Annotated in this window: 30 protein-coding genes and 1 pseudogene (1 of these 31 running past the window's edge); 26 read left to right on the top strand and 5 right to left on the bottom strand. The window is 74.8% G+C overall.

The genetic code is table 11. From position 1 onward, the window contains the following. Positions 1-4,396, top strand: partial view of a non-ribosomal peptide synthetase gene (locus ACZ4V6_RS33165; protein ID WP_467834533.1) — the 3' portion only. The gene continues 4,442 nt to the left of window position 1, outside the view; 4,396 of the gene's 8,838 nt are visible here — the last part of the coding sequence; the start codon falls outside the window, past its left edge; its stop codon occupies positions 4,394-4,396. A gap of 90 nt (positions 4,397-4,486) precedes the next feature. Here ACZ4V6_RS33165 and ACZ4V6_RS33160 read toward each other — a convergent pair whose 3' ends face one another. Continuing rightward, positions 4,487-5,482 (bottom strand): LuxR C-terminal-related transcriptional regulator, encoded by a 996-nt coding sequence (locus ACZ4V6_RS33160; protein WP_467834531.1) that lies wholly within the window; start codon positions 5,480-5,482, stop codon positions 4,487-4,489. A 647-nt stretch (positions 5,483-6,129) separates the two neighbouring features. On the opposite strand from ACZ4V6_RS33160, the gene ACZ4V6_RS33155 reads away from it, so the two are divergent. Beyond that, positions 6,130-6,336, top strand: a complete 207-nt coding sequence (locus ACZ4V6_RS33155; protein ID WP_467834529.1) for a hypothetical protein — start codon at positions 6,130-6,132, stop codon at positions 6,334-6,336. Positions 6,337-6,557: 221 nt separating this feature from the next. Here ACZ4V6_RS33155 and ACZ4V6_RS33150 read toward each other — a convergent pair whose 3' ends face one another. From ACZ4V6_RS33150 to ACZ4V6_RS33140, 3 genes are all read right to left on the bottom strand, one after another. Beyond that, positions 6,558-9,473, bottom strand: a complete 2,916-nt coding sequence (locus ACZ4V6_RS33150) for a helix-turn-helix transcriptional regulator (protein ID WP_467834527.1) — start codon at positions 9,471-9,473, stop codon at positions 6,558-6,560. 237 nt (positions 9,474-9,710) lie between these two features. Further along, complete coding sequence (locus tag ACZ4V6_RS33145; protein ID WP_467834526.1) at positions 9,711-12,845, bottom strand: type 2 lanthipeptide synthetase LanM family protein; 3,135 nt, start codon at positions 12,843-12,845, stop codon at positions 9,711-9,713. Positions 12,846-12,998: 153 nt separating this feature from the next. Then, a complete protein-coding gene (locus ACZ4V6_RS33140) occupies positions 12,999-13,739 on the bottom strand; it encodes a Type 1 glutamine amidotransferase-like domain-containing protein (RefSeq protein ID WP_467834524.1) in 741 nt (246 codons plus the stop codon). Between the two features lie 141 nt (positions 13,740-13,880). Between ACZ4V6_RS33140 and ACZ4V6_RS33135 the strand changes: the two genes are divergently transcribed. From ACZ4V6_RS33135 to ACZ4V6_RS33110, 6 genes are all read left to right on the top strand, one after another. Next, positions 13,881-14,168: a hypothetical protein gene (locus ACZ4V6_RS33135; protein WP_467834522.1), complete on the top strand. Its 288-nt coding sequence runs from the start codon at positions 13,881-13,883 to the stop codon at positions 14,166-14,168. Then, positions 14,165-14,854, top strand: coding sequence for a hypothetical protein (locus ACZ4V6_RS33130; RefSeq protein WP_467834521.1), 690 nt, complete (start codon positions 14,165-14,167; stop codon positions 14,852-14,854). The genes ACZ4V6_RS33135 and ACZ4V6_RS33130 overlap by 4 nt, the downstream gene beginning before the upstream one ends. A gap of 342 nt (positions 14,855-15,196) precedes the next feature. After that, a complete protein-coding gene (locus ACZ4V6_RS33125) occupies positions 15,197-15,994 on the top strand; it encodes a helicase-related protein (protein ID WP_467834519.1) in 798 nt (265 codons plus the stop codon). 112 nt (positions 15,995-16,106) lie between these two features. Then, positions 16,107-16,526, top strand: coding sequence for an aspartate 1-decarboxylase (panD, locus tag ACZ4V6_RS33120; protein ID WP_467834517.1), 420 nt, complete (start codon positions 16,107-16,109; stop codon positions 16,524-16,526). A 26-nt stretch (positions 16,527-16,552) separates the two neighbouring features. Beyond that, the gene (locus tag ACZ4V6_RS33115; RefSeq protein WP_467834515.1) at positions 16,553-16,897 is read left to right on the top strand and encodes a GNAT family N-acetyltransferase; all 345 of its coding nucleotides are present in this window, start codon (positions 16,553-16,555) and stop codon (positions 16,895-16,897) included. A 29-nt stretch (positions 16,898-16,926) separates the two neighbouring features. Beyond that, positions 16,927-17,631 carry an aspartate/glutamate racemase family protein gene (locus ACZ4V6_RS33110; protein ID WP_467834514.1) on the top strand — a complete coding sequence of 235 codons (705 nt, stop codon included), beginning with the start codon at positions 16,927-16,929 and terminating at the stop codon, positions 17,629-17,631. Between the two features lie 550 nt (positions 17,632-18,181). Here ACZ4V6_RS33110 and gndA read toward each other — a convergent pair. Next, positions 18,182-19,627: an NADP-dependent phosphogluconate dehydrogenase gene (gndA, locus tag ACZ4V6_RS33105; RefSeq protein ID WP_467834512.1), complete on the bottom strand. Its 1,446-nt coding sequence runs from the start codon at positions 19,625-19,627 to the stop codon at positions 18,182-18,184. A 635-nt stretch (positions 19,628-20,262) separates the two neighbouring features. Between gndA and ACZ4V6_RS33100 the strand changes: the two genes are divergently transcribed. The 18 genes and pseudogenes from ACZ4V6_RS33100 to ACZ4V6_RS33015 all read left to right on the top strand — a co-directional run. Continuing rightward, positions 20,263-22,146, top strand: coding sequence for an AfsR/SARP family transcriptional regulator (locus ACZ4V6_RS33100; protein WP_467834510.1), 1,884 nt, complete (start codon positions 20,263-20,265; stop codon positions 22,144-22,146). A gap of 75 nt (positions 22,147-22,221) precedes the next feature. Continuing rightward, positions 22,222-23,841 carry an MFS transporter gene (locus ACZ4V6_RS33095; protein WP_467834549.1) on the top strand — a complete coding sequence of 540 codons (1,620 nt, stop codon included), beginning with the start codon at positions 22,222-22,224 and terminating at the stop codon, positions 23,839-23,841. A gap of 61 nt (positions 23,842-23,902) precedes the next feature. Further along, on the top strand, positions 23,903-24,511 hold the full coding sequence (locus ACZ4V6_RS33090) for a TetR/AcrR family transcriptional regulator (protein WP_467834508.1): 609 nt from the start codon (positions 23,903-23,905) through the stop codon (positions 24,509-24,511). Between the two features lie 135 nt (positions 24,512-24,646). Next, complete coding sequence (locus ACZ4V6_RS33085; RefSeq protein WP_467834506.1) at positions 24,647-25,657, top strand: MBL fold metallo-hydrolase; 1,011 nt, start codon at positions 24,647-24,649, stop codon at positions 25,655-25,657. 147 nt (positions 25,658-25,804) lie between these two features. Further along, positions 25,805-27,079, top strand: a complete 1,275-nt coding sequence (locus tag ACZ4V6_RS33080) for an NAD(P)/FAD-dependent oxidoreductase (RefSeq protein ID WP_467834504.1) — start codon at positions 25,805-25,807, stop codon at positions 27,077-27,079. Positions 27,080-27,231: 152 nt separating this feature from the next. Beyond that, positions 27,232-28,431 (top strand): cation:proton antiporter domain-containing protein, encoded by a 1,200-nt coding sequence (locus ACZ4V6_RS33075; RefSeq protein ID WP_467834503.1) that lies wholly within the window; start codon positions 27,232-27,234, stop codon positions 28,429-28,431. A 79-nt stretch (positions 28,432-28,510) separates the two neighbouring features. Further along, positions 28,511-31,297, top strand: a complete 2,787-nt coding sequence (locus tag ACZ4V6_RS33070) for an AAA family ATPase (protein ID WP_467834501.1) — start codon at positions 28,511-28,513, stop codon at positions 31,295-31,297. 66 nt (positions 31,298-31,363) lie between these two features. Beyond that, entirely contained in the window at positions 31,364-33,007 is a 1,644-nt protein-coding gene (locus ACZ4V6_RS33065; protein WP_467834499.1) for an NAD(P)/FAD-dependent oxidoreductase, read from the top strand. Positions 33,008-33,240: 233 nt separating this feature from the next. Continuing rightward, positions 33,241-39,510: a type I polyketide synthase gene (locus ACZ4V6_RS33060; protein WP_467834498.1), complete on the top strand. Its 6,270-nt coding sequence runs from the start codon at positions 33,241-33,243 to the stop codon at positions 39,508-39,510. A 56-nt stretch (positions 39,511-39,566) separates the two neighbouring features. Then, a complete protein-coding gene (locus tag ACZ4V6_RS33055; protein ID WP_467834496.1) occupies positions 39,567-48,758 on the top strand; it encodes an SDR family NAD(P)-dependent oxidoreductase in 9,192 nt (3,063 codons plus the stop codon). Continuing rightward, the gene (locus tag ACZ4V6_RS33050) at positions 48,755-51,190 is read left to right on the top strand and encodes a beta-ketoacyl synthase N-terminal-like domain-containing protein (RefSeq protein WP_467834494.1); all 2,436 of its coding nucleotides are present in this window, start codon (positions 48,755-48,757) and stop codon (positions 51,188-51,190) included. The genes ACZ4V6_RS33055 and ACZ4V6_RS33050 overlap by 4 nt, the downstream gene beginning before the upstream one ends. Further along, a complete protein-coding gene (locus tag ACZ4V6_RS33045; RefSeq protein ID WP_467834492.1) occupies positions 51,187-51,993 on the top strand; it encodes a thioesterase II family protein in 807 nt (268 codons plus the stop codon). Before ACZ4V6_RS33050 ends, ACZ4V6_RS33045 begins: the two co-directional genes overlap by 4 nt. Continuing rightward, complete coding sequence (locus ACZ4V6_RS33040) at positions 51,993-52,514, top strand: flavin reductase family protein (RefSeq protein WP_467834490.1); 522 nt, start codon at positions 51,993-51,995, stop codon at positions 52,512-52,514. The genes ACZ4V6_RS33045 and ACZ4V6_RS33040 overlap by 1 nt, the downstream gene beginning before the upstream one ends. 13 nt (positions 52,515-52,527) lie before the next feature. After that, the gene (locus tag ACZ4V6_RS33035) at positions 52,528-53,775 is read left to right on the top strand and encodes an AMP-binding protein (RefSeq protein WP_467834488.1); all 1,248 of its coding nucleotides are present in this window, start codon (positions 52,528-52,530) and stop codon (positions 53,773-53,775) included. Then, positions 53,772-54,929 (top strand): pyruvate dehydrogenase (acetyl-transferring) E1 component subunit alpha, encoded by a 1,158-nt coding sequence (pdhA, locus tag ACZ4V6_RS33030; protein ID WP_467834486.1) that lies wholly within the window; start codon positions 53,772-53,774, stop codon positions 54,927-54,929. Before ACZ4V6_RS33035 ends, pdhA begins: the two co-directional genes overlap by 4 nt. Before the next feature lie 17 nt (positions 54,930-54,946). Continuing rightward, positions 54,947-55,912 carry an alpha-ketoacid dehydrogenase subunit beta gene (locus ACZ4V6_RS33025; protein ID WP_467834547.1) on the top strand — a complete coding sequence of 322 codons (966 nt, stop codon included), beginning with the start codon at positions 54,947-54,949 and terminating at the stop codon, positions 55,910-55,912. Between the two features lie 10 nt (positions 55,913-55,922). Beyond that, complete coding sequence (locus tag ACZ4V6_RS33020; RefSeq protein ID WP_467834484.1) at positions 55,923-57,341, top strand: dihydrolipoamide acetyltransferase family protein; 1,419 nt, start codon at positions 55,923-55,925, stop codon at positions 57,339-57,341. A 142-nt stretch (positions 57,342-57,483) separates the two neighbouring features. Further along, positions 57,484-57,671, top strand: a pseudogene (locus tag ACZ4V6_RS33015) (2-oxoacid:acceptor oxidoreductase subunit alpha); the annotation flags it as partial.

Raw genomic sequence — 57,671 nt, 5'->3', positions numbered from 1 at the left:
CGCGGACCCGGGACGGCGCGTCGCGCTGCTGGCGGGGGTCGGGTTCGACGCGGCGGCCTGGGAGCTGTGGCCCGCGCTGGCGACCGGTGCCACCGTGTGCGTACCCGACGACACGGTGCGGCTGACGCCGGCGCTGCTCCAGCGCTGGCTGACCGAGCGCCGGATCACGGGCACCTTCGTGTCGACGCCGGTGCTGGAGGCGCTGGCGGCCCTCGACTGGTCGGAGCCGACCTCCCTCGAGTACGTGCTGACCGGTGGTGACGCCCTGCGCCTCCCGGCCGGGTGGCGCCTGCCCTTCCGCGTCGTCAACAACTACGGACCGACCGAGTCGACGGTGGTCACGACCTCCGCCGAGGTCGTCCCCGGCACGGCCGTGCCACCGATCGGCCGGCCGGTGCCCGGCACCTTCGTGTACGTCGTCGACCGGCACGGACGGCCGGTGCCGACCGGAGTGCCCGGCGAACTCCTCGTCGGCGGGACCGGGCTGGCGCGCGGATACCGGGGGCAGCCCGGCCGGACGGCGGAGCGGTTCGTGACCGTCCACGTCGACGACGCCCCGCGCCGGGTCTACCGCACCGGTGACCGGGTGCGCTGGCTGGCCGACGGACAACTGGAGTTCCTGGGCCGGCTGGACGATCAGGTGAAGCTGCGCGGGCACCGCATCGAGCCCGGTGAGATCGAGGCGGTCCTGCTGGCCGGCCCCGACGTCACCGCGGCCACCGTCGTCGTCCGCGAGGACGTCCCCGGCGACAGGCGGCTGGTCGCCTACGTCGTCCCGGCGCGGGACGCCGCGGTCCCCGGCGAGGCCCTGCGGGCCCGGCTGCGCCGTGAACTGCCCGCCTCCATGGTGCCGTCCGCGTTCGTGGCCCTGGAGCGGCTGCCGCTCACCCCGAACGGCAAGGTGGACCGGCGGGCGCTGCCCGCGCCGGAGCCCCGCGCGTCCGAGGCCGGCGGCCCGGCCCCGCGCACCCCGGCCGAGCGTGCCGTCGCGGCGGCCTGGTCGCAGGTGCTGGGCACGGAGGTCACCGGTGTGGACGACAACTTCTTCGAACTCGGCGGCCACTCCCTGCTCGCCACCCAGGTGACCTCACGGCTGCGGGACGCGCTCGGCGTCGAGGTGCCGGTGCGGGACCTGTTCGCGGCGCCCACCGTCGCCGGACTGGCCGCGGCCGTGGAGGCGCTGGGGACGGGAGGCACGGCCGGCGTGGAGCGCATCGTGCCGGGCGACCGCACCGGCGGGCCGCTGCCGCTGAGCTTCGCCCAGCGACGGCTGTGGTTCCTCGACCAGCTGGAGCCCGGACGCGCCGAGTACGCCGTGCCCTTCGCGCTCCGCGTCAGTGGCGCCCTGGACACCGGAGCGCTCGACGCGGCCCTGACCCGGATGCTGGCGCGGCACGAGGTGCTGCGCACGCGGTTCGTCGCCGACGAGGACGGAGAACCGGCCCAGGTCGTCGATCCGCCGGCACCGGTGCGCACGGCCGTCCACGACCTGCGGCACCTCACCGACGCCGAGGAACGGCAGGAGGCGGCACGGCGCTTCGCCCGCGCGGAAGCCGCCCGTCCGTTCGACCTGGCGACGGGACCGCTGCTGCGCGCGCACCTGGTGCGGCTGGCCGACGAGGAGGCGCACCTGCTGCTCACGGTGCACCACATCGCCTGTGACGGCTGGTCGGAGCCGCTCATGGCACGCGAACTGCGCGACGGCTACCGGGCGGCGACGACCGGCGCCCCCGCCGAGGACACGGAACTGCCGGTGCAGTACGCGGACTTCTCCGTGTGGCAGCGCCGGCGGCTCTCCGGCGAGGTGCTGGACGAGCAGCTGGCGTACTGGCGGGAACGGCTCGCCGGTGTGGAACCGCTGGAGCTGCCGGCCGACCACCGCCGCCCGGCCGACCGGACCGGCGGCGGCGACACCGTGACGTTCGAGGTGGGCGCGGCGGTGGCCGCCGGACTGCGGAAGGCGGCCCGGAGCGGCTCCGCGAGCCTGTACATGGTGCTGCTGGCGGCCTTCCAGGTGCTGCTGGCCAAGTACGGACGCCAGGACGACGTGACCGTCGGCAGCCCCGTCGCCGGCCGCAACCGCGCCGAGACCGAGGACCTGATCGGCTTCTTCGTCAACACCCTGGTCATGCGCACCGACCTGTCCGGAGACCCGGCCTTCACCGAACTCCTCGACCGGGTCAAGGACACCGCCCTGGGCGCCTACGACCACCAGGACCTGCCCTTCGAACGCCTCGTCGAGGAACTGGCACCCGACCGCGACCCGTCCCGCAACCCCCTGTTCCAGACCCTGTTCGTCCTCCAGAACACGCCCGCCGGCGGCGGCTGGAGCCTGCCGGGGCTGGACGTGGAGCCGTTCGCGGTGACGCTGCCGGACGCCAAGTTCGACCTCACCCTGATGATGTCGGAGGACGCGGACGGCGGTCTGCGCGGCACCCTGGAGTACCGGACGGACCTCTTCGAGCGGGACACGGTCGCCCGGCTGGCCGGCCACCTGGGCACCGTGCTGGAGACCGTGGCCCGCGAGCCGGAGGTACGGCTGTCCCAGCTCTGCCTGCTCACCGAGGAGGAGCTGCGGCGGACCGTCGTCGAGTGGAACGGCGCCGTCTCCCCGTTCCCGGACACCGCCACGCTGCACGGCCTGTTCGAGGAACGGGCGGCCCGGCAGCCCGACACCGTGGCCGTCGAGAGCCCGCGGGGCGCACTGACCTACGGCGAGCTGAACGCGCGCGCCAACCGGATCGCCCACCACCTGCGCGCCCGGTACGCGGTGCGGCCGGACATGCCGGTCGCGCTCTGCCTGGAACGCGGCATCGACCTGGTGACGGCCCAGCTCGGCATCCTGAAGGCGGGGGCGGCGTACGTGCCGCTGGACCCGGACTACCCGACGGAACGGCTGGCGTACATGGTGCGGGACTCCGCGACCCCGGTCGTCCTCACCGACGCCGCGCACGCCGGCCTGCTGCCCGCCGACGTACCGCTGCTGCGGCTCGACGACGACGCGACGCTGGCCGGTGAGCCGGACACCGACCCGCGTCCGGCGGCCGCCTCGCACCACCTGGCGTACCTGATCTACACCAGCGGCTCCACCGGCCACCCCAAGGGTGTCCAGGTCGAGCACCGCAGCGTGGTCAACCTGGTGCACTGGACGGTGGGACGCTACGGGCTGGAGCCCGGGCAGCGGATCGCGCTGATGGCCGGGATCGGCTTCGACCCGGCGGCCTGGGAGCTCTGGCTGGGTCTGACCCGCGGCGCGACGTGCTGCGTCAGCACCGAGACGGTCCGGCTCACCCCGCACCTGCTGCGGGACTGGCTGTGCGAGCAGCGCGTGCACACCACGTTCCTGTCCACGCCGATGCTGGAGGCACTGGTCGCGGTGGAATGGCCGGCCGAGAGCCCCCTCGACTACGTGCTCACCGGCGGCGACCGGCTGCGGATGCCGCCGCGGGCCCGGCTGCCGTTCCGCGTCGTCAACAACTACGGGCCCACCGAGACCACGATCATCGTCACCTCGACGGTGGTCGAACCGGGCGACGTGGTCCCGCCGATCGGCCGCCCCATCGGCAACGTCCTGGCGTTCGTGGCGGACCAGCACGGCCGGCCCCTGCCGGTCGGGGTGCCCGGCGAACTGCTCATCGGAGGCGAGGCGGTGACCCGCGGCTACCTGGGCAGGCCGGACCTGACCGAGGAGAAGTTCGTCGCGTACGAGGCCGCGGGAGTGCGCACCCGGGTCTACCGCACCGGTGACCTGGTGCGGTGGCGGGCCGACGGCGAGCTGGACTTCCTGCGCCGGATCGACAACCAGGTGAAGATCCGCGGCAACCGCATCGAGCTGGGCGAGATCGAGGCCACCCTGCTGACCCACCCCGGCATCGGCGAGGTCAGTGTGGCCGTCCGCGAGGACACGCCCGGCGACAAGCGGCTCGTGGCGTACCTGGTGCCCACCGGTGGGGACGCGCCGAGCACCGCGGAACTCCACGCCCATCTGGGGCGGTTCCTGCCCGACTACATGTTCCCGGCGGCCTTCGTGACGCTGGACCGGCTCCCGCTGACCGCCAACGGCAAGGTGGACCGGGCGGCCCTGCCGGCACCGGACCACCAGCGGCCGGACCTGGGGACGCGGTACACGGCGCCGCGCAACGCCGTCGAGCGGACCGTCACCGACGTGTGGCAGGAACTGCTGGGCATCGAGCGCGTCGGCGTGGACGACAACTTCTTCCAGCTGGGCGGGCATTCGCTGCTCGCCACGCAGGTGGCCTCCCGGCTGCGCAAGGCGCTGCGGGTCGACGTCCCGGTGCGGGCCGTGTTCGACTGCCCGACCCCGGCGCGACTGGCCCAGTGCATCGCCGACCTGATGATGGCGGCGATCACGGCGCAGTTCGCGCCCGCCGGGTGACGTGACCCGGTACCACGCCCTGCGGGGGCCGGACCTCGGTGACGAGGTGCGGCCCCCGCAGGGCGCTTTGGGCATGTCGTGTGCGGGACCTCACGCCACGTCCTCGGCGCGGATGCCGCCGCTGGCGAGCGCGAGGACGCCGAGCTGGAACCGGCTCTGGGCACCGAACCGGTCGGTCAGCTTCTCCGAGAGCCGGCGCACCGTGCGCAGGGAGACGTCCATCCGGCGGGCCGCCGCCGCGTCCGTGAGTCCCTGCGCCCACAGCCGCAGCACGTGCTGCTCCTGGAGGGAGAGGTTGCCGCGGGTGCGGGGGCGTGCCTCCGCGAGCGGCAGGGCTTCCTTCCACAGCCGGGCGAACAGGGTCGTGAGGGCTTCCGTGACCGACTCGACGCCGCACGCCATCGCGCCGGCCACGCCCCGGCCGTCGATGACCGGCACCACGACGTGCCGCCGGTCGGAGAGGAACATCCACACCGGCAGCGACGGCAGGGTGCGGACGGTGCCGCCGCACTCCTCGGTCCGGCGCAGGCGTTCCGTCGTCGCGGGGTCGTTGCGGACGCTCTCCAGCACGATGGCGCGTACGGGGGTGCGGCGCCGGCGCAGTACCTCGTCCACCGGGCGGCCCGCGTCGAGGACCGCCGCGTCCAGCCGCTCGGCCGGCCCGACGGTCAGCCATTCGTTCGCGCAGTTCTCGGCGAGCGAGGTGACGCGCCGCCACACGGCGTCCGCGCCGGCCAGCCACTCGACGTCCGGCACGCTCTCCCGCCCGCGCCGCCCGCGTTCCGACAGCAGCCGCGTCACCTCCAGCCGGCTGCCCTCCACCTGGAGGCGGTGACGGGCGAGTTCGTCCTGCTGGCGGGCGAGCATCGCCGCCAGCCCGACCTCCGGATCGACCGGACGCCAGTCGCTCGCGGAGTCCCCCGGGACGACGAGCAGCAGGGCGGACAGCCGCTCCAGCCCGCTCCGGACCGTTTCCTCGGTCTCCTCCAGATGCTCGGCCAGCTCGGACACCTGCGCGCCGGGTCGGTCGACCATCGCGATGTACACACTCCGCGCAACGGAGTCGATACCCAGAGAGGTCCGCATGTCGTCCACTCCTGTATGTCTTGTCGTACGGCACCTGTTGACTGTGGGAAACGGGTCGAGATCGGCCCGGCGGGCCCCGCCCCGGGACAGGAGCGGACCGCCGGCCGGACACCAGTAGAGCGGCAGCCGCCGCGGCGGCGGATGCGGGGCGATCACCCAAGTTCCTCACGAGGAGCCGGGCACGGGGCGGGCGGGGCACCACCACGGGCGGCGCCCGCGTGCGGACGCGCGGGTCCCGTGTCACCGGGCCGGCCACCCGCCCCGTACACCCCCTCGGTCACGCGGCACCGGGCCCGGCCGTCGGCCGCGCGCACGTCGCCGGCCTGCGCCTCTCACCCGGCCGGGCGGCCCGGCCCGGCCCGGCGGCGTCCGACGCCGCGCGCTCCGCGCCCGCCCGCCTCCCCACCGGCCGGCGGCACCGGGCACGGGCCGCCGGAGAATATGGGGGACAGTTCCCCATGCGGGCCCCCGCCGCATCTGTGACCTTGTTCTCGTGACCGAATCCGCCGCACCCGCGACTCCCGCCGGCACGAACCCCCCGGCCCCCGCCCGCCGGGCCTGCGCACCCTGAGAGACACCGGGCGTTCCCCGCCCAGCCGCTTGCCCGCCTTCCCGCACCCGCCCTCACAGACACGAGGTTCCTCACCATGGCCGAGCTCCGCCGCGATGCCTCCTCCGCCCCCGCCGATCTCCCCGCCCGTCCGGACGCCGAGACGGACGCCGCAGGCGGCATCACCCTGGCGGGCCGCAACCGCGCCTGCGCCCGAGCCCGCGTCCTCGCGGGCATGGTCCTCACCAGCGGTGTCGTCATCACCCTGACCTCGATCGATACCTCGGTCTCCGCCCCGCACTGAGCGTCCGCCCCGCGCCGGGCACCGGACCGCCCCGGCCGGACGAGGACGGCCGGCCCCCCTCACCGGGACCGGCCGGACGACCGGCAGGCCCTGACCCGAGTACATCCGGTACGAGGGCCAGGGCCCGGCGTCCCCCGGCCTCCGGCCGGGGGACCCGGAGCACGTGCCCGGCGCCGCAAGGCCCGCCCTCCGGGCGGACGGCGGGGGTCCGACGGCAGGACCTAGGCGTCCCGCAGGGCGGCCGAGCGGGCGCACAGGTCCGCGCGGTTCGCCGCCCCCGTCTTGGTGACCAGACTCGCGATGTGCTTCTCCGCCGTGCGGGGGGAGATGAACAGCCGGTCGGCGATGTCCTTGTTGCTCAGCCTCTCCGCCAGCAGCCGGAACACCTCGAACTCCCGCACCGTGACGCCCTGGGCGCGCAGCAGGTCGGGGATGCCGCTGGTGCCGGTGCGGTGCTGGTGCACGGAGGCGCCCAGCCGGCGCAGCCCGGCCCGGCAGGCGCCCGTGACGGCCTGGATGTCCCGCTCGTGGAAGTAGTGCTCCGCCCGCCGCAGCCAGCCCACCGGATCGCCCCAGCCGTCCCGGTGCGCCGCGTCCGCGACGAGCCGCAGTCCCAGGTGCCGGGCCAGCGGGTACGGCTCGGCCACCTCCAGGGCGGCCTCCACCGTGGCCGCCGCCCGCTCGCCCGCGCCCTCGCGGCCCAGCAGCACGGCCTCGCTCAGCAGCACGAACTGACGGTTCCAGCGCATCCGGGCGACGGCGGTGGCGGTGATCTCCTTGTGCCGGGTCCGGTCCGCGTCCCCGGCCAGTACGTCCAGCAGCAGGACCAGGCCGTGGGTGCCGCCGAGGTGGTAGGTGGAGGGGTTGCCCGCCTCCAGCGCCAGCACCTGCCGCAGCTCCTGGCGGGCGAGTTCGCGGTCCTCCTCCAGCAGGGCGCAGAAGGCGCGGGCCAGACCGTGGCCGAGCGCCTCCTCCTGCGAACCGGCGCCGTCCCACTCGGTGAAGGCCGCCAGCGCCCGCTCCATCGCCGCCCGGTCGGCGTGGTGGGCCGCCAGGACGGCCTGGGCCATCAGGACGTACCGCACGACCGGCGCCAGACGCAGCCTCCGCACCACGGCCATGCACTCGGAGGCGGCCGACCGGGCGGTGTCGTAGCGGCCGCGCAGCACCGCGTCCAGCACGAGGATGCCGTCCACGGTGTGGACGATGTTCACGGAGCCGAGCCGCAGCGCCTCCTCGCGGACCGCCAGCAGGTCCGCGGTGTCGCCGTCGGCCAGCCAGGCGTTGCCGCCGAGCCGGGTGGCCGCGTACATGCGCTGCAGCGGCAGGCGGTGGCGCTCCGCCGTGGCCAGTGCCTGCCCGAGCATCGCCGCCGACTCCTCGGGGTCGCGCTCGCGGGCCACCGTCGCGAGCAGCTCCCGGGCCTGGCAGGCGACGACGGGCAGACCGTGCCGTTCGGCGGTGTCGACGGCGGACCGGGCCAGTTTCTCCGCGTGCTGGGTGCGGTCGGACCCCGGCGTGTCGAGGGCCAGGTAGGCGGCCGTGACGTCGACGGCCGCGGCGACCGACTCGTCCGGTGCCATGGCCAGTACCTCACGGGCGCGGGCTATCTGCCGGTTGCCGTCGTTCCACCGGCCCGCCGTGTGGGCGACCTTGGCCAGCCGGGTGTGCAGCGTGGCCAGGCGTACGGGACTCAGCCCCGAGCCGTCCAGCGCGTGCAGGTCCTCGGCCAGGTCGAGGGCGCGGGCGAAGTCACCGGACTCCGCGAGGGCCGGCAGCAGGTTCTCCAGCACCATGGCCCGCGACTGCGGATCGCCCGCGTCGGCCAGCAGGCTCTCGGACCGGCTCAGCAGGGTGACGGCGGAACCGAGCGCCCCGGCCGCCAGCGCCCGTCCGCCCGCGTCCGCGAACAGCAGGCCGGCCTCCACCTTGTCGCCCGCCGTGCTGCGCAGCCCGGCCGCGAGCGCGCACCAGTCGCCGGCCAGGTCCGGATGCAGTTCCTCGACCGCCTCCGCGCCCCGCCGGGCCAGGTCCGCGCGCAGCCCCGGGGTCATCTGCGTGAACAGGGCCTCCACCGTGGGCGAGTGACGGAAGGAGTACCAGTCCGGCGCGGGTTCGTCGGGAACCACCAGCCGCGCGGCCACCCCGGCGTGCAGATGGCTGAGCAGGGCCCGGTCGTCGACGCCGGTCATGCGCTGCAGGACCGTGAGCGGGAAGCGCCGTCCGAGCACGGCGGCGGCCGACAGCAGGGTCAGCCCCTGTGTGCCGAGCCGGTCGATACGCCGCAGGATGCCACGCGCCAGCGACGAGGAGACGTCGCTGCGCGGATTGTCGACGGCCCGCCAGCCCTCCGGCCCCCGCACCAGGGCGCCGGCCCCGATCATCGACTGGAGCAGCTCCTCGACCAGGTACGGGCTGCCCGAACTGTCCTCCCACAGCCGCTCCAGCACCGCCGCGGGCGCCTGCTCCGGACCCTCGGTCCCGAGTTGCGCCGCGATCATCTCCTGCGTCTGGAGCCGGGTCAGCGGCGGCAGTTCCAGCAGGGTGGCGGCGCCGCGCCGGCGGGCCGACTGCGCGAGGTCGAGGGCGTCGCTGAAATCCGTCCGGACCGTGGCGAGCAGCAGGACGGACGAGTACTCCAGGTTGTCCACCAGGTACTCGAGGACGCCGAGCGTCTCCGGGTCGGCGTCGTGCAGGTCCTCCAGCAGCAGCAACTGGCCCCGCCCGCGCCCGGCGGCGATGAGCAGACGCAGCACCGCCTCGCCGAGGATCACCATGGAACTGCTGTCCCGCTCCCCGGTGTCCCAGTCCGGGATCAGCCGCCCGAGGACCGGCCGGTAGGGGCCGAGGGCCAGGTCGTCCACGGGTTCGCCACCGCGGAACAGTGACATCAGGGCTTCGGTGAGCGGCCGGAACGGTACGGCCGGTCCCGTGGTGCTGCTTCGGCCCCGCAGCACCCGCATCCCGGCGTCCAGTGCCCCGCCGACTGCCTCGGCGGCGACCCGTGACTTGCCGACACCGGCCTCTCCGACCAGGAAGACCACACCGCCGCGGCCCTGGCGTGTGTCCGCCAGGGCACTTTCTAACAGGGCCAGTTGGGAGTCCCGTCCGACCAGGGAAGGCGCATGGGAACGCATGAGCGCAGATAGTAATCCGACATCGCGGCCCGCGGCAGGTCGCACGGGCGCGCACGGGCCCGGCCACCACCGAGGCGCGCCGGACGGAACGGGCCGTCACCACGCGTCCACGGGGGCGAGCTCGGTGCCGGCGCGGGCCCGGGAGACGGTACCGGACGGACCGGCGGCGCCGCTGGTGAGCACCGCAGCGGCCGGCACCCGGGCGTGCCGGCGCGGCGGCCGGGCGAGGGGGACCGGTCAGCGACCGGGATCCTCCAGGAGCAGCAGGGACGGCACGGTGTCCGGGTGGGCCAGACGCAGGAGACCGTAGCCGATGCCGGACAGTCCCGACAGCAGCCCGGGGGAGGGGACGTGGTCGGGGGTGGCACAACGGTGGCCCTGCGCCTCGACCAGCGCGAGCACCTGTCCGGAACACCGGGACAGCGCCCCGGCGGCCACCGTGTCACCCCGGCCGGCGAGCACGGCCAGCGCCTCCAGCGTGCCGAGCGTGCCCTGCCCGAGGCTCAGACCGGGGCCCGCCTCGGCGTCCGCCAGGAGGGGCGTCAGCGCCCCGGCGGCGCTCAGGGGAGCGGCGGCGGCCACGCCGGCGAGCCCGGTGGTCCAGGACAGGTCCGCGGGCGCGGTCCGTGCCGTGCGGACCGCGGCGCGCAGCAGCGCGTCGGCGGCGTCCGCGTGCGCGGCGGCGCGCCCCGGCCGGCGGTCGGCGTAGCGCCGCAGGGCCCAGCCGATCCCGGCGGCGCCGTCCGCGAACCCGGGCTCTCCGCCGGCGGCCCGTGCGTCCACGGGCGCGCCCGGCCGGTCCGGTCCGCGCACCGTCGTCAGCAGCAGGTCCGCCACCGCGTCGGCCAGCCGCAGGGCCTCGGGGGACCCGGTCGCCCCGTGCGCGGCGACGGCGGCGGTCAGCGCTCCGGCCGTACCACCGGCCAGTCCGGGATCGGAACAGGCGGTGACGGCGTGCCCGAGCGCGGTGAGCGCGTCCGGCAGACAGCCCGTCAGGTCCTCACCGAGCAGCGCCGGCAGCCTCACGAGCGCGTGGACGATGCCGGCGAGCCCGGCGTAGGCGCCCGGTCCGGCCGCCGCGCTCAGTTCGGGATCGTCGGCCAGCGCCTTCATCAGGGCGGGCAGCGGCCGGACCGCCTCCCGGGCCAGCGCGGCGTACCGGCCGGCCCCGGTCAGCGCGTCCGCCTGCGCCAGGAACAGCGCCACCCCGCAGTACCCCTGCCCCAGCCCCGCGCCCATCGGCAGCACGGCCCAGTGCGGCCCCGACACCCTTTCCAGGCCCAGCCAGTTGGTCCGGCCGTCGCCGCGTACCGCGCGGGCGGCGATCTCGTCGGCGATGCCGCACGCGGCGGCCAGCAGCCGCGAGGCGTCCGGCACGACCGCCGGGAGCGGGGCGAGGACGAGTTCGGAACGCCGCGCCAGGGGCGAACCGGCGCCGCGCGCCGCCAGCGTGGCCGAGATGATCCACTCCTGGTCGTGGCAGTCGACCTCGTCCATCCGGGCCAGCTTCCGGCCGACCGCGGTCAGGGCGGCCACCGGCAGCACGTCCGGCAACCAGGTGCCGTCGGCCGTCCGGACCCCGGTGCCGGACGGCCGGTGCACGAACAGGGGGACGTCACCGCGCCACAGCTGCGCGGTCTCGTGCTCGACCAGGCGCCGGCGCGCCCCGTCGTGCTGCGACTCGGTCCACAGCACCGCGAACACCCCTTCCCGGGCCAGGGCGTCGCCGAGGAGCGAAGGGTGGGCGGACTCCTCCAGCAGCGTGGCGTAGAGACGGGTGGAACGCGCGATGAGCCGCGCGGGGCTGTCCGCGTGCTCCGCCAGCGGCCCCCCGGGTGCGACCAGTTCACGACCGTGCGCGGCCAGCGCCGCGTAGCCGGTGCGGAACCCCTCCAGCAGGGCCGCCCGGTGGTCGACCCCTTCCCGGGGCGCCTTTGTGGGCAGCGGCTGGTTCTGCGCGGCCGGACTGAGCACCGCCCCCCGCACCGCCCGCATCGTGTCCTCGCCGCTGTCCTCCCAGCGCAGGCCCTCGCTCGGGAAGGCGCCCTCGGTGTCGCGGCCCAGCGCGGAGATGTCCAGCGCGCCGTGCTCGCCGATCAGCAGATGGGGCAGCAGACAGGTGCGGTGCACGGAGGCCTGCAGGGCGTCCGCGGCCGGATCGGCGCCGGCCGTCATGGCCTGCGGGAGACCGGTGTGCAGCAGGGTCTCCGCGTCCACCAGGACCGGCTGGTCACCACAGGCGATGACGTTCTCGTAGTGCATGTCGGCGCCGTCCACCGCGTACAGCAGGGCCAGCAGCACGCCCTGGCGCCGGTAGAAGGCGTCGGCCTCGGCGCCCGACCGGCACCAGCGGTGCTCCACGAACTCCAGCCAGCCGTACCCCGGCCGGCGCACACTGCGTGGCGTGCGCAGCGCGAGGCCGGGCACCTTAGCGCCGAGCCAGGCCGCCAGGTCGTCCAGCAGGCCGTGCTGCTCCAGCGGCCGGGGCTTGTACACGAGCCGGTCGCCGCCGGCGAAGCGCAGCACCGCGACCGCCCGGTTGCCCTGGTGGGCGTCGCCCAGACCGAGGTCCACCCCGGCCAGCGCCCCGGGCGCGCGCCCGTCGAGGAGCCCGGCGACCAGGTCGTCCCGGTCGGCCTGGAACCGCGTCACCAGCTCCGCCGCGGCGTCCGCCGCGTCCAGCGCGGTCTGCGCCAGCATCCGGGCCAGCACCGGGTAGGCCGCGAACAGCGAGGTCAGGCCCCCTCGACTGCCGGTGGCGGCGACGAACGAGGCGAACCGCTCACGCGGGCCCGCACCGGTGAGCCGCCGGGCGCGCCGGGCCCGGGACAGTTCGTGGACCAGGGTCCGGGCGGCCTGCCGGGTCAGCTGCTCGGTCAGCCGCCGCTCGAACGCCTCCCACCACACGACCTGCTCCGTCATGGGAAGGCCCGCCGTGCGGCGGGCGAGCCGGTCCACGGCCGGGGCGACCAGCGGCCGTACGACGGGGGCGAAGACCCCGGGACCCCTGCCCTCCGCGGCCGGCTCGTCGAGCCTCTCGGGAGCGGCGGACAGCGCTTCCTCGGCGTAGGCGGCCCAGTGGGGCTTGGCCGCGCGGGCGGCGAGGCGCTCGGCGGGTTCCGCGGCGAGGGCCGCCGCGGTCGCCCCGTCCACCCCGAGGTGGGCCAGTCGCAGGGCGAAGCCCTCACCGTCCCCGAGGTCCCAGGGAGCGCGTCCGGCGGGGGAACCGGCCGACGCCGCGGGGAGGCCGGGTGCGGCGAGCCGCTCCGCGAGGGTCAGCGCCGGGGCCCACCAGGCGAGCGGCAGGCGGACGCCGGACGGGGTCGGGAGGCTGTCGGTCCGGGAGGCCGGGGCGGCGGCGGTCTCAGTCACGAGGAAGAAGGTGCCAGACCTCCGCGTCCCCCACATGGGGAAGTAACCCCCATATTCCTGTGCACCCCGCACCGGTGGGAAGAGGTCACCGCGTGGACGCCCCGTGCCGACGGGAACGGCCGGCCGCGCGCCCCCGGCGGTGCCCGGTGCCGCTCAGAACCGGGGCGCGGGCAGCAACCGCGGTTCGATCCGCTCCTCCACCACTTCGGAGCCCGTGCGACCGACCACGTAGGCCCCCTTGCCGGGCAGTTCCGCCACGGCCTCGACCAGTTCGGTGCCCCGGTAGACCAGGCCCACCCCGTCGTCGGTGCAGTGGGCCGTCCGGAAGGCGCCCTCGGCGACCAGCCGGTGGATCAGCGGACGCCGGCCCGCGTCGGAGTCGTAGTGCACGCCGTTGCCGTACGGCAGCAGGCCCAGCCCGTCGGTGACCGGGCGCAGCCCGGGGCCGAAGGAGTCCGTCGCGCCGCCCTCGAACCAGCAGATGGAACCCGCACTGATCCCGGCGAGCACCACGCCCGCCCGCCAGGCGCGCCGCATGATCGCGTCCAGGCCGTGCACCCGCCACACGGCGAGCAGGTTGGCCACCGAACCACCCATCACCCAGACCACGTCGTGGGCGAGGACCGTGCCCTCGACGTCCTCGACGTTCGGCATGGGGAACAGCTGCAGGGGAGTGAGGTCGTAGCCCGCCACCCGGGCCGCCTCCGCCACCCGCGCCGTCACGTGCTCGGCGTCACCGGTCGCCGTGCCGACGTACAGGACGCGGGGACGCCTGCCGTGCACGCCGGAGAGGTCGACCGCGTGGTGGACCAGGGCGTCGAGGAGCAACCGGGTGCGCGTACCGGCACGGTGCCCTCCGGACGTGGCGAGGATGGTCGGTTCCGGAGCGGTCACAGGCGCGATCGTAGCGCCCCGGACCCCCCTTGCGAACGTGTCGTCCCGCCCCCGCACGGCGCCGCCGCCGCCCGGGCCGCGCAGCGCACCGGAGGACGCCGGGACCGCCACCGGAGAGGCAGCATCGGCGTCGACTATCAGGTGAACGTCTGGGACCGGTACAACTGGGACGAGGGCAAGGGCGTCGACATCGGTCCGTTGAAGATTCCCGACGGGCAGATGGCCAAGCTGCACCGGGTGGGTCTTGCCCAGGAGTTCGACATGGCGGGCAGCAGCAGCGTCCACCACTACGACCTCGGCTCCTCGAAGCCGAACGACGACCCGCTACCGGGTCCCGACGACAGCAGGGACGGACGCTTGAACCCCGGCCGGGAACAGCAACAGGACCGAGCGACCGGCATCCCGGTGGGAAGGGCGGACGGCCGATGAACGACGTGAATCCCTACCGGGCGCCCGAGCAGGGTACGAGCGGTGTCGAAGACGGCGGTGGTGGCCGCCGTCGTTGGCCCGTCGTCGGCGTGGCCGCCGGTGTGCTGATCCTCTTGGGCGCCGTGGCCGCGGCGGGATGGCTCCTCGACGGACCGGACGGTGCCGGCGCCGGTGACCGCGTGACGGAACAGGCGGCGGGTGCGCGGTGGGCCGAGGGGATCACGCCGGAGTGGATGAGCGAGCGGATGGGCCTCGTCATCCCGAGCACGGCCCGGTCCCCGCAGGCCGCGTACGAGGTCACCTCCCGCTTCGACACGGGCATCCTCACCTTCACCCTGACCAGGCCGGAGGCGGAAACCTATCTGAAGCAGTACCCGCCGGAGAAGAAGTGGCTGGAACCGACCTCCGCACAGACCGACGTCGCCCCCGACGACTTCGCGCACTTCGGACTTCCGGAACCCGAGACGCTCAAGGACGGCATGCGCTACGGCTACGTCTGTCCCGGCTCTCCCGAGGCTACAGAGGAACAGGAAATCTCCGAGATGTACGGCTTGTCCGACAAGCACTGCGTCAGCGTGTATGTGCATGAGTACACGCCGCAGCGCACCCGCATCTACATCCGCGACCACTTCGAACCCGGCATCAGCCCTCTTCCCACGCCGCCCTCGTCGACGTCGACGGGATGAGGGTGAACCTGCCGCCTCACGCCCGTACACCGCACCGTCGGCGCCGGGACGGCCACCCTGTGCACCGTCCGCGGTGCTCCCCACGCTAGGACGGCCCGGTCATCCTCGGTGAGGTGGATCAGGAAACCGTCACCGCGCCCGGTGAACCGATCGTCATCACAAGCCACTTCCGCACCCTGTTCCCCACCACGACGCACGGCGCGCACACCGCACGCCACGCCGCCGAGCGCCGGCTCGCCGCACAGCGGGAGCGGTCGGAGACCCGCACCGACGACGACGGCGAGACCGCGGCGTCCCCCTCATCGCGGAACTGGCCGCGAACGCCGCCCGGCGTGGCCCGCCATGCCCGAGGACGTCGACGCGGGCGACGAGGCGTTCGCCCCGCGCCGTGGGCCTGTCCGGGTTCGCTCCCAGGGATCCGACGCCGAACGCAAGGCGATCAGCTGGCTGCCCGGTGCCGCGGGCGTCTCCAACCGGCGCGCCGACTGCCTGGAGCGGGTGCTCGACGTCCTCGGGCACCAGGGCGACCGGGGTGGGGCCGCCCTGGAGATCCTGGGCCGGCTGTGGGCCGACCTCACCACCGGACAGCTCGTCGACCGGATGCCGGGGGAGAACCAGGCCGGCACCGGCGCGATCCGCCGGCTCGACCGTGCCTGGCCGCGTCTGCGGCCCGTCGCCGAGGGCGGCGAGCCGCTGTACACCGGTCGCCGCGTCGTCGCCGTACCCGTACGCGGGTCGTGCCCCGCCCTGCGCTGCACCGGCCGCCACGAGGAGTACAAGCCGACCACCGGGACGGACGGCCGCCTTCGCCGCCACTACCGCCCCTTCGGCCCTGTTCCGCTGCGCGCCCAGGAGCACACGGCCCAGTGGACCGGTGAGAAGGCGGCAGAGACCCAGGGCGAGTTGGTCCGCGGGCAGGTCAGCGCCCTCTCCTGCCCCACCGCGTTCGAGCTCGGCGTCGACGTGGGCGAACCGCGGGTCGTGGTCCTGCGCGACATGCCGCCCTCCACCGACAACCACGTTCAGCGAGCGGGACGCGCCAGCCGCCGCGCGGACTCCGCCGCGCTCGTCCTCACCGACGCCCCCACGGCCGTTCCCGGCCTGATCATCCATCACGAGGTCAGCAACGGGTCAGTATGAGTCCTGGAACACCTGGCGACAGCTGGCCGGACATGCGAATGGTTGTACGCTACGGAGACCGCCCTTGACCTGCATGAAGCAGGCAGGGAGCAGACAAAACGGGAGTTTCTCCATGTTGCGTACCATGTTCAAGTCCAAGATCCACCGCGCCACCGTCACCCAGGCCGACCTGCACTACGTGGGATCCGTGACGATCGACGCCGACCTGTTGGACGCCGCCGACCTGCTGCCCGGTGAGCTCGTGCACATCGTGGACATCACCAACGGCGCCCGGCTGGAGACCTACGTCATCGAGGGCGAGCGGGGTTCCGGCGTGATCGGGATCAACGGAGCCGCGGCCCACCTCGTCCACCCCGGCGACCTGGTGATCATCATCAGCTACGCTCAGGTCACCGACGCCGAGGCGCGGTCGCTGAAGCCGCGGGTCGTGCACGTGGACGGCGACAACCGCGTCGTGAAGCTCGGTGCGGATCCCTCCGAACCGGTGCCGGGATCGGACCAGGAGCGCAGCCCTCAGGCCGTCCCGGCCTGATCCAACCCGTACGAGGAGCGTTGCCCGTGAGCGACATCGAGATCCGTGACGACCGTGCGGCGGGCCGCCTCGAGGCGTGGAGCGACGGCGAGGTGACCGGCCGCATCGAGTACTTCGTCCTGGAGACCCCCGAGCGCGCCCTCGTCCCCGTGCACACCATCGTCGAGCCGGCGCACGAGGGCAAGGGCATCGCGGGTTCGCTGGCGCGCGAGCTGTACGCCATCGCGCGGGGCGAGGGCGTTCCCGTCGCCCCGCTGTGCCCCTACGTCGTCAAGTGGGCCGAGCGCCACCCGGACGAGGCCCCCGCCGCCGACCCCGAGCTGCTGCGCGCGGCGAAGGAATGGCTCGTGGCCCATCCCGGCCGGTTCTGACGAGGGCGGCAGGGACGAGGAGTCATCGCGTGCTGGCCCTGCTGCACACCTCGCCCGTCCACGTGCCGGTCTTCGACGCTCTGCGCGACGAGGAGCATCCCGGTCTCGAACTGCGTCACCACGTCGACGCCGGGTTGTTGGACCGGGCCCGTCGCGAGGGGCCGCAGGCGGTGCGGGACGACGTCCTGGCCGCGCTGCGGCATGCCGTCGCCGAGGGCGCGCGAGCCGTGCTGTGCACCTGCTCCACCCTCGGCGGTGTCGCCGAGGAGGCGGCGGGCAGGGCCGGGGTGCCCGTGCTGCGGGTCGACCGGCCGATGGCCGCCGCCGCGGTGACCGCCGGTCCGCGCGTCGTCGTCCTCGCCGCCCTGGAGAGCACCCTCGCGCCGACCCGGGCCCTCGTCGAGGAGGAGGCCCGGCGGGCCGGGCGCCCCGTCGAGGTGCGCACGCTCCTGGTCGACGGCGCCTGGCCGTGCTTCGAGGCGGGGGACACCGAACGCTACGCACGTCTGGTGGCGGCCGCCGCGGACGGGGCCGACGCCGCCGACGCGATCGTCCTGGCCCAGGCGTCCATGGCGCCCGCCCGGCGGTGGACGAGCACCCGGGTTCCGGTCCTGGCCAGTCCCGGGCCAGGGCTGGCCGCCGGTGCGGAGGCCGCCCGGAACGGCCCGTCCGCGCTCCGAGGGGCCGGGGACCCCCTCGGCCACCTGGGCCCCGCCCTTCATGCGGGGGAGTGAGTGGGGACACCGCAGTCGGGTAGGCGGGGGACAGATCCAGAGCCGCTGTCGACCGACTGGCCGGAGGACCCGCCATGACGAACCCGTATCCGGACCCCGTCCCGCCCGGGCCCACCCCGGGCCCCACTCCAGCTCCGGACCCCACCCCCGCGCCTCCGACGCCCGGGCCGGGCCCGGACCCGACACCCCCGCCACCGGGCCCCGGTCCGGTACCGACCCCGCCGCCCCCGGGCCCGGGGCCCGAGCCGACGCCCCAGCCTCCGGGACCCGGCCCGGCGCCGCAGCCGACCCCGTCGCCCCCGCACCCCGGCCCGCCGGAGCCCTCCCCGTCACCGATCCCGCCGGGCCCGGAGCCCGTGCCGAACCCGGAACCGGGGCCACCGCTCACTTGAGCCCGGCCCGGTCCCGACCGGTGGCCGTGGCCACGGGCGGTGGGGACAGGACGGAGCGCGGGCGGTGAGGGGCGGGGGCGACCGCACGGGTCGCCCCCGCCCCTCACCGCCCGCCGCCGCCGAAGAGTCCGGGTGCCGGTGTCCGCGTCCGGCGCACCCTAGTGGCCGTCGACCTCGACCTCCGTGCGGTCGCCGGACCACAGCGTGTGGAACGTGCCGCTCCTGTCGGTGCGCCGGTAGGTGTGGGCGCCGAAGTAGTCCCGCTGCCCCTGGACGAGCGCGGCGGGCAGGCGCTCGGCGGCCAGGGAGTCGTAGTAGCTGAGGGCGGAGCTGAAGCCGGGTACGGGGACGCCGGACAGGGCGGCGGTGGCGACCACGCGCCGCCAGGCGTCCTGCCCGTCGGCGACGGCCTGCGCGAAGTACGGGGCTTCGAGCAGTGTGGTGATGTCCGGGTTCTCGGTGTACGCCTGGGCGATGCGGTCGAGGAACCGCGCCCGGATGATGCAGCCGCCGCGCCAGATCTTGGCGATCCGGTCCTTGTGGATGTCCCAGCCGTACTTGTCCGCGCCGGCGGTGATGGCGTCGAAGCCCTGGGCGTACGCGACGACCTTCGAGGCGTACAGGGCCGCGGCCACGTCGTCCGCGAAGGAGGGGGAGACCTCCTGCGGCTCCGGCCGGGAGGTGCGCAGGCGGCGCACCGCGTCGCGCTGTTCGGCCTTCCCGGAGACGGCGCGGGCGAACACGGCCTCCGCGATGCCGCCCACCGGCACGCCCAGGTCGAGGGCGTTCTGCACGGTCCACACGCCGGTGCCCTTGGAGCCGGCCCGGTCCAGCACGACGTCCACGAACGGCTGCCCCGTGGCCTGGTCGACGTGGCGCAGGACGTCGGCGGTGATCTCGATGAGGTAGGACTCCAGCGTGCCCTTGTTCCACTCGGTGAAGATGTCGGCGATCGCGTGCGGCTCAAGGCCTCCGACCGTCCGCAGCAGGTCGTAGGCCTCCCCGATCAGCTGCATGTCCGCGTACTCGATGCCGTTGTGGATCATCTTGACGAAGTGGCCGGCGCCGTTGGTGCCCACGTGCGTGACGCAGGGCTCGTCCGCGACGACCGCGGCGATCGAGGCGAGGATCGGTCCGAGGGTCCGGTAGGACTCCTCCGAGCCGCCGGGCATGATCGACGGCCCCTTGAGCGCGCCCTCCTCGCCGCCGGAGATGCCGACGCCGACGAAGTGGACACCGGTGGGCGCGATCCGCTTCTCCCGGGCGATGGTGTCCTGGAAGTTGGCGTTGCCGCCGTCGACGATGATGTCGCCCGGCTCGAACCGCTCGGCGAGCTGGTCGATGACCGCGTCCGTGCCCGCTCCCGCCTGCACCATGATGATGGCGGTGCGGGGCCTGGCCAGCGAGGCGACGAAGTCGTCGATCGACTTGCCCGCGACGAAGCCCGCTTCCGGGTGCTCGGAGAGGAGCCTCTCGGTGCGGGCGTGGGTGCGGTTGTGGACGGCCACCCTGTTGCCCTCGCGGGAGGCGAGGTTGCGAGCCAGGTTCGAACCCATCACCGCCAGTCCGACGACGCCGATGTTGGCGGATCCGCTGGTCTCCATCTGGACCTCTTTCGATCGGTTGTCCCGAACCGGGGACTCCGACACTAGTGGGCGGGGCCGGGGCGGGGGCGGGCAACGCCCGGCAGGCGTGGGGGAAACGGGTGAGCGGGGCGGCGCGGACGGGTCGGCCGTGAAGGGGCTTGCCCCCCGGGACGGCCGGATCGGAACCCGGCGGAGGAGGGGCCGCTTTTCCGGCGGACACCGTGCCGGCGGAAAGCCCTTCCTGGCCCGTTCCCGCCCTGTCCGGCGTCGGGGAGGGGCCTTTCGCCGGCTCTCGGCGGGGCGGGTCCGGGCAGGTGTAACAAGGTGTTCACGGCACCGAAACCGGTGGTGAGCAGGAACTTACATGCCTCTCGAAACGTCTTGTTGGCCGAGGTTGCGGTGTGATCGAATGATGACGTATTGGAGTCGGGGCGTGACGGAAACAAGTCGCTCGGGGGCGGGGGGAATGATGGGTGCCCGCGTCATCGCCGGGACTTCCGCATGCCTCTCCGGTCTCGTGGCCCGGTCGCCGCGTCCCGGGACGTGACCACGTCGTACTTCTCGAGGGGGAGCTCATGTCGGCTGCGTCCGGTTCACTGTCTGTTCAGCTGCTTGGACCCCTCCGCGTCTGGCGGGGTGATCAAGAGTTAGTCGTGGGGCCGCCGAAGCAGCGGGCACTGCTGGCGCTGCTCAGCACCCACCGGGGCACGGTGGTGGGCCCCAGCCAGATCATCGACGGACTGTGGGGCCCGGTGGCGCCCAACACGGCCATGAACGGTGTGCACACCTATGTCGCGGGCCTGCGCAGGGCCCTGGACCCCACGCGCCGCGGACGCGAGTCGGGGGGTGTCCTGCTCTCCGTGGCCGGCGGGTACGAACTGCGCCTGCCCCTGGAGTCGGTGGACGCACCGCAGTTCGTGCAGCAGTTCACGGAGGCCCGGCGACTGACCGCACAGGGCCGTTTCGACGCGGCCTTCGACCTGCTCGGCAAGGCGCTGGGGCTGTGGCGCGGGGATGCCCTCGCCGGGGTGCCCGGCCCTTTCGCGGCCCTGGAACGGAGCCGGCTGCGGGAGATGCGGTTCTCCGCCGCGGAGGACTGGATCGCCGGGATGATCGCCGCCGGGCGCAGCGAGGAGGCGATCGTGGTGACGAGCGAGGCCGTCGCGCAGGAACCCCTGAGGGAGAAGCTGCGGTGGCTGCTGATGCTGGCGCTCTACCGGTCCGGCCGGCAGGCGCACGCCCTCCAGGCGTACGGCGAGGCCCGCTGCCACCTGCGTGACGAACTCGGCATCGAGCCGGGGTCGGAGCTCCAGGAGCTGCACGCCAGGATCCTGGCGGGCACGGTGGACGACAGTGCCGTGCGGCGGCAGAACGCGCCGGCCGGCCCGGCCCTCGTGCAGCCCCCCTCCCAGGCGGGCGGCGAGCGCGCCGTACTGACCCGGATGGGGCTGAGCCCGCGGCAGCTTCCTTCCCGGACGCACATGTTCACCGGCCGCGACGCGGAGCTGGAACAGGTGCGCGCGCTGCTCGACCAGGCGTCCCCGGCGCGGGGGCGTGCCACCCCCATCGTCGCCATCGACGGACGGCCCGGGGTGGGCAAGAGCGCCCTGGCGTTCGAACTGGCGCACGAGTTGGCGCCCCGTTTCCCCGACGGCCAGCTCTACGCGGACCTCGGCGGGACCGGAGAGCGGCCGAACCGTCCCTTCCACGTCCTGGGCCGGCTGCTGGAGAGCCTCGGCGTCGGCAGGGCGGACCTGCCCGACGATCTGGACAGCCGGGCCATGTTCTACCGCAGCCTCCTGCACGAGAGGCAGATGATGGTGGTGCTGGACGACGCCGTGGACATGGAGCAGATCGGACCGCTGATCCCGCAGGCGTCGGCCTGCCTGATCGTCACCAGCCGCCGGCCCCAGCGCGGGCTGGTCGCGCGGTACGGAGCGCACCGCATCGGCCTCAGGCCACTGCTCCCCGAACCCGCCGCCGAGCTGCTCGGCAGGCTCCTGGGCGGCGAGGGCGCGAGGGGGCGGGAGGCGGCGGTCCACCGGCTGGCCGAGCTGTGCGGGTACCTTCCGCTGAGCATCCGGATCACCGCCGCGGCGCTGCTGGAGGCCCCCTACGCCAGTCCCGAGCGGCTGGCGGCGCTCTACGAGGACCCGGCGGCCCGGCTCGACCTGCTGATGGTCGTGGGCGACGACGGGATGAGCCTGCGCGCCTCGTTGGCCGCCAGTTACCGCGGACTGCCCGGCGAGACGGCCCATCTGTTCCGGCTGCTCGGCAGGGTGGGGCTGGAGGAGATCGGGGTGCCCGAATCCGGCCAGTTGCTGGGCGTGCACAGCTCCGAGGTCGCCGGGCAGCTCGACCTCCTCGCCGACCTGGGGTTGTTGGAGCGGACCGGGGCCGGCGTCTACCGGTTCGACGACCTGACGCGCGTCTTCGCCCTCGAGTGCGCGGAGGAGGAATGGGTCACGCGGCGGCCCTCCCTGCTGCGTCGGGCGGTGGAAAGCGCGCCGGTCGACGGCGAGTTGCGCACGGGCTGACGGGTCCGGACGGAGTGCCTTCACCCGTCCGGCTGAAAAGCACCCCCTAGGGCGCTTTCAGGGGGTGCGGGCCGGATACGCCCGTGTTTTGATACGAGCCAGTCTCGTATCAAAATTCAGAAAGGGGGAGCTGTGTCTGCATCCGCAGTGTGGACCAGCCCGAAGCGCTGGTGGGCACTGGCCGTGCTGGTGATGTGCGTGCTGGTCAACGGCCTGGACGCCACGATCCTCTATGTGGCGATGCCCGAGCTCGTCGACTCGCTGGGCGCCTCCAACTCCGACCTCCAGTGGTTCCACAACGCCTACCTGCTGGTCTTCGCCAGTCTGATGCTGCCCTTCGGGGTGCTCGCCGACCGCATCGGGCGCAAGCGGCTCCTCCTGGCGGGACTCGCGGTCTTCGGCCTTTCGTCCGGCTACGCGATGCTGGTGGACAGCTCCGGTGAACTGATCCTCGGGCGGGCCCTGATGGGGCTGGGGGCGGCCGTCGTCACCCCGGTCTCCCTGGCCATGCTGCCGGTCCTCTTCGCCCCGCGGGAACGGGCGCGCGCGCTGGCCATCTGGTCCGCGGGCGTCGCCCTCGGCCTGCCGATCGGCCCGCTGGCCGGCGGCTGGCTGCTGGAACACTTCTGGTGGGGATCGGTCTTCCTGATCAACATCCCGATCCTGGTCGCCGCCATGGTGGCGGGCTTCTTCCTCTTCCCCGAGCACCGGGGTGTGCGCGAGCACGCCTTCGACTGGCAGGGGGCGGTGCTGTCCGTCCTCGGGCTCGGCGCCGTCACCTTCGCGCTGACCCAGGCCCCGGAGGAGGGCTGGCTGAGCGGCCGGACGCTGGGCGGCGCCGCGGTCGGCGTGGTGCTCCTGGTCCTGTTCGTGCTGCGCGAGCGGAGCACCCCGTACCCGCTGCTGGACGTGCGGTCCTTCGGCAACCGCTATTTCGGCGCCTCCATCTCGGCGCTGCTGCTGGTGCACTTCGCGATGACCGGCTTCCTCTTCATGCTGAGCCCCTACCTCCAGGCCGTCCTCGGCAACTCCTCGCTCGGCACCGGCGTGCGGATGCTCCCGGTGGTGCTCGCGGTCATGGCCGGGGCGGGCACGGCCGAACGGCTCGCGCCGCGGGTCGGCCCGCGCGGTCCCGTGGTGGCGGGGCTGTTGCTGATGGCCGTGGGACTGCTGCTCTTCTCGACCACGGACGTCGACTCCGGCGAGTTCACCGTCGCCGCCTGCCAGGTGCCGCTCGGCATCGGCATCGGCCTGACCCTGGCCATCGCCATGCACGCCGCGCTCGCCACCGCCTCCGACGACAAGTCCGGTGAGGCCTCGGGCGTCACCAGCGCCTTCCGGCAGGTCGGCGGTGTGATCGGCGTGGCGGTGCTCGGCAGCGTGCTCAGCACCGGGTACCGGAACGACATGGAGAAGTCCGTGGACGGCCTGCCGGCGGAGGCCGCCGACGCCGCCGAGGAGACGGTCGGCGCCGCGCTGGCCGTCGCGCAGAAGCTGGGTCCCGCGGGGCGGGAACTGGCGGAGGCCGCCCGCCGGGCCTACGTCGACAGCATGGACGTCGCCCTGGTCGGCGGGGCCGTGGTGGTCTTCGCCCTCGCCGCGGTGGTCTTCGCCTGGATGCCGCGCCGGGCCGCGGAGCACGACGCGGCCTCGCCCTCGGCGGACACCTCCCCGCCCGTCACGGAGTCCGTATGATGGTTCGTTCGGAACGTGCTCGGTCTGCGGCAGTGGTCATATCGAGAGGCTGACGGGATAGATGTACGAGACGCGTGAAGGTCGACAGGCCACAACCACCCCCGTCGGGCGGCCGCGCAGCCCCCGTGCGGACGCCGCGATCCTGCAGGCGGCGGTGACAGTGCTGGGCGAGTCCGGGTTCCAGGGGCTGACCATGGACCAGGTCGCCCGCCGGGCCGGAGTCGGAAGAGCCACCGTATACCGGCGCTGGCGCTCGAAGGAAGAGATGATCATCAGTGCGCTCGACACGCTGATGGCCGACTTCGACCTCGAGCCCAGCGGCGACCTTCACGAGGACCTGCTCGCCATGACGTGCTGGCTGCGGGACGGGCTCCTCAACGCCCCCGAGGGCCGGCTCCTGCCGCATCTCGCGGCCCAGGCGGTCAGTGATCCCACCTTCCCGTCCAGCCACATGGACACCTGGGTCTGCCCCTGGCGCGACGCCGTCGAGGCGGTGTTCGTCCGGGGCCGGGCCGACGGCCTGGTCCGCCAGGACGTCAACCTCACCGCCGTCGTGGACATGCTCGCCGGTGTGGTGATCCTCCGCCTGTTCCTGGGGCAGGGCAAGCCGCTGACCGACGAGCAGATCCAGGAGATGATCGACGCCCTCCTCGGAGGCGTGCTGCTGTGACTTCGCTCTGACGGCCCCTCCGCACCCGAAGCCGTCCCCGGACGGCGGCGACCGGCCCCCGTCCGCCCCACGCACTCGACAGAGACCGGGGGCGGACCGGGGCCGGTCGCCTTTTGCCACCGATGGAGACTTCCGATGACCTCCCCCGCCCGCCCGCCCCTGTCGCCGCCGCGCCCGTTCGGTGAGATCCGCACGTGGCCGAACTCCTTCGCCGACCGCCTCACCTCCCCGCTGCCCGGCGTGACGGACTTCCTGCGCCTCGCGCTGCGCGGCCAGCGCCTGCGCCCGCCCGGCAGAACGCTCGCCCAGCTCGGCGAGCTGCCGGTCGACCCCGCCCCCGTCCCCGACGTCGCCCCCACGGACCTGTCCCTCACCTGGGCCGGACACGCGAGCTGGGTCGTCCGCACCGGCGGCCTCACCGTCCTGACCGACCCGGTGTGGTCGAGCCGGATCGTCGGCACCCCGGAACGGGTCACCCCGGTCGGCGTGCCGTGGCGCGAGCTGCCCCACCTCGACGCCGTCGTCATCAGCCACAACCACTACGACCACCTCGACACCGGCACGCTCGACCGGCTGCCCCCGGACACCCCCCTCCTCGTGCCGGCGGGCCTCGGCGCGTGGATCCGCCGCCGCGGCTTCACCGAGGTCGCCGAACTCGACTGGTGGGAGGCGGTGGAACTGCCCGGACCGCTCGGCCCGGTCCGGTTCGACCTGGTCCCCTCCCACCACTGGAGCCGGCGCGGACTGACCGACACCTGCCGCAGCCTGTGGGGCGGCTGGATGCTGACCGCCCCGGACGGACGCCGGGTCCACTTCGCGGGGGACACGGGATACGGCCACTGGTTCGAGGAGATCGGCCGGCGCTACCCCGGCATCGACGTGGCCATCCTGCCGATCGGCGCGTACGAGCCGCGCTGGATGCTCCGGCCCGTGCACACCTCTCCGGAGGAGGCCGTCCGGGCCTGCGAGGACATGGGGGCGACGAGCATGGCGCCCATGCACTGGGCGACCTTCCTGCTGTCCGCCGAACCGCCGCTGGAGCCGCTGCACCGGGTCCGTGCCGCCTGGGAGCGGACCGGGCGGCCCCGCGAGGACCTGTGGGACCTCCCCATCGGCGCGTCGAAGGTCCTGAAGGCCGACCTTTAGGGGACGACCAGAACTCGTCCAGAGGAGCTGCAGACCTTCTCCAGGTGACTCAATGCAGACTGACGGCGGGCAATACGGCGGGGGGACGAATTCGCCGGATCCCACTCAGTTCTCGCACCGCTCCAGGGTCTAGGGGAAGGCAAAAGCGTGTCATCTAGTCTTTACGGAATATCCGCCGACTACGACGTCGTCATCATCGGAGGGGGCCCGGCCGGATCCACGACGGCCGGTCTCCTCGCACAGCGCGGACACCGTGTTCTGGTGCTCGACCGGGAGCGGTTCCCGCGTTACCACGTCGGTGAGTCGCTCATCCCGGCGTTCATGCGCCCCATGGAGGAACTCGGCCTCACCGAGCGCATGGACCAGCGCGGTTTCGAGCGCAAGTACGGCGGAAGCCTGGTGTGGGGCAACAACCAGGTGCCGTGGAAATTCGCCTTCCTCAAGGGCAAGCACCCCTACGCCTTCCACACGCGCCGCGCCGACCTCGACGCCCTCATCCTCGACCGCGCCCGCGAACTCGGCGCGCACATCGTCGAGGACGCCACCGTCAAGGACCCGATCGAGGAGGACGGCCGCGTCGTCGGCGTCCGCTACGCCCTGCGCGGCATGGAGGGCCTGCGCGAGGTGCGGGCCGGCCTCGTCATCGACGCCTCCGGCCAGGCGCGCGTGCTCAGCCGGCGCTACACCGACGTCAAGTGGCACGACCAGCTGCGCAACGTCGCCGTGTGGACGTACTACGACAACTGCGAGCGCCTCGAGGGCGACGAGTACACCAACATTCTGATCGAGGGCCTGGACGGCGGCTGGTTCTGGGCGATCCCCATCGACAAGGGGACCATCAGCGTCGGGTACGTCACCCGCGTCGCCAGCGCGGGGGAGTCCGGGCAGTCCCTGGAGGAGCTGTTCCACCAGCAGCGCGACCGCACCGTCAAGCTCAGGAAGATGCTGGCCAACGCCCGGCAGTCGGCGGGCTTCCGCACCGCCCGGGACTGGTCGTACCACTCGGACCGCTTCCACGGCGACGGCTGGGTGCTGGTCGGTGACACGGCGGCCTTCGTGGACCCGCTCTTCTCCACGGGCGTCGCCCTCGCCTGCATGGCCGGCAGCACCCTCGCCAAGATCGTCGACCAGGTCATCAAGCACCCGGAGATCGAGGCCAAGGCCCTGGACCGGTACGCCACCGCGTACTCCGGATTCTTCGACGAGATCCGGGAATTCGTCGAGCGTTTCTACGACCAGACGAAGTACAAGGAGTTCTACCACAGCCTCGCCCAGGAGATGATCGACCCGGAGCACGAGCGGAAGCCCGCCGACGACTTCGTCACCCTCATCTCCGGTCTCAGCGGAAACCACCCCCTGTTCAACATCACGCTGGACGACCTCATCGCGGACCACTCGACGCCGGAAACGACGCATTCCTGAACGGCATTCCTGGGGCAGTCGCCGGGTGAGTTCGACGGCTGCCCCAGCAGCATTTCCGCGCGCGAAACGCGCCGCATTCGAAGACGAGGCCGGGGGAAATGAACAGCCATCAGTTACAGATTCTGTTTCTCGATCTAGCGATCATTCTCGTCATGGCGCGCGGGCTCGGACACCTCGCCTCGCGCATGCGGCAGCCGCCGGTGGTGGGCGAGATCCTCGCGGGAGTGCTGCTCGGCCCGACCCTGCTCGACGGGGTGCTGAGCGAGACCCTGTTCCCCGACGACGTCCGGCCCGTGCTGTCGGGTGTGGCGAACCTGGGCATCGCCCTGTTCATGTTCGTGGTCGGCCTCGAGATCGAGGGCAACCTGATGAAGGGGCACGGCCGCACCACCGTGGCCGCGGCGGTCGGTTCGACCGCCGTCCCCTTCCTGCTGGGCATCGGACTCGCCTTCGCCCTGCTGCCCGGGCACGACCCCGCCGACCGCGGGACCTTCGTCGTGTTCATCGGGCTCGCCGTGTCCGTGACCGCGTTCCCCGTGCTCGCCCGCATCCTCGCCGAACGGGGCCTGACCCGGACCGCCATCGGCGGCATCGCCCTGGCCGCGGCGGCCTTCGTCGACGTGGTCGCCTGGGCGGCGCTGGCCGCGGTCAACGCCTCGGTCGGCGCGGCGGGCGACCACCGGCTCGTCCTGCTCACCGTGCCCTACCTGGCCGTCATGCTCTTCGTCGTCCGCCCGCTGCTGCGCCGCGTGCTCACCCCCGGCGACAAGGCCGCGGAGCCGGGCCCGCTCAAGTTCGCCGTCGTCCTGGTCGGCGCGCTGCTGTCGGCCGCGGCCACCGAGGCGATGGGCATGCACCACATCTTCGGCGCCTTCCTCTTCGGGCTGACGGTGCCCCGTGAACGCGCCCAGGCCCTGCGCGCCGACCTCCACGACCGCACGACGCACCTCACGTCGGTGCTGCTGCCCGTCTACTTCGTGGTGGCCGGCTTCCAGGTCGACCTCGGCGGCATCGGACTCGGCGGGCTGCGGGAACTCTCCCTCATCCTCCTGGTGGCCATCGCCGGCAAGTTCGGCGGCACCTACCTCGGCGCCCGCGCCACGAAACTGGCACCCCGGCCCTCCGCCACCCTGGCGGCGCTGATGAACACCCGGGGCCTCACCGAACTGGTCATCCTCGGTGTCGGTCTCCAGCTCGGGCTGCTGGACGACTCGCTGTACTCGCTCATGGTGGTCATGGCGGTGGTGACGACGGTGATGACCGGGCCGCTGCTGAGCCTCGCCGGATCCGGCCGCTCCGGGACCCCGGCCGACGGGGGCGCGCCCCGCGAACGGATCGGCGCGGCCCCCTAGGGACGGCCCCGCGGGAAAGGCCCCGCGACGGCGCGGACAGGCGGACGCAACGCAACAGGCAGCGAAGGGACGACCCCACATGCACTTGGTCGAACGGGACCAGGAGCTCTCCTCACTCACCGACATGATCCGAAGCAGCGCCCGTGGTGCGGGGCAGGTGGCCCTGGTGACCGGCGGCATCGGCTGCGGCAAGACCGCCCTGCTCGCCGAGATCGGCTCCGTCGCCAAGAAGCTGGGCTTCGAGGTGCGCGGCGCCACCGGCTCGCTGGTCGAGCGCCCCATCCCCGGCGCGGTGCTCGGGCAACTGCTGCGCGACGTCGAACCGGCCCTCGTGGAGAGGGCGGTGGCGGCCGGCCCGGACCGGCACGACGGAACGGGGACGGTCTCCCGGCTCGGCCCGGACACCCTCGACGCGGAGACCGGGCGCGCCCTGCAGGACCTGTGCGCCGCCGTCGAACGGCGGGCCCGGCGTGCTCCGCTGCTGCTGTGCCTGGACGACGTCCAGTTCCTGGACAGCCTGTCGCTGCACTGGGTGCTGCTGCTGATCCGCCGGCTCTCCGACGTGCCCGTCACCCTGGTCATGACCGAGCGCGGGCTCTCCCGGCCGGCCGATCCCCGGCTGCGCGCGGAACTGCGCCGCCGTCCCGAGCACCGGCCGCTCGCCCTGCGGCGGCTGACCGGCGACGGGGTCGCGGCCGTCCTCGTCCCGTACGTCGGCGCCGGCCTCGCCTCCCGGCTCGCCGCCGAGTGCCACACGGTCAGCGGCGGCAACCCGCTGCTGATCAGGGCGCTCGCGGAGGACAGCAGGCGCGGCGCGGCCGGCACGGAGCACGCCGCCGGACGCCTGGTCGTCGGGGACGCCTTCCTGGACGCCGTCACCGGCTGCCTGCACCGCGGCTGGCCCGCCCTGCTGCACATCGCCCAGGCCCTCGCCGTACTGCACGAGGACCAGGCCACGGCGCAGACCGTGGCCCGCCTCGCCGGGGTCGAGGACGCCGTGCTGAGCCGGGGCCTGCGGGCCCTGGACGACGCCGGCCTGATCGCCGACGGCAGGCTGCGCCACCCGGCCGCCGCCGCAGCCGCTCTGGCCGGCTGCACCGGCGAGGAACGCGCCCGGCTGCACCGGCGCGCCGCCGAACTGCTGTACGAGGAGGGCGGTGCCGGCGCCCTCGGGGTGGCCCGGCACCTCGTCGCGGCCGGCACGGCGACCGCGCCCTGGGCGGTGGACCAGCTCCGGGAGGCCGCCGAACGGCACCTGGCCCTCAGCCGCCCCGCCGAGGCCAGACTGTGCCTCGAAGTCGCCCTGCGGCACTGCCGGGACGACGACGAGCAACTGCGGCTCAAGGCGCTCCTGGCGGGCGCCACCTGGGTGCTGGACCCCACCATGGGGGCGCGGCACCTCGTCGAACTCGCCGACGCCCTCCGGGCCGGCCGGCTGCCGGACCAGTACGCCGTGGTACTCGCCAAGTACCTGCTGTGGCACGGGCGGTACGTCGAGGCCGCGGACGCCGTCGAGCGGATCGGACGCCGCGACGCGGGCATGACCGACCCGCTGGCCGCCGCCGAGGCCCGGGCCACCCGTGAACTCCTCTCGGTCGGCTACCCCGGCCTGGTGCCCGCCGGGGGAACGGGCACCGGGCCCGCGCGGCAGGTCTCCTTCGGCGGCGATCCGCGCATCCGGGGCGCGGTGGCCCTCTCCGACGTGCTGCGGCGCGGCCCCCGCCAGGACGTGGTCGACTCCGCCGAGGCGGCCATGCGGGCGATGCGGCTGGGCCGCAACACCCACGAGTGGCTGACCTGCGCCGTCTCCGCGCTGCTGTTCGCGGACCGCACGGAGGCCGCCGCGGCCTGGTGCGACCACTGGCTCGACGAGGCGCGCGGCCGCCGGGTCCCGCTGTGGATCGCCGAGTTCTCCTCGCTGCGGGCCGGTATCGCCCTGCGCCAGGGCAGGCCGCGCGAGGCCCGCGAGCTGGCCGATGCGGCCCTCGCGCGGATCCCCGTGGAGAGCTGGGGCGTGTGCATCGGCGGACCGCTCGCCAACCTGATCCAGGCCAACACCGACCTCGGTGACCACGAGGCGGCGGCCGAGTACCTCGAAGCACCGCTGCCGCAGGGGATGTTCGACAGCCGGTTCGGCCTGTACTACCTGCACGCCCGGGGACAGCACTACCTCGCCACCGGGCAGCCCCGGGCCGCCCTCGACGACTTCAGCAACTGCGGTGCCCTCATGCGCGCCTGGGGACTGGACCAGCCGTCCCTCGTCCCCTGGCGGTCCGGTGCCGCGCGGGCCCTGCTGGCCCTCGGCGACAACGAGCGCGCGCACGCCCTGGCCCGGCAGCAGCTCGACCTGGCCGGGGACGCGCTGACCCGCACGCGCGGCATCTCCCTGCGGGTCCTCGCCGCCGCCGGGCGGCCTTCCCAGCGGGGCGCCCTGCTGAAGAGCGCCACGGCCGTCCTGGAGCGCTCCGGGGACCGGCTCCAGCTGGCCGGGGCCCTCGCGGAACTGGCGGTCGCGCATCTGCGCTCCGGCCGGGACACCGAGGCCCGGACGCTCGTGGAACGGGCCGCGCACCTGGCCGGCGCCTGCGGGGCACCGGCCCTCGCCGCGGAGTTCACCCGCCTGCTGCCGGCCCGGATGGCACAGCCGGGCGCGCCCGGCACGGCTCCGGCACAGGACCTGGACCTGCTCAGCCCGGCCGAGCAGCGCGTCGCCTCACTGGCCGGCGAAGGGCTCAGCAACAAGGAGATCTCCGCACGCCTCGGCGTCACCGTCAGCACCGTCGAGCAGCACCTGACACGGATCTTCCGCAAGCTCGGCGTCCGTACCCGCGGCGATCTCCGCCGGGACCGGGCCCTGGCCGGCTGAACCGCCCAGGTCCCCCTGCCCGTCAGCGGCAGTCACCACCACCCCACGAGGAGGGTCAGGAACCCCATGAACCGCAGTGACCAATACGATGTGGCGATCCTCGGCAGCGGCATGGCCGGCGGAATGCTGGGCGCCGTCCTGGCACGGAACGGCGTCAAGGTGCTGCTCCTCGACGCCGGCACCCACCCGCGGTTCGCCGTCGGGGAGTCGACCATCCCCTACACCTCGGGTCTGACCAGGCTCATCGCCGACCGCTACCGGGTGCCCGAGCTGCGCGCCCTGTCGAGCTTCAAGGGCATCCGCGAGCGGGTCTCGCGCAACTGCGGCCAGAAGCAGAACTTCGGCTTCGTCTACCACCGCGAGGGCTCCCCGCAGGACTGGCAGGAGATCAACCAGCTGGTGGTCCCCTCCGTGCTGCGCACCGAGACCCACCTGTTCCGCCAGGACATCGACGCCTACCTGTTCCACGTGGCCGTCAAGTACGGCGCCCACCCGCGGCTCGGCACCCGGATCGTGGACGTCGAGACCGATCCGGACACCGGCGCCGTCCTGCGCACCGACGGCGGCGAGGAGTTCCGCGCGCACTACGTGGTCGACGGCAGCGGCTTCCGCTCCCCGCTGGCCGAGAAGTTCGCCCTGCGCGAGACGCCCACCCGGGCCAGGACCCATTCCCGGTGCCTGTTCACCCACATGATCGGGGTCGAGCCCTTCGACAAGGCGCCGGCGGCCCGCCGGCACGACCAGCCCAACCCCTGGCACCACGGCACCCTGCACCACGTCTTCGACGGCGGCTGGCTGTGGGTGATCCCGTTCGACAACAACGAGCACTCGCTCAACCCCCTGTGCAGCGTGGGCCTCACCCTGGACCCCCGCGTCCACCCCAAGGACGACCGCACCCCGCAGCAGGAGTTCGACGACTTCCTGGCCCGGTTCCCCGAGATCGCGCACCAGTTCCGCGGGGCGAGGGCGGTCCGCCCCTGGGTGTCGACCGGCAGACTGCAGTACTCGGCCAAGCAGGTGGTCGGCGAGCGGTTCTGCCTCACCTCCCACGCGGCCGGCTTCATCGACGCCCTGTACTCGCGCGGCCTGACCAACACGATGGAACTCGTCAACGCCCTCGGCTGGCGCCTCATCGCGGCCAGCAAGGACGGCGACTGGTCCATGGAGCGGTTCGGCTACCTGGAGGACCTCCAGCAGGGCCTGTTCGACTTCCACGACGACATCGTCTACAGCTCCTTCGTCGGGTTCCGCGACTACGAGCTGTGGAACGCCGTCAACCGCACCTGGATGCTCGGCACCATGCTCGGCAACGTCATGCTGGAGGACGCCTACTACCGGTTCGAGCGCACCGGCGACGACGGTGTCTTCCGGGAGCTGGAGGAGCTCGGGCACCCCGGGTCCCCGCTCCCGGTGAGCGCCGGCTTCACCCGTATGGGACCCCTCACCAGGGAGCTGTGCGAGGCGGTCGACCAGGGCACGGAGACCTCCGGGGAGGCGGCGCGGAAGATCCTGTCCTACATCCGGGACGCCGACTTCATCGCGCCGTCGTTCCGGTTCGGGGAGCGCGACACCCGCTGCTTCGCCATGTCCCCGGCCAAGATGGCGATGAACGCGCGCTGGTGCCGCAAGGACGCGCCGCCGGAGATCGGCCCCCGCATGATCAACGCGAGCAAGGGGCTCGTCCGCATGCGGCTGCGCGCCGGGAAATAGCCGGCCGCCGCACCCCCTATGCCCGTCCCAGGGGGCAGCGGGAGAACCCCCCGTTCCGCGCGGCAGGGGGTTCTCCCGCACCCGGCGCTCTTCCTAGCCTGGAACCACACGAGTTCACGGATATCCGGTCCCTCCCGGGGGACCGTCGAGGTCCGCGCCCACGACGCCGTCGGCACCCGCGAGTGAGGTCCCAGGCCGAGCCCGGCACTACTCCCAGGACGAAGAGGCAGCGAATGAACGCGCATTCCACACCCGATCCCGAAGGGCTGATCGCCGTCGTCGGCATGGCCGGCCGCTTCCCCGGAGCACCGGACGTCGACAGCCTGTGGCACCTGATGATGAACCGCCGGGAAGCCATCGTGCCGGTGCCGTCCGACCGCTGGGACGCCTCCGCGCAGCTGGACCCCCGGCTGCGCATCCCGGCGGTCGGCGGATTCCTCGACGACATCGACCTCTTCGACGCCGGATTCTTCGGGATCTCCCCGCGCGAGGCGGCCGCCATGGACCCCCAGCAGCGGCTGCTCCTCGAGGTCGGCTGGCGGGCGCTGGAGGACGCCGGACAGCGGGCGAGCGACCTCGCGGGCTCGCGGACCGGTGTCTACGTCGCCACCGTCTGGCACGACTACGAGCTGCTCCGGAAGGCGCGCGGCGCCCTGCACACCTCCCACTCCCTGGTCGGCACCGGCCGCGACATCCTCGCCAACCGGCTCTCCTACCTCATGAAGCTGCGCGGCCCGAGCCTCGCCGTCGACACCGGCTGCTCCTCCGGGCTCGTCGGCCTCGACCTGGCCGCCCGCGCGCTGCGCGCCGGCGACATCGAGGCCGCCATCGTCGGCAGCACGAACCTGATGATGGACCCGCACGTCAGCATCGGCCTCACCCACTTCGGCGGGCTCTCCCCGGACGGCCGCTGCGCCTCCTTCGCGAAGTCCGCCAACGGCTTCGTCCGCGGTGAGGGCGTCGCCGCCGTCTACCTGAAGACCCTCGCCCGCGCGCTGCGCGACGGCGACCGGGTGCACGGCGTCCTGGTGAGCACCCTGACCAACAACGACGGAGGCGGCCACAGCCTGGTCAGCCCCAGCCAGGAGGGCCAGGAGGACCTGCTGCGCCGCAGCTACGGGGAGCACACCGTGCCGGCCGCCGCCCTGTCGTACGTCGAGGCCCACGGCACCGGGACCAAGCGCGGCGACCCCACGGAGGCCGGCGCGCTCGGCGCGGTCCTCGGCCGCGCCCGGCCGGCCGGCGACCCGCTGCCGATCGGGTCGCTGAAGACCAACATCGGTCACTTGGAAGGCAGTTCGGGACTGGCCGGACTGATCAAGGTCCTGCTCTCCCTGCGCCACCGCACGGTCCCGCCGTCCCTGCACGCCGAGGAGCTCAACCCCGACATCCCGTTCGGGGACCTCAACCTGAGCGTGCTGCGCGAGCCGCTCGCCCTGCCCGCCGAGGGCCCGGTCCTCCTCGGGGTGAACTCCTTCGGCTGGGGCGGCACCAACGCCCACGTGGTCGTCTCCTCCGCTCCGCGCCCCCGGCCCGCGGCCCGCCGCGACCGGTCCGACGAGACCGCGGTGCCCCCCGTGATCACCCTGTCCGCGAAGCGCGCCCCGGTGCTCGCCCGCCGGGCGGCCCAGCTGCGGGACGCGCTCGGCGCCCGCGGCGAGGACGAGGCCGCCGAGCTGGCCGGCACGCTGGCCTGGCGCCGCGACCACTTCCCGGAGCGGGCCGCGTTCGTCGCCGAGGACCTCCGGCAGGCCGCCGCCGGCCTCGCCGCCCTCGACGACCCCGCCGCCGCGGACGCCGACGTCGTCACCGGACGGGCCGTGCCGCACGGCCGCACCGCCTTCGTCTTCCCAGGGCAGGGCTCGCAGTGGCGGGAGATGGGCGTGGCCCTCTACCGGGACAGTGCCCTGTTCGCCTCCGTCGTCGACCGCTGCGCCAAGGCCCTCGCCCCGCACGTCGACTGGGACCTGACCGACGTGTTCGCCCCCGACGCCGACGCGGGCCCCGACACGGTCGCCCACACGTGGACGACCCGCACCGACGTCCTCCAGCCGGCGCTGTGGGCCATGTCCCTGGGCCTGGCCGAGCTGTGGCGCGCCGCCGGCATCACCCCCGACGTCGTCCTCGGCACCAGCCAGGGCGAGATCACCGCCGCCACCTTCGCCGGCGTCCTGTCCCTGGACGACGCCGCCCTCGTCCTCGCCCGCCGCGGCGCGCTGATCGCCCAGCGGGTGTCCGGCCGCGGACTGATGCTCGCCGTCGACCTCGACCGCGAGGCCGCCGAGCTCGCCCTGGAGGGGTTCGAGGACCTCGTCTCCTTCGCCGCCCACAACGGCCCGCACTCCTGCGTCCTGTCCGGGGACCGCGACTACGTCCTCGCGCTGAAGGAACTGCTGGAGGCCGAGGGCACGTACTGCGCCCTGGTCAACATCGACTACGCCTCCCACAGCGCCGGCATGGGCGTCCTGCGCGAGGACCTGATGACCGGCCTCGCCCCGATCCGGCCGGCCGCGGGCGACATCCCCCTCATGTCGACCGTCGAGGCCCGCGTCGTCGAGGGCGGCGCCCTGGGCCCCGACTACTGGGTCCGCAACCTGTGCGAGCCCATCGAGCTGGTCTCCGCGACGAACGCCCTCTTCGACGACGGCGTGACCCACGTGGTGGAGATCAGCCCGCACCCCGTCCTGCAGCCGGCCCTGGAACAGCAGACCGCCGTACGCGAGGAACCCCTGGCGCTGCTCACCACCCTGCGCCGCGGGCACGGCGGCACCCGGGACGTCGCCCGCGCCTTCGCCCGCGCCTACACCGCCGGTCTGGAACCCTTCGGCACGCTGCCCCGCGACGGCCGCTTCCCGGTGCCCGCCTACCCGTTCGAGCGCGAGAGCTTCTGGCCAGCCGACAACCGCCGCACCGGCGACGCCGCGCAGGGATTCGAGGCACCGCTCACCCCCGCCCCCGGCCGCCCCGGCGTGTGGCACGGCGCCCTGGAGCTGTCCCCCCTCACCCAGCCCTGGCTCACCGACCACAAGCTCCACGACACCGCGCTGCTCCCGGGCACCGGCATGCTCGCACTGGCCCTGCACACCGTCACGGCCCGCACGGGCGCACTGCCCGGCCGGCTCGTCGACGTCTCCTTCCGCAAGGAGGTGACGATCGGCGCGGACCCCGTCCGCTTCACCACCGAGTGGCAGGACGCGCCCGGCGGCGGTGGTGCCTTCCGGCTGCTGTCCCTGCCGCCCGGCGCCACCGAGTGGGACGTCGTCGCCACCGCCGGCGCCGAGACCGGCACCGGCGCCCCGGAGGGCTTCGGCCTCCCCGCCTGGGCCGACGAGGCCGCGGCCGAGGACCCCGGCGAGTTCTACCGCCGCTGCTCCGCCCGCGGCCAGAACTACGGGCCGGCGTTCCAGGTGGTGCGCTCCCTGCGGCGCCACCCGTCGGGCGACGAGGCGCTCGGCGAGATCCGGCTCCCGCAGGAGCTGTGGGCCGGCCTGCGGCCCCGGGTCCCGCACCCCGTGCTGTGGGACGGGGCGCTCCAGGTGGCCCTGCTGCTCGACGACGGCTCCGAGGCGCTGATGCCGACCGCCGTGCGCGCCGTCCACGTGCTGCCCGCCGGCGACGAACCCGTCACCGCACTCCACTCCCACGTCCTGCGCCGCCCCGACGGCACCGTCGACGTCCGCGTCCTCACCGGCGACCTGCGTCCCCTGCTGGTGATGGAGGGGCTGGTCCTGCGGTCCCTGCCCACCTCGGACGGCCACGACGCGCACGCCGGCCGGTTGCACCGCCTCCACTGGGCCGACACCACCGGTGCGCGGCCCGGCGGCACCGGCGCCACGGCCGGGCGCTGGGTCGTCTGCGGCGGCACGGGCGGCACCCAGGAGCTGGCCGACGCCCTCCGCGCGGCCGGCGCCGAGGTCACCGCGGTCGACGACCCGGCCCACCCGGAGAACTCCCTCACGGGCGACATCGACGGCGTCGTCTTCCTCGCCCCGCGCGCCTGCGTCGGCCCCGACGCCCAGCAGCGCGGACTCACCCACCTCACCACCGTGGTCCGCGTCTGCGCGGCCCTGCCCTCGCTGCCCCGGCTCACCGTGCTCACGGACCGGGCCCAGAGCGTCACGGCGGCCGACACGCCCGATCCGGGCGCCGCCCTGTACTGGGGCTACGGACGGGTGCTGCAACGCGAGCACTCCGAACTGCGGCCGCGGCTCGTCGACGTGGACGCCTCCCACCCCGACTGGGCCGCCGCGTGCGGCCGCGCCCTGCTCGACGACGGCGCCGACGACCAGCTCGCCCTGCGCGGCGACCGCCGGCTGGCCGCCCGGATCGTCCGGGGCGGCGACACGGACGGCGCCGACGGCACCGTGCGCCCCGCCTGGCGCACCGGCTCCCAGCCCTTCCGGCTGGGCGCCGCCCGGCGAGGCGCCCCCACCACGGCCGAGTTCCTCCCGCACCCGACGCCGACGCCCGGTCCCGGCCAGGTCCTCATCGAGACCACGGCCGCCGCCGTGTCACCCGCCGACCTGCGCGACCTCGCGGAGATCCGCGCCGGACGAGCCCCCTCGACCCTGCCGCTCGGCCGTGAGTGCGCGGGCCGCGTCAGCGCCGTGGGCCCCGACGTGAGCGGACTGCACCCCGGCGACCGCGTCGCCGCCGTGGCACCCGGCGCGCTCGCCGGTCACGTGCTCGCCGAGGCGGCCCACACCGTCCGGCTGCCCGACCGGCTCGACGACACCGAGGCCGCCGCCCTGCTCCTCCCGGCCGTCACCGCCTGGTACGCGCTGGCCCACGTCGGCCGGCTGGCGGAGGGCGACACCGTCCTGATCCACACCCCGGCCCTGCCCGACGCGCTCGCCGCCGTACGGATCGCCCGCAGCCGGGGCGCCGTCCCGCTGGCCGTCGTCGACGCAGCGCCCCGGCACGCCGAGGCGCTGCGCGCCGCCGGTGCCCGTGAGGTCCTCGACACCGCCGACCCCCACTGGCCGTCCGCCGTCGAGGCGATCGCCGGCGAGGGCGTCGACGTGGTCCTCGGCCCGCGCGGCGGAGCGACCGCCTCCCACGCCTGGGATCTCCTGGCCCCGGACGGACGCTACGTCGAGGACGTCACCCGGGCGGCCCCGTCGGACCCGGCCCCGGAGGCACGGCCGCTGCCCGCCGGTGCCACCTTCGGCTCGGCCGACCTGGAGGCGCTGCGGGTCCGCCGCCCCGCCCTGTTCGCCCGGCTGCTGGCCGACGCCCTGACGCCGGCCGCCGACGGCCGGCTCACCGCCCCGCCGCTGCGGACGTACGACTGCGCCGGCGTGACCGGCACGACCGCCGACCTCGACCACGACCCGCACGGCCCCCGGCTCGTGCTGACCCGGCTCGCCGAGGTCGCGCACGTGGCGCCCGAGCCCCTGCGCGACGGACGGTTCCGCGCGGACGGCGCCTACCTGGTCACCGGTGGACTCGGCGCCCTCGGTCTCTCCCTCGCCGAGTTCCTCGCCGCGCAGGGCGCCGGCACGCTCGTCCTGGTCGGCCGGTCCGCGCCCTCGGCCGAGGCCGCCGCCCGGCTGACGGCGCTGCGCTCCGCGGGGACGGTGGTCCACACCCCGCACTGCGACGTGCGGGACCGCACCGCCGTACGCCGGATGCTCGACGGCCTGCGCGAGCGGGGCCTGCCCCCGCTGCGCGGTGTCGTGCACGCGGCCGGCGTGGTCTCCGACGCCACCATCGGCAACCTGACGCCACGTCAGATCGCGAAGGTGCTGCAGCCCAAGGTGGACGGCGTACGCAGCCTGGAGGCGGCGACCGGACAGGAACCGCTGGACTTCTTCGTCCTGTTCTCCTCCGTCGCGGCCCTCGTCGGCAACCCGGGGCAGGCCGCCTACGCCGCGGCCAACGCCTACCTCGACGCCGCCGCCGAAGCGCGCCGCGGCCGCGGACTGCCCGCGCTCAGCGTGCAGTGGGGACCGTTCGCGGACATCGGTCTGGCCGCGCGCAGCGCGGAGGCCGGCGCCCGCCTCGGGGACCGCGGCATGAGCAGCTTCCCGGCCGACGAGGCCTGGACCGCCCTGACCCGCCTGCTCATCGAGGACCGGCCCGTCCACGGCTACGTCCCCCTCGACCTGCGCCGCTGGTTCGAGGCCGCCCCCGACACGGTCGCCCTGAGCGCCTGGCGCGACCTGCGCGAGGCCCTGCGGGACGGCGGCTCCGTCACCGCCGGGAGCGCCTTCGCGGCCGGCCTGCTGGACACACCGGAGGAGGAGCGCCACGGCCTGGTGGAGGCCAAGGTCCGTGAACTCGCCGCCCAGGTGCTGCGCCTGAGCCCCGAACGGCTCGACCACGACACCCTGTTCGAGTCCCTCGGCCTGGACTCGCTGATGAGCCTCGAACTGCGCAACCGGCTGGAGGCCGCCTTCGGGCTGCGCCTGTCGCCGACCCTCATGTGGACGTACGGCACGCTCCGCACCCTCGCCAAGGCCCTGACCGAGCAGGTCACCCGAGCGCAGGAGACCCCGTGAGCGCCGACCGGACCACCCCGCCGGCCCCCCTGACGCCCCGACCACAAGGAACCCCGATGCACGAGACAAGCCCCTCCCGGGGAGGCAGGCAGACACCGCTCACGCGGGCCCTGGACACCGTCCGCTCCCTGCGGCAGCAGCTCGCCGAGCAGCGGGGGAACCAGCCCGTCGCGATCATCGGCGCGGGGCTGCGGCTGCCCGGCGGCATCGACACGCTCGACGCGTACTGGACCGCCCTCGCCGAGGGCCGCGACCTGGTGCGCCCCATGCCGGAGCACCGCAAGGGCCCCTTCGCCGACGCCTGGCGGGGACTGCCGCAGCGCGGAGGCTTCCTCGACGAGGTCCTCGACTTCGACGCGGGCTTCTTCGGCATCAGCCCCCGCGAGGCCCGCCACCTGGACCCGCAGCACCGGCTCCTGCTGGAGGTGGCCTGGGAGGCCCTGGAGCACGCGGCCGTCCCGGCGGGCACCCTCGCCGAGGCCCGGGCCGGTCTCTACCTCGGCGTGATGTGGCAGGACTACCGGGAGTGGTGCGAGGGCGAACCCGACGCCTACTGGGCCACCGGCAACGGACACAACTTCGCCGCCGGCCGGGTGGCCTACGCGCTGGGCCTGACCGGGCCCACCATGACCGTCGACACGGCCTGCTCGTCCTCCCTCGTCGCCGTGCACCTCGCGGTGCAGGCGCTGCGCCGGGGCGAGTGCGAACTCGCCTTCGCCGCGGGCGCCAACCTCATCATGTCGCCGCGGACCATGCGGCTGGTGCAGGAGACCCGCTCGCTGTCGCCGGACGGCCTGTGCAAGACGTTCGACTCCCGGGCCAACGGCTTCACCCGCGGCGAGGGAGTGGGCGCGGTGCTGCTGAAGCGCCTCGACCACGCCCTGCGCGACGGGGACCGGGTACTGGGCGTGATCCGGGGCACGTCCGTCAACCAGGACGGCCGCTCCAGCGGCTTCACCGCGCCGAACGTCCTCGCGCAGGTGTCGCTGATCGAAGCGGCCCTGGCGGACGCCGGTCTGGAGCCGGAGGCCGTCGGCTACGCGGAGACCCACGGCACCGGCACCCCCCTCGGCGACCCGATCGAGATGGACGCCCTGGCCACCGCGCTGGGCCGGCGCAACGGTGGCGCACCGCTGCCGGTCGGCGCGCTGAAGACCAACTTCGGGCATCTCGAGGGCACCGCCGGGGTGGCCGGGCTGATCAAGGCGATGCTGTGCGTCTCGCGCCGCCAGGTGCCCCCGGTCGTCCACTTCCGCCACCTCAACCCGCGGATCGACCTGTCGGGGACCGGGATGACGGTGCCCGACACGCTGGGGGAGTGGTCCCCGCTGTCGGGCGACTGCGCCTCCGTCAGCTCGTTCGGGATGAGCGGCACCAACGCGCACGCGATCGTCGGACCGCTGTCGGCCGACGAGGCGCCGGCCCGCCCCGACGACGGTTCCGCGCCCGTCGCGGTCGCCGGGTTCACCGTCTCCGCCAGGACCGAGGAGGCGCTGCGGGCGCGTGCCGCCCGGTACGCCGGCGCGCTGGAGGCCCTCCCCGCCGCCGACTACCCGGCCTTCGCGCACACCGCGACCGCCGGACGCACGCTGATGGACGTGCGCGCGACCGTCACCGCGGCCGACCCCCGCGCCGCCGCCGACGCCCTGCGGGCGCTCGCCGAAGGGCGCACGGTGGCGGAGGTGGCGGTCACGGAGGGAGGCGGTGCGCCGGACGTCCCCGGCCCCGGCCTGCCCCGCCGGGTCGTCGACCTGCCCCCCTACCCGTGGCAGCGCAGCAGGTTCGCACCCCCGGCGCGGGCCGCCGGCCCCGGCGCCGCCACCGCCGGCCGGGAGGAGACCGCCCCGGCCGCCCCCGCCGTACCGCTCGTGCACGAGGTGGCGTGGCGGCCCCAGACCCCCTCGGCCGCTCCGGCCGCGCGTTCCGTCGTCCTCGCCGGCGACGACGAGGACCTCCTCGCCGCGCTGGCCGGCCGGGCCGCCGCACAGGGGCTGACCGGCACCGTGCTCGCGCCGTCCGCCACGGACCTGCCCGACGGCTGGCGGCACGCGCCGCTCCCGGCCGACGCCGCCGCCTGGGCCGGGGCGTGGGACGCCGGCCGGGACGCGGCCGGCGAGGCCGGCGGCCCCCTGGTCCTCGCCCTGCGCGCCACCCCGCTCCCCGGGAGCGACGGCGCCCCGGACACGGCGAGCGACCCCGCGGAGCCGGGCGCCGCCCTGTGCGCGGCGGTGACGACCGCGGTCGCCGCGGCCGCCCGCACAGGCGGCCACCGGGTGTTCGCCCTGACCCGGGCCGCCTGCCGGACCCGGCCGCAGGACAACACGGCGGCGACCGACCACGGCCTCCTGCACGGCCTGGCACCCGTCCTCGGTCTCGAACTCACGGCCGGCTGGGGCGGCGTCGTCGACCTGCCCGCCGACCCGGGCGACGCGGATCTCGACGCCCTGCTGTCCTTCGTCGCGAGGGAGAGCGACGCCGCCACCCGCAAGGAGGCGGCCGAGGACCGGGCCGCCGTCCGCGACGGCGCGGTCCTGACGGCCCGCCTCGTCGAGAACGCCGCGCCCGCCGAGCCCCTGCGGGTGGTCCCCGAGGCCACCTACGTCGTCACCGGCGGTCTCGGCGGCGTCGGCCGCGAGCTGACCTCCGAGCTGGTCGACCGCGGCGCCCGCCACCTCCTGCTCATCGGCCGGCGCAGCCGGGAGGACCTGGCCCCCGAGGCGCGGGAGCTGCTCGACGACCTCGCCGCCGCCGGTGTCGAGGCCGTCTACCGGCCGGGCGGGTGCGACACCCCGCGGGCCGTGGCGACCGCCTGCTCCGCGCTGGAGGGCATGCCGCCCGTACGGGGCGTGCTGCACGCGGCGGGCGTGCTGGAACGCGTGCCGGCCGCGGAAGCCGGCGCCGCCCACTTCGCCGACGCCCTGCGCGGCAAGTTCGCGGGGGCGTGGCTGCTGCACCGCGCCTCGCTCGACTGGCCGCTGGACTTCTTCGCCGTGGTCTCCTCGGTCTCGGCCGTGTGGGGCACCGACCGGTGCGCCGGCTACGCCGCGGCCAACGGCGGTCTCGACGCCCTGGCGGCGCACCGCACCGGCCGCGGCCTGCCCGCGGTCAGCATCGCCTACGGGCCCTGGGACCTGGGCGAGTCGGGCATGGCCGACTCCGCCAGCCGCGACACCTTCGCCCGGCTCGGCGTCGGCGCCCTCGACGCGTCCGCCGGCCGTGCCGCGCTCGCCGCGTCCCCCGCCGTCTGCGGACACGTCGTCGTCTGCCCGCTGGACATGCCCCGGTTCCGCTCGGTCATGTCCCGCTTCCGGGACCGCGGCCTGTTCTCCGCGGACCTGCCGGACCCGGCGCGGGACGAGGCCGTGGCGGCCGTCCGCGAGCCGTCGGTCGTGGCCGGGCTGGCGGCGGTGCCCGAGCGCGGCCGGCCCGCCGCCGCCCGCGCCCACGTGGCCCGGATCGTCGCCGCCCAGCTCGGCTTCGAGTCCGCGGAAGCCGTCAAGGACGACACCGGCTTCTTCGACCTGGGCCTCGACTCGATCATGGCCGTGGACCTGGTGGGACGCCTGGGCCAGGCCTTCGAGGTCTCCCTGCGCGCGGCCGACGTGTTCGACCACCCCACGGTGACCCGGATGGCGGAGTACCTGCTCACCGACGCCCCGGCGGCGGCCCCGGCGCCCGCCCCCGCGCCGGGGACGGCCCCGCCCGCCCCCGAGCGGCCGGCGCCCGCCGCCACGCCGCACGACGCTCCTGCTTCCGCCACCACGCCGTACGACACCCCGGCACCCGCCGCCACGCCGTACGACGACGCTCCGGGCGTGCCCCCGGGCACCGCGCACGAGCCGATCGCCATCGTCGGCATGGCCGGCCGCTTCCCCCGGGCCGACTCCGTCGAGGACCTGTGGACCCTGCTCCGCGAGGGCCGCGACGCCGTGGGCCCCGTCCCCGAAGGCCGGTACGACACCGCCGCCTTCCACGGCGACGACACCCCCGAGAGCGGCCGGATCACCACCGACCAGGGCGGCTTCCTCACGGACATCGAACGGTTCGACGCCGCCTTCTTCGGCATCCCCGGCCGCGAGGCGGAGAACCTCGACCCGCAGCAACGGCTGCTCCTGGAGTCCGCCTGGCACGCCCTGGAGGACGCCGGCACCGACCCGCACGCCCTGCGCGGCACCCGCACCGGCGTCTTCGTCGGCATCAGCTACGCCGACTACGCCCGGGTGCTCGCCGCAACCGGTGCCGAGCACCTCGACGCCTACTACAGCACCGGCACCTCGCTCAACGCCGCCGCGGGCCGCCTGGCGTACACCCTCGGGCTGAACGGGCCCGCGATGGCCGTGGACACCGCCTGCTCGTCCTCCCTCGTCGCCCTGCACCTCGCGGTGCGGTCGCTGCGCGGCGGCGAGTCGGACACGGTGCTGGCCGGCGGGGTCAACGTCATCCTCGACCCGATGGCCTCCGTCTCGGCCAGCCGCGCGCACATGCTGTCGCCCGACGGACGCTGCCGGACGTTCTCGGCCGACGCCAACGGGTTCGTGCGCGCCGAGGGCTGCGGAGTGCTCGTCCTCAAGCGGCTCACCGACGCCCGGCGCGACGGCGACCGCGTCCTCGCCGTGATCCGCGGCACCGCCGTCAACCAGGACGGCGCCTCCTCCGGGCTCACCGCCCCCAGCGGCACGGCCCAGCGGGCCCTGCTCGCCGACGCCCTCGCCGACGCCCGCGTCACCGGCTCCCAGGTCTCCTACCTGGAAGCGCACGGAACCGGGACCGCCCTGGGCGACCCCATCGAACTGGGCGCGGCCTGGCGCGTCCTGGGCCCGGACCGCAAGCCCGGCGAGCCGCTCCACATCGGCTCCGTCAAGAGCAACATCGGTCACTGCGAGTCGGCCGCCGGAATGGCGGCGGTCTTCAAGACCGTGCTCGCCCTGAGACACGATCTCATCCCGGCCAACCTCCACTTCGCGGCACCCAACCCGCACGTGGACTGGGCGGAGATGAACGTCCGGGTGGTGGACACCCCCACCCCCTGGCGTTCCGGCGCGGCCCCGCGCGTGGCCGGCGTCTCCGGTTTCGGACTCACCGGGACCAACGCGCACGTGGTGCTCGCCGACGCCCCGGCCGGGGCCCCCGCCGCCACGAGCGGCGCCCCGGCCGGCACCCCGCACCTCATCCCCCTGTCCGCCCCCGACGCGGCGGGCCTGGAGCGGCTCTCCGCCTCCTGGCGCGAGCGGCTGACCGCCGCGGACGACGGGGAACTGGCCGGCCTGGCCGCCACCGCGTCCGCGGGCCGGGCCCACTTCCCGCACCGCCGCGCCCTGCTGGGCGACACCCGGGACAAGCTCCTCGCCCAGCTCGCGGCCCCGCCCGCGGACCGCCGGACCACCGGCCGCCCGCGCATCGCCTTCCTGTTCTCCGGACAGGGCAGCCAGCGCTTCGGCATGGGCCGCGAACTGTACGAGACCGAACCGGTCTTCCGGGAGGTCTTCGACCGCTGCGACCGCGAACTCGCCCCCCTCCTGGGCGGCTCCCTGGTGGAACTCGTCCTCTACGGCGACGACCCGCGGGCCGTCGACGAGACCCGGGTGACCCAGCCGGCCCTGTTCGCCCTGGAGAGCGCACTGGCCGCCCTGTGGGAGTCCTGGGGCGTCACCCCGGACGTGGTCATGGGCCACAGCGTCGGCGAGGTCGCCGCCGCCGTCCACGCCGGAGTGACGGACCTGTCGTCCGGACTGCGGCTGATCGCCCGGCGGGCCGAGCTGATGCAGGGCACCCGGCGCGGCGCCATGCTGGCCGTCCGCGCCCCCGAGGAGCGGGTGCGCGCCCTGCTGGCGGACGCCCCCCTCGACGTCGCGGCCGTCAACGCCCCGGACGCCACCGTGGTGGCCGGCGCACCGGAGGACATCGAGCGGTTCGCCGCCCGGCTCACCGAGGACGGCGTACGCGGCGTCCGGCTCACCGTCTCGCACGCCTTCCACTCGCGGCTGCTCGACCCCGTCCTGCCGCGGCTGCGCGAGACCGCCGCCGCGCTGGACCTCACCGATCCGGGCATCCCGCTGATCTCCAACCTCACCGGCAACCTCGCCGAGCCCGGCACGTTCGACGCGGAGTACTGGGTGCGGCACGCCCGCAACCCCGTCCGCTTCCACGACGGTGCGCGGCGGCTCGCCGAGCAGAAGGTGGACGTCTGCCTGGAGATCGGCCCGGACGGCACCCTGGTGAACCTGGTGCGCGCGGGGGGTTCGGTCCCGGACACCGCCCTGCTGCCCTCGCTGCGGCGCGGGACGGGGGACCGGGCCGCCCTGGCCGCCGCCGCCAGGGAACTGTACGAACTCGGCCAGGACATCGACTGGGCCGCCGTACAGGCCCCGCGCCGCACCCCGCGCGCGGCGGCCCCGCTCTACCCGTTCGCCGCGACCCCCTACTGGCGGGGCGCCGGCCGGGCCGGCGCACCCGCCCCCGCGTCCGCCGCACCGCAGGACCGGCGGTCCGTGCCCGCCCCGGCCGGTCCGCCGTGGGGCACCGAACTGCGCTCGCCGGCGATCCAGGGGCGGGTGTTCGTCACCGAGCGCAGCACCGTGTACCCGCCGCACCTCGACGACCACCGGCTGTTCGGCACCGTCCAGGTGGCGGGTGCCTCCCAGACCGCCACGGTCCTGTCCGCGCTCGGCCGCGACGGCGACCGGGTGGTCCTGGAGGACCTGCACTTCCCGCGCGCGCTGGTGCTGCACGACGGCGAGCGCTACGAACTGCAGATCATCGAGCGCGACGGCGAGCGGGGCGCCCGCACGGTCAGCGTGCAGAGCCTCCTCGACCCCGAACGCCACCTGTGGCAGGAGCACCTGACCGCGCGCCGCGTCCCCGCCGACCCGGCCGGGCACCGCACCGCGCCCGACCCGCGGGAGTTCATCGCGCACGCCGACCGCCACCTCGGCGGCGAGGCCTTCTACCGCCACCTGCGCGGCATCGGCTACCTGCTCGGCCCGTCCTTCAGCTGGGTCGGGGACGCCTGGATCCGCGGGGACGAGGCCCTGATCCGGTTCGACTGGCCGGAGAAGACGAACGAGCCCGCCGAGGACTACCAGATCCACCCGGGCCTGCTCGACTCCTGCCTGCAGAGCTCCGTCTGCTTCGCCATCCACGAGGACGACGCGGAGCCGCTGGACCAGGAGAAGGCCCTCGTCATCCCGTTCGCCGCGGCCCGGGTGTCGTTCCCCGGCCGGCCCGTCCCGGGCAGGCCCCTGTGGGGACACGTCCGAGCCGAGCTGCGGGAGACGGCCGACGACCGGTTCCACCAGGTGGAGACCGCCGACCTGCACCTGTTCGACGAGAACGGCGCCACCGTCCTCGCCATGGACGGCTTCCGGTTCCGCACGGCCTCCCGCTCCGTGCTCCAGTCGTCGCTGCGCCAGGGCACCCGCCACACCTGGGACCTCGCCTGGACCGAGCTGCCCGCCCCGGCCGGCACCGACCGGGCCGCCACCCGGGCGCGGACGGTGGCCGTCGTCGGCGCCGCCACCCCCGCCGGGAAGCTCCTCACCCGGGCCGCCGAGGAAGCGGGCCACCACGCCCTCGCGGCCGACGCGCGGACGCCGCTCGCGCGGACCCCGGACCTGATCGTCGACGCCCGCTTCCTCGCCGCCGACGCACCGGCCGGCGCGCAGGCCGCGACCGAGGCCGTCCTCGACCTCGCCGCCGTCCTGCGCTCCGTCCCCCAGGACGTGCCCTACGCCGTCCCGGTCGCCGGCGGCACCCCGCACGCCCCCCTGCGCGAGGCGCTGTGGGGCCTGCTGGCCGGCGTCGAGGCCGAGGAGAGCGAGCGCCGGCTGCTGCGGGTGACCCTCGCGGACGGCTGGGACGCCCCCGGCCTGCTGCGCGCCCTCGACCGGATCCTCGACGACGGCACGGTGGAGACCCGGCTGGAGACCGGCCCCGGCCGCACCCGCACCGCCCGGCTCGTCCCCGCGACCGCCCCGACGGGCACCGCGGCCGACGGCCTCACCGGCGCCGCCCTCGTCACCGGCGGGCTCGGCGGGCTCGGTCTGAGCACCGCGGCGGTCCTCGCCCGCAACGGCTGCGCCGCCCTCACCCTGATGGCCCGTTCGGAACCGGACGCGCAGACGCTCCGCCTCATCGAGGAGATCACCGCCGCCGGCACACCGGTCCACGTGGTGCGCGGCGACGTCACCGACCCCGCCGACTGCGCCCGCGCCGTCGCACGGGCCGGGGCGGACCACCCGCTGCGCCTGGTCCTGCACCTCGCCGGGGCCACCGACGACCGGGCCTTCGGCCGCGTCGACCGCGGCGCCGCCGAGCGCGTCTTCGCCGCCAAGGCGCACGGCGCGGACGTGCTCGCCGAGGCTCTGCGCGGCCACGACCTCGACGCGTTCGTCCTGTTCTCGTCGGCCTCCAGCGTGCTCGGCTCGGCGGGACAGACCGTCTACGCCGCCGCCAACGGCTACCTGACCGGCCTCGCCGAGACGCTGCGCGCCGAGGGCGTGCCCGCCACGAGCATCGCCTGGGGCCCCTGGGTGCCCGGCGGCAAGGGCGGGATGGCGGCCTCGGAGACCGTGCGCCGGGCCACCACCCGGCTCGGTATCGGCACCTTCACCGACGAGACGGCCGAGGCGCTGCTGCTGGCCGCGCTCACCGCCCGCCAGGCCCGGGTCATCGCCGTCGACCTCGCGCCCGACCGGTTCACCGAGGCGCTCGGCGGCCATCCGCGCGCTCGCCTGCTGGAGGCCCCCGCCGGGGGAGACGCCCACGGGACCCGCCGTCCGGACGCGGACCCGGCCGGCCGGCCGCGCGGCTGGTTCGGCGCACGCCTCGCCGAGCTGGATCCGGGCGAACGCGACGCGGCGCTGCGGCACTTCGTCCGGGAAGCCGCCGGAGAGACCCTCGGGCAGCCCGCGGCCCTCGACGAGGAGACCACCTTCGGGGACATGGGCCTGGACTCGATCATGGTGATCGACCTGCGGACCCGGCTCTCCCGGTCCCTCGGCGTCGACCTCCTGGCGACCGTGGCCCTCGACCACCCCACGGTCCCGCGCCTCGCGGACCACATCCTCGGCCTGCTCCACCCCGAACCCGCCCGTCCCGCCGAGCCCGGCCGGCCGGACCGCCCGGAGACACCGGACCAGGCGGCGGCCCCGGCGGCCGCCGGCCTCCCGGACCTCGCGGACCTGTCCTTCGAGGAACTCGTCCAGGCCGTCCGCAGCGACGTATCCCAGAAAGGAGACAAGCAGGCATGAGTGAGGCCATGGACACCGAAGCCGTCCGCGCCCTGATGGAGGACCAGCTCCGGCTCTCCCACCGGCTGCGGGCCCGGATCGCCGAGCTGGAGGACGAACGCCACGCACCCGTCGCCGTCGTCGGCATGGGGCTCAGACTGCCGCCGGCCATCGACACGCCCGAGGCGTACTGGGAGTTCCTGTGCGGCACCGACTCGGCGCTGTCCGCGATCCCCGCCGACCGGCCCGGCCTGCGCGCGGTGTACGACCCGGCCGTCGGACGTCCCGGCCGCTCCTACGTCGACCGCGCCGGTTTCCTCGACACCATCGCCGACTTCGACGCCGACTTCTTCGGGCTCTCCCGGCGCGAGGCCCGTCTGCTCGACCCCCAGCAGCGGATGCTCCTGGAGACCAGCTGGGAGGCGCTGGAGCGGGCCGGCATCGCGGTCCGCCGCTCCGACCGGCTCGACGTCGGGATCTACCTCGGCATGATGACGTCCGAGTACAGCGAGCGGAACGAGGACCGCTCGGACATGTCCCGCATCGACCCGTACTACATCACGGGCGGCGGCCTCAGCTTCGGCGCCGGACGCGTCAGCCACCTGATGGGCTTCTCCGGCCCCGTCCTCGGGGTGGAGACGGCCTGCTCCTCCTCCATGACCACCCTGCACCTGGCGGTCCAGGGCCTGCGCAACCGCGAGTGCCGCTACGCGCTGGCCGCCGGCGCCAACCTGCTGCTCTCCGCGAGCCTGATGGTCTCGCTGTGCCAGACGAGGGCGCTGGCACCGGACGGCCGTTCCAAGTCCTTCCTCGCCACCGCCGACGGCTACGGGCGCGGCGAGGGGGTCGGGGTCGTCGCCCTGATGCGCCTCGACGACGCCGAGCGCGAGGGCCGGCCGGTCCTCGCCGTCATCCGGGGCACGGCCGTCAACCACGACGGCGCCGCCTCCGGACTGACGGCTCCCAACGGACCGGCCCAGCAGGAGGTGATCCGGGCGGCGCTGGCCGACGCCCGGACCGACCCGGCCGACGTCGGCTTCGTCGAGGCCCACGGCACCGGCACCGTGCTCGGCGACCCGATCGAGATCGGCGCCCTGGACGGGGTGCTCGGGGAGGCGGTCCGCCGCCGGGGCGTCCCGCTGTCCATCGGCAGCGTCAAGTCCCGGCTCGGCCACCTCGAGGGCGCCTCCGGCATCGCGTCCGTGATGAAGACCGTGCTGATGCTCCAGCACGGGGTGATCCCCGCCGCCGCGCACCCGGACGACGGCGAACTGAACCCGCACATCCCGTGGGAACGGCTCGACTTCACCGTGCCGCGCCGGAACACGCCGTGGCCCGGCGGACTGTCCCGCAGGATCGCCGGCATCAACTCCTTCGGCATGAGCGGCACGAACGTCCACGCCGTCATCGAGGCCCACCGGCCGCCCGCGGAGCCCGCCCCCGCCCCGCCCGGCCCCGAACTGCTCACCCTGAGCGCCAAGGACCACACGGCACTCGACCGGCTCGCCGACCGCGTGGGCTCCCTGCTGCGCCGCACCGACGCACGGCCGGCCGATCTGTGCCACACCCTGCGCGCCGGACGCGCCCCGTTCGCCCACCGGCTGGCGCTGACCGGCGCCACCGCCCGCGACCTCGCCGAGGCCCTCGCCGACTGGCGCGCCCGGGGCGTGGTCACGACCCCCGCGCAGGAGCCGCCGCGCCGGATCACCCTCCACACCGAGGGCCCGGCCGGACAGCTGGAGGCCGTGGTCGCCGCCCTCGCCGACGCCCACCCCGGCCTGCGGGACGCGAGCACCGGCGCCGGGGACCCCGCGGCCCGCCTGCGCGACATGCTGGCCCGGCTCGGCGTCCACGCCACGCCGGCCGAGGGCACCGGGCGGACCACCGCCGGCACGGAGGACCGCGTCGCCCTGTCGTGGGAGGCGCACGGCCGCCGGACCACCCTGCCGCTGGCCGGGGACGGCCCCGGGGACGCCCCCGGCCTGCTGCGGACGGCCCTCGCCGAGCTGTTCACCGCGGGTGCCGACCTCCGCCTGGGCGCGCTGTCCGCCCCCGGCGCCCGCTTCGTCGCGGACCTGCCCACCTACCCCTTCCGCCGCCGGACGTACTGGATCGACGAGCCGGCCGCCGCTCCCGGACCCGGGCCCGCCGCCGGGACGGCGGCGGGAGTCGCCCTCCCCGAGTCGCTGGAACCCGAGCCGCTGACCCGCTACCTCCTGGACCTGCTGCGGGAGGTCCTGCAGGCGGAGGCCCTCGACCCCGAGCTGACCTTCCTCGACGTGGGCGGCGACTCCTTCACCTCCACCCTCTTCATCACCCGCGTCGAGGAGCACTTCGAGGTCGGCATGACCGCCGACGAGCTGTCCCTCTCCATGCCCCTGCGGGACCTGCTGGGCAAGCTCGCCGAGAACATCGCCGCGACCGCGGCCGCCGGCCGGGGGGTGGGCGCATGACGACCGGCACCGACGCCTTCCTCCGGCCCCGGACCGTCGCCGAGCCCGCCGTCCGTCTGGTGGTCGTCCCGCACGCGGGCGGCTCGGGCAGCGTCTACCACCCCATGACCCGCTTCCTGCCGCCCACCTGGGACCTGCTGCTCCTGGACCTGCCGGGCCGGGGCAGGCGGCACGCGGAGCAGCCCGTCACCGACATGAAGGCGCTCGTGGCCCGGGTCACCGAGGACGTGCTCGCCGTCTCCGACGGGACCCCCCTGGCCCTGTTCGGGCACAGCCTCGGCGCGGTCGTCGCCTTCGAGACCGCACGGTCCCTGCAGGACCGCGGCGCCGCCCCGCTGTGGCTGGGCGTCTCCGGCCGGCAGGCACCCGGCATCCAGCCCGCGATCCGCCTCCTGGACCCCAGCCTGTCCGACGTGGAGTTCGTCCGCCGGCTCACCCGGCTCGGCGGCATGCCGGACCGGCTCGACGAACTCCCGGAGTTCAAGGACCGGTTCCTCAGGGTGATCAGGTCCGACCTGCGGGCCCTGGACTCCTACCGGCCCGACCCCGGGCGGCGTCCCCTGTCCGGCGCGCTGACGGCGTTCGCCTCGACGGACGACGCACTGGCGCCCGCTCCGGGCGCGGCGGCCTGGGCCCCCGAGACCGAGGGCGTCCTCCGGCGCCGGCTCTTCGCCGGCGGCCACTTCCACTTCCTCGGCGACGCCTTCCCGGCGTTCACGGAGGCCGTGGTGGCCGAGATCCGCGAGGCGCTCGGCACCCTGTCGTCCTCGGCGGCCACGGGCAGCCGGGAAGGAGCGTTCTGATGCACGGGCACCCCGCGGACTTCCGCACCCTCATGGCCGGCTTCCCCACGGGGGTGACCGTCGTGACCACCACGGGGCCCGACGGGGCGCCCCGCGGCATGACCCTCACCTCGCTGTGCAGCGTGTCCCTGGAACCGCCCGTGCTGCTGGTGTGCATGCGCCGGGGCAGCCCGACCCTGGACGCCGTCCAGGACGGCCGGCGGTTCGCGGTCAACCTGCTGCACCGCCGGGCGCGGATCACCGCCGAACTCTTCGCCTCCGGGGCGCCGGACCGCTTCGACCGGTTGCCCTGGCGCGCCGACGACGACGCGGCGGGCCCCCACCTGGTGGACGCCGCCCACACGATCGCCGACTGCACGGTCACCAACGACCAGGTCGTCGGCGACCACGTCGTGATCATGGGCCGGGTCACCCGCGTCACCCGCATGGCGGAGGAGCAGCACCCCCTGCTGTACGGGCTGCGGCGCTTCGCCACCTGGCCCGACACCGAGGACCACCTGTCCTACGACTTCATCTCCTGAGACGGGGGGAACAGTGACCACGCACCAGCGGAAGCGGCGGGAGCCCGCCCTCCCGTCCCGGGACGGGCCACCGGCCGCCCTCACCCTCGACCACGTCTTCGCGCACACCGCCGGGAAGCATCCGAACCGGGTGGCGGTCCAGGACGGCTGGCACCGGCTCACCTACGCCCAGGCCGACCGCCAGGCGGTCCGCCTGGCCTCCGCCCTGGTACGCGGCGGGGTCCAGCTCGGGGACCCGCTGGTCGTCCACTGCGAGAACCACCGCCAGGGGCTCGTCGCCCAGCTCGCCGTGCTCAAGGCCGGGGGAGTGTGCGTCCCCGCGCCGAACGGCCCCGGCGGCGCGGCGGCCGCCGCGCGCGCCACCGGGGCGCGTGCCGTCCTGTGCAGCCGCTCCACCTACGACCCCGCCGTCCGCGGCGCCCCCTCGCTCGCCCTGGACGACCCGGCGACCTGGCGGAAGATCGCCTCGGTCCCGGTGGAGACGGCCCTGTCCCGTTCGTCGGCGGAAGGCGGCGCCCATCTGCTGCTCGGCCGGCACGGCCGGGACCGGCTGATCGACCACCGGTCCTGGCTGCGCTCCGCGGCCGACCGCAGCCGACGGGCCGGGGTGCCCGGCGGCACCGTGACCATCGACCAGCAACCGGCGTCGCCGGCGGCCCTGGCGGCCATGTGGTGGGCCTACAGCTGCGGCGCGATGCTGCACACCGCGCCGTGGGACCCGGACCCCGGCTGGCCGCTGACGGGGGCGCGCGCCAGCGTCACGGTGCTCACCCCGGAGGAGTACGCCGGCCGCCTCGGCGCCGGCCCGCCCCCCGAGCGGCGGACCGCCGAGGGCCCGGGCACCGTGGTGCTCATCGGCGCCCCCTGCACGCGTCAGCTGGTCTCCCGGCACTTCGCGGCCCGCCCCGGCACCCGGCTGTGGTCCGAGTTCGCCCCGACCGACGGCGCGGTGCCGTGGACCGCGCAGGAGCTGTTCGCCCGGGACGGCGCACGGCCCCACGAACCCGGCGCGGGCAGCTCGGTGCCGCCTCTGCGCCTGCGCGTCGCCGGAGCCGGCGGCGAGAGCCTGCCGCAGGGGGCGGTCGGCGCCATCGTCGCGACCGGCCCGCCCTGGTGGCCCGAGGACGTGCAGTACTCGGGCTGGCGGGGCTGCTGGACCCCGGACCACACCCTCGACCTCACCGGCCGCGCGGCACGGGGCCCCGGCCGCGACGGCCGGCCGGCGGCCCTGGCGGCCCGCCCCGAGATGGAAGTGACATGACCTTGCCCACGAGTGACCGCTCGCCCGCGGTGCCGGCGCCCGGCTTCACGGACGCCGTGAACGCCTTCATGACCCGCCCGGAGGAACCGGAGACGCTGCGACTGCTGACACCGGAGGGCACCCTGGTGGCGCCCCCGGAGGAGATCCCCGGGTACGACCCGGAGCTGCTGCGCACCCTCTACCGGGACATGGTGATCTCCCGCGGCCTCGACACCGAGGCCACCGCCCTGCAACGGCAGGGCGAACTGGGACTGTGGCCGCCGCTGGCGGGCCAGGAGGCGGCCCAGGTCGGCTCGGCCCACGCACTGCGCCCCGACGACTACGTGTTCCCGAGCTACCGCGAACACGGCGTCGCCTGGTGCAGGGGCGTCGACCCGGTCGACGTGGTCCGGCTGTTCCGGGGAGTCACCAACGGCGGATGGGACCCGCGCGAGTCCCGCTTCCACCTGTACACCCTGGTCGTCGGCGCACACACCCTGCACGCCACCGGGTACGCCATGAGCCTGGCCAAGAACGGCTCGGACGCCGCGGCCGTGGCCTACTTCGGGGACGGCGCCAGCAGCGAGGGCGACGTCGCGGAGGCGTTCACCTTCGCCGCCGTCCACGACGCGCCGGTGCTGTTCTTCTGCCAGAACAACCAGTGGGCCATCTCCGAGCCCGTCACCCGGCAGCTGCGCGGCCCGCTGTACCGCAGGGCCCACGGCTACGGGTTCCCCGGCGTGCGGGTGGACGGCAACGACGTCCTCGCGGTGCACGCCGTGACGCGGTTCGCGCTGGACCACATCCGCGGCGGCAACGGTCCCTTCCTCGTCGAGGCGTTCACCTACCGCATGGGCGCCCACACCACCTCGGACGACCCGACCCGGTACCGCGCCCAGACGGAACTGGAGTACTGGCGGGCGAGGGACCCCATCGCCCGGCTCCGCGCCCACCTGAGCGAAGCCGGGCACGCGGCGCCGGAGTTCTTCGACGAGGTCGAGGAACAGGCCCGGGAGATCGCCCACCGGGTCCGCCGCGAGGTGCGCGGCATGCCCGACCCGCAGCGGCCGGCCGTCTTCGACCACGTGTACGCCGAAGGGCACGCCGTCCTGGACGAGGAACGGCGGCAGTTCGAGGAGTACCACCGATCCTTCGCCCACCCGGAGAGTGGATGACCATGCCCGCGGACACGATGACACTGGCCAAGGCGCTCAACCGGTCCTTGCGCAAAGCCCTGGAGGACGACCCCGCGGTCCTCGTGATGGGGGAGGACGTCGGCAGGCTCGGAGGCGTCTTCCGGGTGACCGACGGCCTGCAGAAGGACTTCGGCGAGGACCGTGTGATGGACTCCCCGCTCGCCGAGTCGGGCATCCTCGGGACGGCCATCGGACTGGCACTCGGCGGCTACCGGCCCGTGGTCGAGATCCAGTTCGACGGTTTCGTCTTCCCCGCCTACGACCAGATCGTCACCCAGCTGGCCAAGCTCCACGCCCGCTCGCACGGCACGATCCGGATGCCCGTCGTGGTCCGGATCCCCTACGGCGGCGGCATCGGTGCCGTGGAACACCACAGCGAGTCCCCGGAGGCCCTCTTCGCCCACGTGGCGGGACTGAAGGTCGTCTCCCCCTCGAACCCCTCGGACGCCTACTGGATGCTCCAGCAGGCCATCCGCAGCGACGACCCGGTGATCTTCTTCGAGCCCAAGCGCCGCTACTGGGACACCGGCGAGGTCGACGCGGCCGCCGCCCCCGCCCCCCTGCACCGGGCGCGGGTGGTGCGCCCCGGCACCGACCTGACCCTCGTGGCCTACGGCCCCATGGTGCGGCTGTGCCGGGAGGCCGCCGAGGCGGCGGCGGAGGAGGGCCGCTCACTGGAGGTCATCGACCTGCGGTCCGTGTCCCCCGTCGACTTCGACACCGTGCAGGACTCCGTGTCGAAGACCCACCGCCTGGTCGTCGTGCACGAGGCGCCCGTCTTCTTCGGCGCCGGCGCGGAGATCGCCGCCCGCATCACCACCCGGTGCTTCTACTCGCTGGAGGCCCCGGTCCTGCGGGTCGGCGGGCACCACGCCCCCTATCCGGCGGCGCGGCTGGAGGAGCACTACCTGCCCGACCTCGACCGCGTGCTCGCCGCCGTCGACCACGCGCTGGCGTACTGAGGGACCACCCATGACTGACACTGCCGGCCGACTGCTGGAGTTCCGGATGCCCGACGTGGGCGAGGGACTCACGGAGGCGGAGCTCCTGACCTGGTACGTGCGGCCCGGCGACACCGTCGTCGACGGGCAGACCGTGTGCGAGATAGAGACGGCCAAGGCCGTGGTGGAACTGCCGGTCCCGTTCGACGGGGTGGTACGGGAACTGCGGTGCGCGGAGGGCGAGACGGTGGCCGTGGGCACGGTCGTCATCACCGTGGCCCCGGCCCCGGAACCCTCGTCCGCGCCGCCGGCCCCGGGCCCGGAACCCTCGTCCGCGCCGCCGGCCCGGGCTCCGGAGCCGTCGTCTACGCCGCCGGCCCCGGAGCCGGAGCCGTCACGCGAGCAGCCGGCCCGGGAACCGGTGCTCGTCGGCTACGGGGTCGCCTCCGGGCCCACAGCACGCCGTCGCCGCGCGGCGGGCCCACCGCCCGCCCGCTCCACCGGGGCGGGCCCGGCCCCCGGGCCCGTCCTGGCCAAGCCGCCGGTGCGCAAACTGGCCAAGGACCTCGGCGTCGACCTCACCCGCGTCGTGCCCTCGGGCCCGCACGGCGTCATCGTGCGGACGGACGTCCACGCGGCCGCGAACACGGCGGGCACCGCGGTCGCCCCGGCGCCCGCTCCCGCACCGCCCTCCCTCCCGCGGGAGGTGCCACCCGCCCCGGGCGGCGAGCCGACGGAGACGGGGCAGCCGAGGGAGACGAGGGTGCCGGTGCGCGGAGTGCGGCGGGCCACCGCCGCGGCCGTGACCGCCTCCGCGTTCAGCGCCCCGCACGTGACCGAGTTCGTCACCGTCGACGTGACCCGGACCATGAAGCTGGTGCGCGACCTCAGAAGGGAACCGCGCTTCGCGGACCGCAGGGTCGGCCCGCTGCTCCTGGTGGCCAAGGCCCTCCTGGCCGCCGTCGGACGCAACCCGGAGATCAACGCCTCCTGGGACGACCGGACCCAGGAGATCGTCCGCAAGAACTACGTCGACCTGGGCATCGCCGCGGCCACCCCCCGCGGGCTCGTCGTCCCCGCCGTCAAGGACGCGCACACGCTGTCCCTGGCCGAACTCGCGGGTGCGCTGGACGACCTGGTCGACGCGGCCAGGGCCGGGCGGACCAGCCCCGCCGCGCTCAGCGGCGGCACCGTCACCGTCACCAACATCGGTGTCTTCGGCGTGGACAGCGGCACACCGATCCTCAACCCGGGGGAGGCGGCCATCCTCGCGGTCGGCGCGATCACGTCCCGCCCCTGGGTGCACAAGGGCAAGGTGGTGCCCCGCCAGGTCGTCACCCTGTCGCTCTCCTTCGACCACCGGCTGGTCGACGGGGAGCTGGGTTCCAAGGTGCTCGCGGACGTCGCCGCGGTGCTGGAGCGCCCCCACCGCCTGATCGCCTGGAGCTGAGCGCCGTCCTCCAGTCGGCGTCCAGAGGTTGCACAGACCGCCGTCGCAGACTGTGTGACGCCCCCGTGACAGGGTCGGCCGCCAGCCATCCCCCGCCTGGCGGCCGGCCCGCGCCCCGCCCGTCCTTCCTGTATCCGAACACGTGAGGAGCACCGCTGTGTCGGCCAACAACTCGGTGAAGGCGGTGAAGTCCGTCGACCGGGTGATCATCAGGTTCGCCGGGGATTCCGGTGACGGTATGCAGCTCACCGGTGACCGTTTCACCTCCGAGACGGCGTCGTTCGGCAATGATCTGTCGACGCTGCCGAACTTCCCGGCCGAGATCCGGGC

Source organism: Streptomyces sp. NPDC029152, assembly GCF_055564355.1.
This window is presented reverse-complemented; position numbering and strand designations above follow the sequence as displayed.

Excerpts from the sequence above, each read along its gene's own strand:
- ACZ4V6_RS33160 (WP_467834531.1), bottom strand. The coding sequence starts at position 5,482 with ATGCGGACCTCTCTGGGTATCGACTCCGTTGCGCGGAGTGTGTACATC.
- ACZ4V6_RS33155 (WP_467834529.1), top strand. The coding sequence starts at position 6,130 with ATGGCCGAGCTCCGCCGCGATGCCTCCTCCGCCCCCGCCGATCTCCCC.
- ACZ4V6_RS33150 (WP_467834527.1), bottom strand. The coding sequence starts at position 9,473 with ATGCGTTCCCATGCGCCTTCCCTGGTCGGACGGGACTCCCAACTGGCC.
- ACZ4V6_RS33130 (WP_467834521.1), top strand. The coding sequence starts at position 14,165 with ATGAACGACGTGAATCCCTACCGGGCGCCCGAGCAGGGTACGAGCGGT.
- ACZ4V6_RS33125 (WP_467834519.1), top strand. The coding sequence starts at position 15,197 with ATGCCCGAGGACGTCGACGCGGGCGACGAGGCGTTCGCCCCGCGCCGT.
- panD (WP_467834517.1), top strand. The coding sequence starts at position 16,107 with ATGTTGCGTACCATGTTCAAGTCCAAGATCCACCGCGCCACCGTCACC.
- gndA (WP_467834512.1), bottom strand. The coding sequence starts at position 19,627 with ATGGAGACCAGCGGATCCGCCAACATCGGCGTCGTCGGACTGGCGGTG.
- ACZ4V6_RS33090 (WP_467834508.1), top strand. The coding sequence starts at position 23,903 with ATGTACGAGACGCGTGAAGGTCGACAGGCCACAACCACCCCCGTCGGG.
- ACZ4V6_RS33085 (WP_467834506.1), top strand. The coding sequence starts at position 24,647 with ATGACCTCCCCCGCCCGCCCGCCCCTGTCGCCGCCGCGCCCGTTCGGT.
- ACZ4V6_RS33075 (WP_467834503.1), top strand. The coding sequence starts at position 27,232 with ATGGCGCGCGGGCTCGGACACCTCGCCTCGCGCATGCGGCAGCCGCCG.
- ACZ4V6_RS33070 (WP_467834501.1), top strand. The coding sequence starts at position 28,511 with ATGCACTTGGTCGAACGGGACCAGGAGCTCTCCTCACTCACCGACATG.
- ACZ4V6_RS33065 (WP_467834499.1), top strand. The coding sequence starts at position 31,364 with ATGAACCGCAGTGACCAATACGATGTGGCGATCCTCGGCAGCGGCATG.
- ACZ4V6_RS33060 (WP_467834498.1), top strand. The coding sequence starts at position 33,241 with ATGAACGCGCATTCCACACCCGATCCCGAAGGGCTGATCGCCGTCGTC.
- ACZ4V6_RS33055 (WP_467834496.1), top strand. The coding sequence starts at position 39,567 with ATGCACGAGACAAGCCCCTCCCGGGGAGGCAGGCAGACACCGCTCACG.
- ACZ4V6_RS33050 (WP_467834494.1), top strand. The coding sequence starts at position 48,755 with ATGAGTGAGGCCATGGACACCGAAGCCGTCCGCGCCCTGATGGAGGAC.
- ACZ4V6_RS33045 (WP_467834492.1), top strand. The coding sequence starts at position 51,187 with ATGACGACCGGCACCGACGCCTTCCTCCGGCCCCGGACCGTCGCCGAG.
- ACZ4V6_RS33040 (WP_467834490.1), top strand. The coding sequence starts at position 51,993 with ATGCACGGGCACCCCGCGGACTTCCGCACCCTCATGGCCGGCTTCCCC.
- pdhA (WP_467834486.1), top strand. The coding sequence starts at position 53,772 with ATGACCTTGCCCACGAGTGACCGCTCGCCCGCGGTGCCGGCGCCCGGC.
- ACZ4V6_RS33025 (WP_467834547.1), top strand. The coding sequence starts at position 54,947 with ATGACACTGGCCAAGGCGCTCAACCGGTCCTTGCGCAAAGCCCTGGAG.
- ACZ4V6_RS33020 (WP_467834484.1), top strand. The coding sequence starts at position 55,923 with ATGACTGACACTGCCGGCCGACTGCTGGAGTTCCGGATGCCCGACGTG.